At 49.1% G+C, this 55,657-nt stretch carries 70 protein-coding genes and 1 other annotated feature; of the genes, 2 read left to right on the top strand and 68 right to left on the bottom strand.

Annotated features, from left to right (window positions below; all coding sequences use genetic code 11):
• Window positions 1-150: 150 nt before the first annotated feature.
• The 4 genes from K7397_RS14940 to K7397_RS14955 all read right to left on the bottom strand — a co-directional run bounded on the left by K7397_RS14940 (window position 151) and on the right by K7397_RS14955 (window position 4,031).
• Complete coding sequence (locus K7397_RS14940; RefSeq protein ID WP_223068745.1) at window positions 151-1,254, bottom strand: Mrp/NBP35 family ATP-binding protein; 1,104 nt, start codon at window positions 1,252-1,254, stop codon at window positions 151-153.
• Between the two features lie 69 nt (window positions 1,255-1,323).
• On the bottom strand, window positions 1,324-2,082 hold the full coding sequence (gene cwlD / locus K7397_RS14945; RefSeq protein WP_223068746.1) for an N-acetylmuramoyl-L-alanine amidase CwlD: 759 nt from the start codon (window positions 2,080-2,082) through the stop codon (window positions 1,324-1,326).
• A 69-nt stretch (window positions 2,083-2,151) separates the two neighbouring features.
• Window positions 2,152-3,321 (bottom strand): sulfate adenylyltransferase, encoded by a 1,170-nt coding sequence (gene sat / locus K7397_RS14950; RefSeq protein WP_223068747.1) that lies wholly within the window; start codon window positions 3,319-3,321, stop codon window positions 2,152-2,154.
• A gap of 17 nt (window positions 3,322-3,338) precedes the next feature.
• Complete coding sequence (locus tag K7397_RS14955) at window positions 3,339-4,031, bottom strand: phosphoadenylyl-sulfate reductase (RefSeq protein WP_223068748.1); 693 nt, start codon at window positions 4,029-4,031, stop codon at window positions 3,339-3,341.
• Between the two features lie 284 nt (window positions 4,032-4,315).
• Between K7397_RS14955 and K7397_RS14960 the strand changes: the two genes are divergently transcribed.
• Window positions 4,316-5,296, top strand: a complete 981-nt coding sequence (locus tag K7397_RS14960; RefSeq protein WP_223068815.1) for a CobW family GTP-binding protein — start codon at window positions 4,316-4,318, stop codon at window positions 5,294-5,296.
• 169 nt (window positions 5,297-5,465) lie between these two features.
• Here K7397_RS14960 and rpsI read toward each other — a convergent pair whose 3' ends face one another.
• From rpsI to K7397_RS15175, 43 genes are all read right to left on the bottom strand, one after another.
• Window positions 5,466-5,858: a 30S ribosomal protein S9 gene (gene rpsI / locus K7397_RS14965; protein WP_068698182.1), complete on the bottom strand. Its 393-nt coding sequence runs from the start codon at window positions 5,856-5,858 to the stop codon at window positions 5,466-5,468.
• A gap of 20 nt (window positions 5,859-5,878) precedes the next feature.
• Window positions 5,879-6,316, bottom strand: coding sequence for a 50S ribosomal protein L13 (rplM, locus tag K7397_RS14970; RefSeq protein ID WP_223068749.1), 438 nt, complete (start codon window positions 6,314-6,316; stop codon window positions 5,879-5,881).
• Between the two features lie 343 nt (window positions 6,317-6,659).
• A complete protein-coding gene (locus tag K7397_RS14975) occupies window positions 6,660-7,016 on the bottom strand; it encodes a TFIIB-type zinc ribbon-containing protein (protein WP_223068750.1) in 357 nt (118 codons plus the stop codon).
• 86 nt (window positions 7,017-7,102) lie between these two features.
• A complete protein-coding gene (truA, locus tag K7397_RS14980; protein WP_223068751.1) occupies window positions 7,103-7,897 on the bottom strand; it encodes a tRNA pseudouridine(38-40) synthase TruA in 795 nt (264 codons plus the stop codon).
• 134 nt (window positions 7,898-8,031) lie between these two features.
• The gene (gene rplQ / locus K7397_RS14985) at window positions 8,032-8,397 is read right to left on the bottom strand and encodes a 50S ribosomal protein L17 (protein ID WP_223068752.1); all 366 of its coding nucleotides are present in this window, start codon (window positions 8,395-8,397) and stop codon (window positions 8,032-8,034) included.
• 40 nt (window positions 8,398-8,437) lie between these two features.
• Entirely contained in the window at window positions 8,438-9,382 is a 945-nt protein-coding gene (locus K7397_RS14990) for a DNA-directed RNA polymerase subunit alpha (protein ID WP_223068753.1), read from the bottom strand.
• A gap of 129 nt (window positions 9,383-9,511) precedes the next feature.
• Window positions 9,512-9,907 (bottom strand): 30S ribosomal protein S11, encoded by a 396-nt coding sequence (gene rpsK / locus K7397_RS14995; protein ID WP_009226663.1) that lies wholly within the window; start codon window positions 9,905-9,907, stop codon window positions 9,512-9,514.
• Window positions 9,908-9,926: 19 nt separating this feature from the next.
• Window positions 9,927-10,295, bottom strand: coding sequence for a 30S ribosomal protein S13 (gene rpsM, locus K7397_RS15000; RefSeq protein ID WP_223068754.1), 369 nt, complete (start codon window positions 10,293-10,295; stop codon window positions 9,927-9,929).
• Window positions 10,296-10,318: 23 nt separating this feature from the next.
• Window positions 10,319-10,432, bottom strand: coding sequence for a 50S ribosomal protein L36 (gene rpmJ, locus K7397_RS15005; protein ID WP_003333770.1), 114 nt, complete (start codon window positions 10,430-10,432; stop codon window positions 10,319-10,321).
• Between the two features lie 197 nt (window positions 10,433-10,629).
• Window positions 10,630-10,845 carry a translation initiation factor IF-1 gene (infA, locus tag K7397_RS15010; protein WP_006212898.1) on the bottom strand — a complete coding sequence of 72 codons (216 nt, stop codon included), beginning with the start codon at window positions 10,843-10,845 and terminating at the stop codon, window positions 10,630-10,632.
• A 2-nt stretch (window positions 10,846-10,847) separates the two neighbouring features.
• Complete coding sequence (locus tag K7397_RS15015) at window positions 10,848-11,156, bottom strand: KOW motif-containing protein (protein WP_420488789.1); 309 nt, start codon at window positions 11,154-11,156, stop codon at window positions 10,848-10,850.
• Between the two features lie 9 nt (window positions 11,157-11,165).
• Complete coding sequence (gene map / locus K7397_RS15020; protein ID WP_223068755.1) at window positions 11,166-11,918, bottom strand: type I methionyl aminopeptidase; 753 nt, start codon at window positions 11,916-11,918, stop codon at window positions 11,166-11,168.
• Between the two features lie 5 nt (window positions 11,919-11,923).
• A complete protein-coding gene (locus K7397_RS15025; protein WP_223068756.1) occupies window positions 11,924-12,568 on the bottom strand; it encodes an adenylate kinase in 645 nt (214 codons plus the stop codon).
• Between the two features lie 100 nt (window positions 12,569-12,668).
• On the bottom strand, window positions 12,669-13,967 hold the full coding sequence (gene secY, locus K7397_RS15030) for a preprotein translocase subunit SecY (protein WP_223068757.1): 1,299 nt from the start codon (window positions 13,965-13,967) through the stop codon (window positions 12,669-12,671).
• Window positions 13,967-14,407 (bottom strand): 50S ribosomal protein L15, encoded by a 441-nt coding sequence (gene rplO, locus K7397_RS15035; protein ID WP_223068758.1) that lies wholly within the window; start codon window positions 14,405-14,407, stop codon window positions 13,967-13,969. Before rplO ends, secY begins: the two co-directional genes overlap by 1 nt.
• A gap of 44 nt (window positions 14,408-14,451) precedes the next feature.
• The gene (gene rpmD / locus K7397_RS15040) at window positions 14,452-14,637 is read right to left on the bottom strand and encodes a 50S ribosomal protein L30 (RefSeq protein ID WP_223068759.1); all 186 of its coding nucleotides are present in this window, start codon (window positions 14,635-14,637) and stop codon (window positions 14,452-14,454) included.
• 13 nt (window positions 14,638-14,650) lie between these two features.
• A complete protein-coding gene (rpsE, locus tag K7397_RS15045; RefSeq protein WP_044482508.1) occupies window positions 14,651-15,148 on the bottom strand; it encodes a 30S ribosomal protein S5 in 498 nt (165 codons plus the stop codon).
• Between the two features lie 27 nt (window positions 15,149-15,175).
• The gene (gene rplR / locus K7397_RS15050; protein ID WP_223068760.1) at window positions 15,176-15,544 is read right to left on the bottom strand and encodes a 50S ribosomal protein L18; all 369 of its coding nucleotides are present in this window, start codon (window positions 15,542-15,544) and stop codon (window positions 15,176-15,178) included.
• Between the two features lie 79 nt (window positions 15,545-15,623).
• Window positions 15,624-16,166 (bottom strand): 50S ribosomal protein L6, encoded by a 543-nt coding sequence (rplF, locus tag K7397_RS15055; RefSeq protein ID WP_223068761.1) that lies wholly within the window; start codon window positions 16,164-16,166, stop codon window positions 15,624-15,626.
• 30 nt (window positions 16,167-16,196) lie between these two features.
• Complete coding sequence (rpsH, locus tag K7397_RS15060; protein WP_223068762.1) at window positions 16,197-16,595, bottom strand: 30S ribosomal protein S8; 399 nt, start codon at window positions 16,593-16,595, stop codon at window positions 16,197-16,199.
• A 31-nt stretch (window positions 16,596-16,626) separates the two neighbouring features.
• Window positions 16,627-16,812 (bottom strand): type Z 30S ribosomal protein S14, encoded by a 186-nt coding sequence (locus tag K7397_RS15065; RefSeq protein ID WP_085279072.1) that lies wholly within the window; start codon window positions 16,810-16,812, stop codon window positions 16,627-16,629.
• A 44-nt stretch (window positions 16,813-16,856) separates the two neighbouring features.
• The gene (gene rplE / locus K7397_RS15070; protein WP_223068763.1) at window positions 16,857-17,399 is read right to left on the bottom strand and encodes a 50S ribosomal protein L5; all 543 of its coding nucleotides are present in this window, start codon (window positions 17,397-17,399) and stop codon (window positions 16,857-16,859) included.
• 32 nt (window positions 17,400-17,431) lie between these two features.
• Complete coding sequence (gene rplX, locus K7397_RS15075) at window positions 17,432-17,785, bottom strand: 50S ribosomal protein L24 (RefSeq protein WP_223068764.1); 354 nt, start codon at window positions 17,783-17,785, stop codon at window positions 17,432-17,434.
• 81 nt (window positions 17,786-17,866) lie between these two features.
• Window positions 17,867-18,235: a 50S ribosomal protein L14 gene (gene rplN / locus K7397_RS15080; RefSeq protein WP_068698221.1), complete on the bottom strand. Its 369-nt coding sequence runs from the start codon at window positions 18,233-18,235 to the stop codon at window positions 17,867-17,869.
• Window positions 18,236-18,271: 36 nt separating this feature from the next.
• Window positions 18,272-18,535: a 30S ribosomal protein S17 gene (rpsQ, locus tag K7397_RS15085; protein WP_223068765.1), complete on the bottom strand. Its 264-nt coding sequence runs from the start codon at window positions 18,533-18,535 to the stop codon at window positions 18,272-18,274.
• Window positions 18,536-18,586: 51 nt separating this feature from the next.
• Window positions 18,587-18,787: a 50S ribosomal protein L29 gene (gene rpmC / locus K7397_RS15090; RefSeq protein ID WP_223068766.1), complete on the bottom strand. Its 201-nt coding sequence runs from the start codon at window positions 18,785-18,787 to the stop codon at window positions 18,587-18,589.
• Window positions 18,777-19,211 (bottom strand): 50S ribosomal protein L16, encoded by a 435-nt coding sequence (rplP, locus tag K7397_RS15095; RefSeq protein WP_223068767.1) that lies wholly within the window; start codon window positions 19,209-19,211, stop codon window positions 18,777-18,779. Before rplP ends, rpmC begins: the two co-directional genes overlap by 11 nt.
• A gap of 2 nt (window positions 19,212-19,213) precedes the next feature.
• Entirely contained in the window at window positions 19,214-19,879 is a 666-nt protein-coding gene (gene rpsC, locus K7397_RS15100; protein ID WP_223068768.1) for a 30S ribosomal protein S3, read from the bottom strand.
• A gap of 13 nt (window positions 19,880-19,892) precedes the next feature.
• Window positions 19,893-20,225 (bottom strand): 50S ribosomal protein L22, encoded by a 333-nt coding sequence (gene rplV / locus K7397_RS15105; RefSeq protein ID WP_223068769.1) that lies wholly within the window; start codon window positions 20,223-20,225, stop codon window positions 19,893-19,895.
• Window positions 20,226-20,258: 33 nt separating this feature from the next.
• Window positions 20,259-20,537 carry a 30S ribosomal protein S19 gene (gene rpsS / locus K7397_RS15110; RefSeq protein WP_223068770.1) on the bottom strand — a complete coding sequence of 93 codons (279 nt, stop codon included), beginning with the start codon at window positions 20,535-20,537 and terminating at the stop codon, window positions 20,259-20,261.
• A 77-nt stretch (window positions 20,538-20,614) separates the two neighbouring features.
• Window positions 20,615-21,445: a 50S ribosomal protein L2 gene (gene rplB, locus K7397_RS15115; RefSeq protein WP_223068771.1), complete on the bottom strand. Its 831-nt coding sequence runs from the start codon at window positions 21,443-21,445 to the stop codon at window positions 20,615-20,617.
• A gap of 29 nt (window positions 21,446-21,474) precedes the next feature.
• Window positions 21,475-21,765, bottom strand: coding sequence for a 50S ribosomal protein L23 (gene rplW, locus K7397_RS15120; protein ID WP_223068772.1), 291 nt, complete (start codon window positions 21,763-21,765; stop codon window positions 21,475-21,477).
• Complete coding sequence (rplD, locus tag K7397_RS15125) at window positions 21,765-22,388, bottom strand: 50S ribosomal protein L4 (protein ID WP_223068773.1); 624 nt, start codon at window positions 22,386-22,388, stop codon at window positions 21,765-21,767. The genes rplW and rplD overlap by 1 nt, the downstream gene beginning before the upstream one ends.
• Before the next feature lie 26 nt (window positions 22,389-22,414).
• Window positions 22,415-23,038 (bottom strand): 50S ribosomal protein L3, encoded by a 624-nt coding sequence (gene rplC / locus K7397_RS15130; protein WP_223068774.1) that lies wholly within the window; start codon window positions 23,036-23,038, stop codon window positions 22,415-22,417.
• A 41-nt stretch (window positions 23,039-23,079) separates the two neighbouring features.
• Window positions 23,080-23,388 (bottom strand): 30S ribosomal protein S10, encoded by a 309-nt coding sequence (gene rpsJ, locus K7397_RS15135; RefSeq protein WP_009226637.1) that lies wholly within the window; start codon window positions 23,386-23,388, stop codon window positions 23,080-23,082.
• Between the two features lie 235 nt (window positions 23,389-23,623).
• Window positions 23,624-25,204, bottom strand: coding sequence for an FAD-dependent oxidoreductase (locus tag K7397_RS15140; RefSeq protein WP_223068775.1), 1,581 nt, complete (start codon window positions 25,202-25,204; stop codon window positions 23,624-23,626).
• A 28-nt stretch (window positions 25,205-25,232) separates the two neighbouring features.
• Entirely contained in the window at window positions 25,233-26,135 is a 903-nt protein-coding gene (locus K7397_RS15145; protein WP_223068776.1) for an ROK family protein, read from the bottom strand.
• A 21-nt stretch (window positions 26,136-26,156) separates the two neighbouring features.
• Complete coding sequence (locus K7397_RS15150) at window positions 26,157-26,987, bottom strand: MurR/RpiR family transcriptional regulator (RefSeq protein ID WP_223068777.1); 831 nt, start codon at window positions 26,985-26,987, stop codon at window positions 26,157-26,159.
• Window positions 26,971-27,681 (bottom strand): N-acetylmannosamine-6-phosphate 2-epimerase, encoded by a 711-nt coding sequence (locus tag K7397_RS15155; RefSeq protein ID WP_237690948.1) that lies wholly within the window; start codon window positions 27,679-27,681, stop codon window positions 26,971-26,973. Before K7397_RS15155 ends, K7397_RS15150 begins: the two co-directional genes overlap by 17 nt.
• A gap of 54 nt (window positions 27,682-27,735) precedes the next feature.
• Window positions 27,736-29,286, bottom strand: a complete 1,551-nt coding sequence (locus tag K7397_RS15160) for a DUF4127 family protein (protein ID WP_237690949.1) — start codon at window positions 29,284-29,286, stop codon at window positions 27,736-27,738.
• Between the two features lie 48 nt (window positions 29,287-29,334).
• On the bottom strand, window positions 29,335-30,162 hold the full coding sequence (locus K7397_RS15165; RefSeq protein ID WP_237690950.1) for a carbohydrate ABC transporter permease: 828 nt from the start codon (window positions 30,160-30,162) through the stop codon (window positions 29,335-29,337).
• Window positions 30,163-30,179: 17 nt separating this feature from the next.
• Window positions 30,180-31,058 carry a carbohydrate ABC transporter permease gene (locus K7397_RS15170; RefSeq protein ID WP_237690951.1) on the bottom strand — a complete coding sequence of 293 codons (879 nt, stop codon included), beginning with the start codon at window positions 31,056-31,058 and terminating at the stop codon, window positions 30,180-30,182.
• A gap of 75 nt (window positions 31,059-31,133) precedes the next feature.
• Window positions 31,134-32,294: an extracellular solute-binding protein gene (locus K7397_RS15175; protein ID WP_337926739.1), complete on the bottom strand. Its 1,161-nt coding sequence runs from the start codon at window positions 32,292-32,294 to the stop codon at window positions 31,134-31,136.
• A 535-nt stretch (window positions 32,295-32,829) separates the two neighbouring features.
• Here K7397_RS15175 and K7397_RS15180 point away from each other — a divergent pair.
• Window positions 32,830-33,537: an SGNH/GDSL hydrolase family protein gene (locus K7397_RS15180; protein ID WP_223068781.1), complete on the top strand. Its 708-nt coding sequence runs from the start codon at window positions 32,830-32,832 to the stop codon at window positions 33,535-33,537.
• Between the two features lie 122 nt (window positions 33,538-33,659).
• On the opposite strand, the gene tuf is transcribed toward K7397_RS15180, so the two are convergent.
• The 21 genes from tuf to cysE all read right to left on the bottom strand — a co-directional run bounded on the left by tuf (window position 33,660) and on the right by cysE (window position 55,635).
• Window positions 33,660-34,850 (bottom strand): elongation factor Tu, encoded by a 1,191-nt coding sequence (tuf, locus tag K7397_RS15185; protein WP_223068782.1) that lies wholly within the window; start codon window positions 34,848-34,850, stop codon window positions 33,660-33,662.
• 100 nt (window positions 34,851-34,950) lie between these two features.
• On the bottom strand, window positions 34,951-37,029 hold the full coding sequence (fusA, locus tag K7397_RS15190) for an elongation factor G (RefSeq protein WP_223068783.1): 2,079 nt from the start codon (window positions 37,027-37,029) through the stop codon (window positions 34,951-34,953).
• Between the two features lie 47 nt (window positions 37,030-37,076).
• Window positions 37,077-37,547, bottom strand: coding sequence for a 30S ribosomal protein S7 (gene rpsG, locus K7397_RS15195; protein ID WP_223068784.1), 471 nt, complete (start codon window positions 37,545-37,547; stop codon window positions 37,077-37,079).
• A 54-nt stretch (window positions 37,548-37,601) separates the two neighbouring features.
• Window positions 37,602-38,021, bottom strand: a complete 420-nt coding sequence (gene rpsL / locus K7397_RS15200; protein ID WP_223068785.1) for a 30S ribosomal protein S12 — start codon at window positions 38,019-38,021, stop codon at window positions 37,602-37,604.
• A 144-nt stretch (window positions 38,022-38,165) separates the two neighbouring features.
• On the bottom strand, window positions 38,166-38,417 hold the full coding sequence (locus K7397_RS15205; protein ID WP_223068786.1) for a ribosomal L7Ae/L30e/S12e/Gadd45 family protein: 252 nt from the start codon (window positions 38,415-38,417) through the stop codon (window positions 38,166-38,168).
• Window positions 38,418-38,603: 186 nt separating this feature from the next.
• Window positions 38,604-42,215, bottom strand: a complete 3,612-nt coding sequence (gene rpoC / locus K7397_RS15210) for a DNA-directed RNA polymerase subunit beta' (protein ID WP_223068787.1) — start codon at window positions 42,213-42,215, stop codon at window positions 38,604-38,606.
• Between the two features lie 36 nt (window positions 42,216-42,251).
• Entirely contained in the window at window positions 42,252-45,797 is a 3,546-nt protein-coding gene (rpoB, locus tag K7397_RS15215) for a DNA-directed RNA polymerase subunit beta (RefSeq protein WP_223068788.1), read from the bottom strand.
• A 441-nt stretch (window positions 45,798-46,238) separates the two neighbouring features.
• Window positions 46,239-46,838, bottom strand: coding sequence for a class I SAM-dependent methyltransferase (locus K7397_RS15220; RefSeq protein ID WP_223068789.1), 600 nt, complete (start codon window positions 46,836-46,838; stop codon window positions 46,239-46,241).
• 193 nt (window positions 46,839-47,031) lie between these two features.
• Window positions 47,032-47,397, bottom strand: coding sequence for a 50S ribosomal protein L7/L12 (rplL, locus tag K7397_RS15225; protein WP_223068790.1), 366 nt, complete (start codon window positions 47,395-47,397; stop codon window positions 47,032-47,034).
• Window positions 47,398-47,460: 63 nt separating this feature from the next.
• A complete protein-coding gene (gene rplJ, locus K7397_RS15230; protein WP_223068791.1) occupies window positions 47,461-47,970 on the bottom strand; it encodes a 50S ribosomal protein L10 in 510 nt (169 codons plus the stop codon).
• A gap of 59 nt (window positions 47,971-48,029) precedes the next feature.
• Window positions 48,030-48,174 (bottom strand) — a sequence feature (ribosomal protein L10 leader region).
• An 81-nt stretch (window positions 48,175-48,255) separates the two neighbouring features.
• Window positions 48,256-48,948, bottom strand: coding sequence for a 50S ribosomal protein L1 (gene rplA, locus K7397_RS15235; protein WP_223068792.1), 693 nt, complete (start codon window positions 48,946-48,948; stop codon window positions 48,256-48,258).
• An 82-nt stretch (window positions 48,949-49,030) separates the two neighbouring features.
• The gene (gene rplK / locus K7397_RS15240) at window positions 49,031-49,456 is read right to left on the bottom strand and encodes a 50S ribosomal protein L11 (RefSeq protein ID WP_223068793.1); all 426 of its coding nucleotides are present in this window, start codon (window positions 49,454-49,456) and stop codon (window positions 49,031-49,033) included.
• 75 nt (window positions 49,457-49,531) lie between these two features.
• Window positions 49,532-50,065: a transcription termination/antitermination protein NusG gene (nusG, locus tag K7397_RS15245; protein ID WP_223068794.1), complete on the bottom strand. Its 534-nt coding sequence runs from the start codon at window positions 50,063-50,065 to the stop codon at window positions 49,532-49,534.
• Between the two features lie 23 nt (window positions 50,066-50,088).
• Entirely contained in the window at window positions 50,089-50,280 is a 192-nt protein-coding gene (gene secE / locus K7397_RS15250) for a preprotein translocase subunit SecE (protein WP_223068795.1), read from the bottom strand.
• Between the two features lie 21 nt (window positions 50,281-50,301).
• On the bottom strand, window positions 50,302-50,451 hold the full coding sequence (gene rpmG / locus K7397_RS15255; RefSeq protein ID WP_223068796.1) for a 50S ribosomal protein L33: 150 nt from the start codon (window positions 50,449-50,451) through the stop codon (window positions 50,302-50,304).
• Window positions 50,452-50,872: 421 nt separating this feature from the next.
• On the bottom strand, window positions 50,873-51,520 hold the full coding sequence (gene sigH, locus K7397_RS15260) for an RNA polymerase sporulation sigma factor SigH (protein ID WP_223068797.1): 648 nt from the start codon (window positions 51,518-51,520) through the stop codon (window positions 50,873-50,875).
• Window positions 51,521-51,674: 154 nt separating this feature from the next.
• Window positions 51,675-52,199, bottom strand: coding sequence for an NYN domain-containing protein (locus tag K7397_RS15265; protein ID WP_223068798.1), 525 nt, complete (start codon window positions 52,197-52,199; stop codon window positions 51,675-51,677).
• A 6-nt stretch (window positions 52,200-52,205) separates the two neighbouring features.
• Complete coding sequence (rlmB, locus tag K7397_RS15270; protein WP_223068799.1) at window positions 52,206-52,958, bottom strand: 23S rRNA (guanosine(2251)-2'-O)-methyltransferase RlmB; 753 nt, start codon at window positions 52,956-52,958, stop codon at window positions 52,206-52,208.
• A 67-nt stretch (window positions 52,959-53,025) separates the two neighbouring features.
• On the bottom strand, window positions 53,026-53,481 hold the full coding sequence (locus K7397_RS15275; protein WP_223068800.1) for a Mini-ribonuclease 3: 456 nt from the start codon (window positions 53,479-53,481) through the stop codon (window positions 53,026-53,028).
• Entirely contained in the window at window positions 53,478-54,881 is a 1,404-nt protein-coding gene (gene cysS / locus K7397_RS15280) for a cysteine--tRNA ligase (protein ID WP_223068801.1), read from the bottom strand. The genes K7397_RS15275 and cysS overlap by 4 nt, the downstream gene beginning before the upstream one ends.
• Window positions 54,882-54,960: 79 nt before the next feature.
• Entirely contained in the window at window positions 54,961-55,635 is a 675-nt protein-coding gene (gene cysE / locus K7397_RS15285; RefSeq protein ID WP_223068802.1) for a serine O-acetyltransferase, read from the bottom strand.
• Between the last annotated feature and the right edge of the window lie 22 nt (window positions 55,636-55,657).

Here is a 55,657-nt window from a genome sequence, read left to right on the forward strand (position 1 = left end):
CTTTTGCCTCCGGCTTCCTTCAGATTCCACCTCACGATGGGACACCCTTACCCTTGGCTAATGGTAGGCGCTCGCCAGCCCCCATTCCGGACTTTCACCGTGTAGATGACGCCCATGCTGGGCGTACAAGGAAAAGGACCGACCCTCGGGTCAGTCCTTTTCGCATTTCCGGATAATCGCGGCAGCCATTTCCGAATAAAGGCTCCCAGTTCGGGTATCCGCTTTGTAAATAGACGGGGAAAAATCCGGCTCTGACAGGTGGTTGTCCGGAATTCCCAGAGGAATCTGCGCCAGCAGCTCGGTATGCAGCGTTTCAGCCAGCCTTGCTCCTCCCCCGCGGCCAAAAATATAATCCCGCTGACCGCAAGCGGAGCACTCATAATAGGACATATTTTCAACGACTCCTAAAACCTCATGGTTTGTCTGCAATGCCATTGCACCCGCTCTTGCAGCTACAAAGGCGGCCGTAGCATGCGGCGTCGTTACAATAATCTCCTTGCTTTGAGGCAGCATCTGGTGGACGTCAAGGGCGATATCCCCGGTTCCGGGCGGAAGATCAAGGAGCAGATAGTCCAGTTCTCCCCACTGGACATCGCCGAGAAATTGCCGGAGCATTCTGCCCAGCATCGGGCCCCGCCAGATGACAGGATTATTTTCGCGGATAAAAAAGCCCATGGACATCACTTTGACGCCGAATCTTTCCACCGGAACAATGGACCCTTCTTCCACTTGCGGCAGTTCTTCGATTCCCATCATATCGGGAATGCTGAAGCCGTATATATCCGCATCGATTAGCCCTACCCTCTTGCCCTGACGGGCGAGCGAAACGGCGAGATTCGCAGTGATTGTCGATTTGCCCACTCCGCCTTTCCCGCTTGCAATGGCGATAAAATGTACACCCGAGGACGGATCCATCAAAGCAGCTTTCTCAAGTCCGACCCCATGGCCTTTAGGGTTGTGTCCTCCACCAGCTTCATCTTTCCGGGCAAGCCCCGCCGTTTCTCGTTCGGCCTCTGAAGCTTCCCGGTGCCGGATGTGAATATCCGCCAGGCCTGCTTGTACCAATCGATCTTTAATTTCCTTGTCGAGCGCCTTCTGTAGCTGTTCGCTGTTATCCAAGGCAACGACGGTCAAGGAAATCCGGTTCTCCTTCACCATCACATCCCTGATCCACTGCATTTCTACCAAACTCCGCTGAAGCGTAGGCTCCGCTATCGGTCTGAGTGCGGCCAAAACCACTTCTTTTGTAATCATGAAAGCACCTCAACTTTGTCATTAAAGATTCGCTGGATTGAATGTGCTTTCAGTATACCACTATCAGGTCTATTGTGCTGGAGGTTTCGCCTTTTCACCTGCTTCATAACGCAGAACCCCTTTATAAATGGCGGCAGCTACCTTGCGCTGGTACGCCTCGTCTCCAAGCATTTTTGATTCTTCTGGATGCGAAAGGAATCCCACCTCAACAAGAACAGACGGGATCTTCATCTCTTTGAGCAAATAAACATAGTCTGCGCCCTTGGCAACCCGATCGGTATTTTCCAGATTGCGGCGCAATTCCTCCTGGACCAAATCCGCAAGAACCCCGCTTTCCGGATGGCTCGGATGATAGAAGCTTTGAGCGCCTTTCCATCTGTTTGAAGGGATGCTGTTCATATGAATGCTCACCAGCAGCTTGGCTTCCTTCTCTTCAATCAGCCTAACCCTTCTCTTCAAATCCTCTGTCTTGCGCTTGCTGAGGCCGCTTGTGCCCGGATCAGCCAGATCCTTGTCCTCCTCACGAGTCATATAGACGATGGCTCCTGCCTGCTGGAGATAGTCGCGCAGGTACAACGCCACGGATAGATTGATGTCTTTTTCAATAATACCGTCCTTACTAGACGCTCCTCCATCCGGTCCGCCATGGCCGGCATCCAAGGCGATCATCTTGCCCGCCAAAGGCAAGCTCCAATAGTTTGAAACCCTCTTCACCGGAACCTCATACACCACAATACCAATAAGCAAGGCAAGAAGAACCGCACCATACACAAGACGCTTGATGTGGCTTAGGGAAATCCACAGTGTGACTGTTTTTCTTTTGTTCATAGAAAAAACCACCTTCGCCCCATATAGATTCTAATCATCTATATGGGACAAGGTGGACAAATATGCCGGTTAACGGGCAACTTGTTCAGACATGCCGTTAATAAGCACTTGGGCTACTTCCGGACGAGTGAATTCAGGAGGCGGGCAAACGCCGTCACGCAGCAAAGCTCTTACCTTTGTACCCGAAAGGGTTAGATGGTGCTCTTTGCCGTGCGGACAAGTTTTGCTGGTAGCCATGTTCCCGCATTTCTGACAGAAGAAGCTGTGTTCAAAGAACAGCGTGGTTATGCCGATCTCTTCAGGCGTGAAATTCCCGAAAATTTCCTGCGCTTCATATGTGCCATAGTAGTCGCCCACTCCGGCGTGGTCGCGACCGACAATAAAATGGGTGCAGCCATAGTTTTTACGAACCAATGCGTGAAAAATAGCTTCTCTCGGGCCGGCGTAACGCATCGCTGCTGGAAATACGCCCAGAAAGGCGCGATTTTCAGGATAGTAGTTCTCCAGCAGAGTCAAATAGCTCTGCATCCGAATATCAGCCGGCACGTCGTCTGACTTGGTTTCCCCTACAAGCGGATTCAGGAACAGCGCATCTACAATTTCCATCGCGCTTTTCTGAATATATTCATGCGCACGGTGAACCGGATTGCGCGTTTGAAAGCCTACAACGGTTCTCCAGCCTTTTTCCTCGAAAATACGCCTTGTTTCTGCCGGATCAAAATAAAACTCTTCAAAACGTTCAGGCTTCGGACGGTTTAGCACGGTAATCGGCCCGCCCACATAAAGGGAAGAACGTTCGGACAGCTTTCTGACACCGGGATGCGCGGGATCATCCGTTTTAAATACCCGGCGCGCCTCCTCCTGCTGATCTACACGATAGATGCTTTCTACAGAAAGCAATCCGTAGATGACGCCGTCGTCTTCGCCAACAAGGGCAGCCTGTCCACCAACAGACAAGGCAGCCGCTTCCTCTTCCTGAACGGACAAAGTGATCGGAATGCTCCACACCGTTCCGTCCGCAAGGCGCATATTCTGTACAACCGAATGGTAATCTTCTTCATTCAAAAAACCAGTCAAAGGCGAAAATGCGCCTACCCCGATCAGGTCCAGGTCGGAGATCGCCCATCTGCTGACAGCGATTTGCGGGAGGCCGTCCGCTGTCTTCAGCAATCTCTCCCGCTCTTCGCCTTCGCTGATACGATGAATTAACGTGCCCCCATGGGGATCTATTGCAGTCATTTTTCTAAGCTGCCTCCTTATTTGTGAAGTCCGCACTCCGTCTTGTCAGAGCCCGACCAGCGGCCTGCACGAGGATCTTCTCCAGGAAGCACGGCACGGGTACATTGCTCACATCCGATGCTTGGATAATTGCGGTCATGAAGCGGGTTGTAATAGATGTTGTTCTCGCGAATATAATTCCATACATCTTCAGATGTCCAGTCTGCAATCGGATTGAATTTAACCAGACCGAATTTGACATCATATTCAATCTTCTTTGCATTGGCCCGGGTCGGAGCTTGATCGCGGCGAATACCTGTAATCCAGGCTTCATATTGACCCAGGATTCGAGTAAGAGGCTCTACCTTTCGGATATTGCAGCATTCGTTCGGACTGCTCTTCCAAAGCTCGGCTCCGTGCTTCTCTGCCTGTTCTTCAGGAGAAAGCAGCGGAGAAACCCGGACAAAATCGATATTGTACTTATCAGCGAGAACATCTCTCGTTTCGTAAGTTTCCTTGAAATGAAAGTCCGTATCCAGATAAAAAATATCCGTCTTCGGACTAATTTTGTGCAGGATATCTACCAACACTACATCTTCCAACCCGAAGCTGCAGGCAAAAGTAATATTCGGAAAAGTTTCCACCGCCCAAGCGATAACTTCTTCTGCAGTGGCCGTTTCCAATTTCACGGCTTGCTCTGCGATCAGTTGTTCCTTCTCCAATAGGTTCATTCATATTTCGCTCCTTTATGAGGCCCTTTTATAACGATAACGAAGTAAAGTGGACAAGTCCTACTAAACAACTAAGAATTATTAATGTTAAAGTAACATCAGGATCGCTTCATGTCAATGGAAGATCCGAAATGGTATTTTATTTTCAATAAGTTTTGACAAAAGATAACAATAGGCTCATAATACTTTTATGGTTAATCGTAATAATTACTATTATGAATTAGGAAAATGAAAATTGATCAAAGAAAAAGGAGTTGCTTATTTCCGTGTCCACCCTTGACAAAATGGTTTCCCCCATCCCCGTCACTGTCCTTACAGGTTTTCTTGGAGCTGGAAAAACAACATTGCTTAACCATATTCTCACTGAAAATCATGGCAGGAAAATTGCCGTTATCGTAAATGAATTCGGTGAGGTTGGCATCGATAACCAGCTTGTGGTAGGCGCCGACGAAGAGATTTTTGAAATGAATAACGGCTGCATATGCTGTACGGTTCGCGGTGATTTGATCCGAATTCTGCAGAGCCTAAAAGAAGCCAAGCTCGGCAATGGGCGAAATGTTGATTTTGACCGCGTTGTGATTGAAACAACCGGTTTGGCTGACCCTGCCCCAGTCGCACAAACCTTTTTCGTGGATGAAGAAATTGCCGATTTTTATAAGCTTGATGCCATTGTTACCGTCGTTGACGCCAAACATGCGGATCAACATCTGGATGATGGGCATGAAGCCCAGGAGCAGGTTGCGTTTGCCGATGTCCTGTTGCTGAACAAAACGGATCTGGTTCCGGAGGAGCAGCTTTCCAAGCTCGAACAGCGCCTTCGCAGCATGAATCCGGCTGCCAAACAATACCGCACCAATCAATCCAGAATAGAGATGGATCAAATTCTCGGCATTGAAGCCTTTGACCTGGTAAAGAAACTGGAAATCGATCCTGGCTTTCTGGAGGAGGCAGATCATGATCACGATGATGAAGTCATGTCGCTTTTCTTTCAGGAAGAACGCCCTCTTGATCTGAACAAAGTGGAACTGTTCCTGAATGAATGGCTTATGGATCATGGAGTGGATACGTTCCGTTACAAAGGCATATTGAACATTAAAGGTGTACGGCAACGGATTGTGTTCCAAGGGATCCACATGCTGTTCAGCTCTTATCCGGACCGTGCATGGAACGCAAGCGAAAAGCGTCTAAGTGAATTCGTTGTCATTGGCCGGAATTTGGACGAGGATTGGTTCCGTGAACGGTTTGCTAGCTGCGTGGCCGACTGATTCGTCGGGAACCCTAAACATAAAAAGCGCCCTTGAAGGTAAGGGCGCTTTTTTGTTCTGCTATTTTTCCAAAATGATGGCTGTCCAGCTTACGAAACGCTAAGAGGCAAAATTAAAGCCCCTGACCAATATAGGCCAAGGGCTGAAATTCCTTGATACACAAGGGATATTAACGTTTCGAGAACTGAGGAGCACGGCGAGCTGCTTTGAGGCCGTATTTCTTACGTTCTTTCATACGTGGGTCACGAGTCAGGAATCCGGCTTTCTTCAAAGCTGGACGGAATTCAGGGTCCGCTTTGAGCAGAGCACGGGAAATACCGTGGCGGATTGCTCCGGCTTGACCGGAAATGCCGCCGCCGTTGGCGATGACGATAACGTCATAGCTGTTCAGCGTTTCTGTCAGGTTCAAAGGTTGCTTAACGATCAGTTTGAGGGTTTCCAAACCGAAATATTCATTGATATCGCGTTTATTGATGACAATGCGTCCTTCACCCGGTACAAGGCGAACACGAGCTACCGAATGTTTACGACGACCTGTCCCATAGTATTGTACTTGTGCCATGAAACTGTCCTCCCTTTTAATTATCCGCGAAGTTCGTAAACTTCAGGTTTTTGTGCTGCATGTGGATGCTCAGTGCCAGCATATGCTTTCAGTCTCAGCTTCATCTTCTCGCCTTGACGTGTCTTAGGAAGCATGCCGAATACAGCAGATTCAATCATACGTTCAGGTTTAGTCTTGAGCAGATCCTGAGCAACCGTCACTTTCAAACCGCCCGGATGGAGGGAGTGACGATAGTATTTCTTGTTTTGCATCTTCTTGCCTGTCAGGGCAACTTTATCAGCATTGATCACAATAACGAAATCCCCTGTATCCACATGAGGAGTAAATTGTGGTTTATGTTTGCCGCGAATCAGCGCAGCTGCTTCACTTGCCAGACGGCCCAAAGTTTTGCCTTCAGCGTCAATGATGTACCAATTGCGCTCAACTTCGTTTGGCTTGGCCATATAGGTGGTACGCATGAAAAGATCCTCCTTCATTCTCATCACAAATCGTCTTTTAGTATACGGTCAAGCTCTGCAGCGAGCTTAAATTCAATATCCGTATATTTATGTTCGTTCGTTGATTATTTATTGGGTTAGGTAAAACATTTCTTACACTTCGAGCGGTTCAAGATTTGGGGGCCGTGGGAAAGCCATCAAGAACACACAACTTACATTTTACAGTATAGCCTATGAATGCGCAAGCCTTTTTGTCTATTTCATCAAAAAGTATTACCGCCAGCCAGCAGGGATGAGTACGCAACAAAAAAGCTGCCCTGGCAAAAGATCCAAAGACAGCTTCGCTAAACCTCCAGAACTTGTTTTAATCAAATAAATCGCCGAATACATCGAGAACGGATTTTTTCTTTTTGTGTTTATAATGATCTTTATTATATCCTTGCTGCGGATACCTTGGGTCATAACCATGCTTCGAGTGCGATTCGTCTTCGGAGTTATGGGGCTTGTGGTAGTCCCTGTCCCTTCGGTCGTACTCATATCCCCGCTCCCGGTTGTCCATCCACTCGTTAAAAGCCGGACGAACCTCACGAATTTCGCTGAGCAGCTTGTCGAGCTCTCCACGATCCAGCCAAACGCCCTTACACTCAGGGCATACATCGATTAGAACGCCATCCTTCTCTACTTCTTTCATACGAACATCATGACAAACCGGACATTTCATGATATGGATGTCCTCCTTAGCTTTTATCTACATGTTACGTATCATATTCGCAGCAAGTTTCATTTATCAGTTGATTTAGCCGAAATTTAGTCGGATGGAGGGGGAAATTCGCCTGAATCATATTCCACTTTCCAAAGCATGAGCCCTTTGCTCTCTGCTGTCGGGCCTGCGGCTTTACGGTCCCTGGCCTCCAATATCGTCTTCATGTCCTCCGGGCGGCGCTTCCCTTCCCCTACTTCCAGCAATGTACCGATAATAATCCGGACCATATGCTGAAGAAAACCGCTGCCAGTCAGATAGACATGTATGATCCCCTGCTCCCTGGTGCCAGAATAAACAGGAGAGGTATCCACCTCAAGCTTCGCTTCATAAATAGTGCGCACATGACTGGCTTTGGTCGAATGCCGGGAAGCGAAAGAGGTGTAATCATGCGTGCCGATCAAATGAGCCAAGCCTTCACGCATCGCGGGAATGTTCAGCTTTCCCGGATGATGAATCTGGTAGTTCCGCCAGAATACATCGGGAATCGGGTTTCCGTTGATGGAATAACGATAGGTTTTTCGTTTGGCGGACCGTCTGGAATGAAAGTCAAGCGCCACTTCCCTTGCTCCGGTTACCCGGATATCGGCGGGAAGACGTCCATTCAGCGCCAGCGGCCAACGCTCTACCGGAATCTTCGAAGAGGTGATAAAGTGAAACGGCTGCTCCCTGGCGTGCACTCCGGCATCCGTTCGCCCGGATCCATGAATCTTGATCGTCTCACGCGTCAGCTGGCGAATCGCCGCCTCCAAATGGTCCTGGACCGTGTTGCCTCCAGGCTGCGTCTGGAAACCGTAGTACCTGGTTCCGTCATAGCAGACGGTCATCAGTAAATTGCGCAAAATGAAGCCCTCCAGATTGTCTTATTGCGAACAGGAAGGATTTTCGTTTATAAAGAAAAACTCTCCGATAGCTGGCCTAACGGCCCAGTCTACAGAGAGTTTAACATTTATTGCAATCGTATTTCCGGGCTCACTTAAGCACGGTCGACCAGTTCCAAGTAAACGATTGGAGCTGCGTCACCACGACGAGGTCCCAGCTTCAAAATACGAGTGTATCCGCCTGGACGCTCATTGTAGCGAGGTGCAATTTCGGAGAAGAGCTTTTGGATCGCATCCTGCTCTCCATCAATGGATTCGCGACGAACGTATGCAGCCACTTGACGGCGTGCATGCAGATCTCCACGCTTAGCTTTAGTGATCAGCTTCTCAGCGATTGAACGAACTTCCTTCGCTTTCGCTTCGGTAGTTTCAATGCGCTCATACAGGAACAGATCCGTTACCAAGTCGCGGAACAAAGCTTTACGCGCGCTCGAATCGCGTCCCAACTTTTGGTATGCCATGTTTTTCCCTCCCTTGTGTACAACTTAAGACGAAAGAATATTACTCTTCTGAACGAAGACCGAGCCCAAGCTCCTGAAGCTTCTCCTGAACTTCTTCCAAAGACTTGCGACCCAGGTTGCGCACCTTCATCATATCTTCTTCAGATTTCGTAGTAAGCTCCTGAACGGTATTAATACCTGCACGTTTCAGACAGTTATAGGACCGTACCGAGAGATCCAGTTCTTCGATCGTCATTTCAAGCACTTTTTCTTTCTTGTCTTCTTCCTTCTCAACCATGATCTCCGCATCTTTGGCTTCATCCGTCAAACCAACGAACAGGTAAAGATGCTCGGTAAGGATCTTCGCTCCGAGGCTTACCGCTTCTTCCGGACGAATACTTCCGTCCGTCCAAACCTCCATGGTGAGTTTGTCGTAGTTCGTCACTTGTCCGACACGCGTGTTCTCGATGACGTAGTTCACACGTGAAATCGGAGTATAGATCGAATCGACGGGAATGACACCGATCGGTTGATCCTCACGTTTATTCTTGTCAGCCTGCACATAGCCGCGTCCGCGGCCGGCGAAGATACGCATGTGAAGTCTGGATCCTGGACCAAGCGTAGCAAGATGCAGGTCCGGATTCAGAATTTCCACATCGCTGTCCGCACGAATATCACCTGCAGTGACAACCCCCTCACCCTCAGCATCGATTTCGAGCACTTTCTCCTCGTCCGAATGAATTTTGAGCGAGAGAGCTTTCAGGTTCAGAATGATTTCCGTAACGTCTTCCTTTACGCCAGGAATCGTCGAGAATTCATGAAGAACACCATCGATTTGAACCGAAGTAACCGCAGCACCTGGCAAAGAGGACAACAGAATCCGCCGAAGCGAGTTTCCGAGAGTCGTGCCGTATCCCCGCTCAAGCGGTTCTACAACGAACTTTCCATAGGTACCGTTATCGTTAACATCTACGGTTTCAATTTTTGGCTTTTCGATTTCTATCACTGCATTACCCTCCTTCGAAGCGTCGCTCCTTATGAAACTCTACCTGCGAGTCAGTTCATGTAGTATGCCTAAACATCCATTGTTTCCAAATCCTGATGCCGTTATACCACACTAAAGGCTGGCTTCTGGTTAGACGCGACGGCGTTTTGGAGGACGGCACCCGTTATGCGGGATTGGCGTAACGTCTTTAATCATGTTAACTTCGAGGCCTGCAGCTTGAAGCGAGCGGATCGCAGCTTCACGGCCGGCGCCAGGACCTTTAACCATAACTTCGACGGTTTTCATGCCATGTTCCATTGCAGCTTTGGCAGCAGATTCAGCAGCCATTTGTGCAGCAAACGGAGTAGATTTCCGGGATCCTTTGAAACCAAGACCGCCTGAGCTTGCCCAGGAAATCGCGTTCCCATGAGGGTCGGTAATCGTAACAATCGTATTATTGAAAGTGGAACGAATGTGTGCCACTCCAGATTCAATATTTTTACGGTCACGGCGTTTTGTACGTACGACTTTTTTTGGTTTAGCCATTGTCTGTTATCCCCCCTTCTTATTTCTTCTTGTTCGCTACAGTACGACGAGGACCCTTGCGAGTACGGGCATTCGTTTTCGTACGTTGTCCACGAACAGGCAGGCCACGACGGTGACGCACACCGCGGTAGCATCCGATTTCGATCAAACGTTTAATATTCAAGGAAATTTCACGACGCAGGTCACCTTCTACCTTAACCGCTTTGTCGATCGTTTCACGTAATTTGCTCACTTCATCTTCCGTCAAATCCCGAACGCGAGTGTCCGGGTTGATGCCTGTTTCTTTCAAAATTTTCTGAGAAGTCGTCTTACCGATTCCGAAAATGTAAGTCAAGGCGATCTCAACGCGCTTATCACGTGGCAAATCCACTCCAGCTATACGTGCCATTTTACGCTACACCCCCTTCTTAATTAACCTTGTTTTTGTTTGTGCTTAGGATTTTCGCAAATTACCATAACATTGCCTTTGCGGCGAATGACTTTGCATTTTTCGCAAATTGGCTTTACAGAAGGTCTTACCTTCATGCTTATTACCTCCTTAAAGTTTCGCAAGTAGTAAAACCGGCACAAAAGCTACGAATAAGTTTTATGGAGTAAAACTGGCTTCAAAGCATTTCGCTCAGCTCTGCTACGCAAAACTTTCTTCGCAAGCCTCTTCAGACTTCATAGAGAGTCCAACTTTTTAATTATACCACAAATCTATTGAAAAGCGGTAATGGAATCTATTTACGGTAAGTGATACGACCTTTGGTCAGATCATAAGGTGATAATTGTACGACCACTTTATCTCCTGTCAGAATACGAATGAAGTGCATCCGCAGCTTACCGGAAACATGGGCAAGGATTTGATGACCGTTCTCAAGCTCTACCTTAAAAGTAGCATTCGGCAACGGTTCAATGACCGTACCTTCGACTTCAATGACATCTTCTTTGGCCAAAGTCAGTCTCCTTTCTCTTCGGTTATAGTATCGGTGAATCGAGTGAACGATATAACTGCATGACGCAATTTCCCGTTCGTTACCCGACCGCTTTCTCTTAAACTGTTTACAACCTCTTCGCTGATCCACGGCAGAAGCTGCAGGTGCTGCAAGTTTTTACGCTTCGCCTGATCGAACTTTCGTTTGTTGCCATCGGCAATGCGGACAAACTTCTCATCCATCCGTTCAACGATAACCCCGTAGATACCAGCGTCTTTTCCCTTCAGCACCCTCACCATTTGACCGATCTGCGCATCTCTATAATCTGTCAAACACTTCACCTACGCATTCAGCTTTGTGAGTATTTCCATACCGTCCTTCGTCACAGCTACCGTATGCTCAAAGTGCGCGCACAGAGATCCGTCAACCGTCACGACAGTCCAATTGTCCTCAAGCGTTCTTACATAACGCTTTCCGGCATTAACCATCGGTTCTATGGCAAGCGCCATGCCTGGCTTCAGCCTTGGTCCGCGATCCGGTACGCCATAATTCGGAATTTGCGGCTCCTCATGCAGCTTAGTTCCTATGCCGTGTCCGACATATTCCCTAACCACCGAAAAACCTGCATCCTCAATATAGCGCTGGATAGCATGAGATATTGTAAACAAGCGAACATCCGGTTTGACAAGCTCGAGGCCTGCGTACAGAGAACCTTCCGTGACTTCGAGAAGTCTCTTAGCTTCATCCGATATCCGCCCGACCGGGTAGGTCCAGGCAGAATCGCCATGGTAACCACGGTACTCTGCGCCGATATCAAGACTGATGATGTCGCCTTCGTTTAATACGCGTTTGCCGGGAAATCCATGCACCAACTCTTCGTTAACCGAAGCACAAATGCTGTAAGGAAAACCGTTATAGTCTTTAAAAGATGGCACAGCGCCTTGGCTGCGAATGTACTTGTCGGCGATTTGATCGAGTTCTCCCGTCGTAATACCCGGCTCGATCGCTTGTGCCAAGATTCGGTGCGATTCCGCAACGATCCGCCCTGCTTCTCTCATAAAGCCTAGTTCCGTTTCGGATTTACAAATGATCATTACACCTAACCTCGCAGTAAAGATACGATTTCTTTCGAGACCGTATCAATTTCCTTTTCGCCGTCAACCTCGCGAAGCAATCCCTTTTCTTCGTAGAACTTGAGGAGTGGTGCTGTCTTGTTGATATATTCGTCCAGCCGCGTACCTACGCTCTCTTCATTATCATCCGAACGTTGGTACAGCTCGCCGCCGCATTTATCACATACACCTTCCTGCTTGGGAGGATTAAAGAGCACATGATAAGTGGCTCCACAAGATTTGCAAATGCGGCGTCCCGTAAGACGCGCAAGCAGCTTGTCGCGATCCACCTTCAGGTTAATGACATGATCCATTTTACGGCCTTGCTCATGAAGCAGATCTTCCAGCGCTTCCGCTTGCGAAAGGGTTCTTGGAAAACCGTCCAATAAAAAACCTTTTTCGCAATCGGACTGCTGCAGACGTTCACGGACAATACCGACGGTCACATCATCAGGTACCAGCAAGCCTTGATCGATATATTCCTTGGCTTTAAGCCCAACAGGCGTTCCTTGTTTAATCGCCAGACGAAATGCATCGCCTGTCGAAATATGAGGAATGCCGAATGCACCGACAATGGCTTCTGCCTGTGTTCCTTTTCCTGCTCCAGGAGGCCCCATGAGTAAGATGTTCATGCTTTATCGCTCCCTCTTTTGACTAACACCGCTGCATGAAACAGCACGATAGGTGCCAGGCGAGATCGTGCTTAATGAACTCGCGCCTGGAACCTATCGCCTATTTTTTAATAAAACCTTTGTAATGCCGTTTGATCAATTGGCTCTCGATCTGCTTCATCGTATCCAGCGCTACACCGACGACGATGAGCAGCGAAGTACCCCCGATTTGCACCGACTGCGGCAGCTTAGCCAACGCTCCGAATACTACCGGAAGGATGGAGACCACGGCAAGGAACACCGCACCGGTCATTGTCAAACGAGACATAACCCGTATCAGGTACTTCTCCGTTGTTTTACCAGGACGAATCCCAGGAATGTAACCGCCATTCTTCTTCATCTGATCCGCCATTTGGGTCGGATTCATCTGAACGAAGGTGTAGAAGAAGGTAAAGCCGATGATCATGATGACGTACAGTACAATACCAAGCGGATCGCTGAGTCTCAAATTAGTGGTAATCCACTTCGCCCAACCGTGTGTTGACCAGAAGTTCGCGATAATGACCGGGAACTGCAGCAGCGATGAAGCGAAGATTACCGGGATAACACCAGCCGCATTGATCTTCAGCGGAATGTGGGTGTTCTGTCCGCCATACATTTTGTTGCCAACAACACGTTTAGCGTACTGTACAGGAATTTTCCGGATGGCCTGCTGTATATATACAACGCCTATTACAATCAGAACACAGATGATCAGAATGATCACTGACTTCATGGTATTGTAGAAGACTTGGCCTTCTTTAATGAAATCGGAAGTTGCTATCGATTGAATGTGTTGAGGGATTGCCGCGACGATCCCGGCAAAGATAATGAGCGAAATCCCGTTGCCGATTCCCTTCTCGGTAATTTGCTCACCGAGCCACATCAGGAACGCTGTACCGGCTGTCAATACGATTGCGATGAGCAGATAGTCCACAAACGTTGCATTCGGAACCATCTCGGTACCATACAGGCGGTTAAACCCGATGGCCATCGCAAAGGATTGGATCAAGCCGAGCACGATCGTAGCATAGCGAGTCAATTGAGTCGATTTCTTCTTCCCTTGTTCACCTTGTTTAGCCCATTCTGCCAACTTCGGAATGACATCCATCGACAGGAGCTGTACGATGATGGATGCAGTAATATATGGCAAGATCCCCACAGCGAAAATCGAGAAGTTCTTAAGAGCGCCACCCGAGAATGTGCTCAAAAGCCCAAACAGCTCGCTGCCGGGGTTATCTACGGAGTTAAATACTTCTTTATTAACTCCCGGTACCGGTACGAAAGTACCGATCCGGTAAATAATAAAGATGAACAGCGTAAATAGGATCCGGTTACGGAGTTCCGTCACATGCCATATATTCTTAACCGTCTTAAACATTAGATCACCTCGGTTTTACCGCCGGCAGCCTCGATTTTCTCTACCGCAGATTGAGAGAACTTGTTCGCCTTAACAGTCAATTTGACAGTGATTTCGCCATTGCCCAGGATTTTGATTCCGCTCTTTGCGTCCTTCACAATCCCTTGTGCAATAAGCAGCTCAGGAGTAACTTCCGTATCCGCAGCAAAGCTGTTCAGAGTATCCAGGTTCACAATCGCATACTCTTTGCGAGTAGGATTGACGAAACCGCGTTTTGGCAAGCGACGATACAGAGGGTTTTGGCCGCCTTCGAAGCCTGGACGAACACCACCACCGGAGCGGGCGTTCTGACCTTTGTGACCACGGGAAGACGTCTTACCCATACCGCTACTTGTACCGCGACCTACACGTTTGCGCTCTTTACGGGAACCAGGAGCTGGAGAAAGTTCATGTAACTTCATCGTTCGTTGCACCTCCTTATTAAATGTCAGTAATTCCTTGAAGCCTAGTCTTGAATTTCTTCTACTTTAACCAAGTGATTCACCTGGTTGATCATGCCGCGAACCGCAGCATTATCGTTGTGAGTCACGGATTGGTTGATTTTACGAAGACCCAAAGTCTTAACCGTAGTGCGTTGGTTCTCCGGACGGCCGATCAAACTCCGTACGAGGGTAATTTGAAGTTTTGCCACTTGGATTCCCTCCTTAACCGAGAAGTTCTTCGACGGTTTTACCGCGTAATTTCGCCACATCTTCAGCGCGTTTCAGACGGGACAAGCCCTCCAAAGTCGCGTTGACCATGTTGATGGAATTCGAAGAACCTAAAGATTTTGTCAAAATGTCGCCTACACCGGCAAGCTCAAGCACTGCACGAACCGGCCCGCCAGCGATAACCCCGGTACCTTCCGATGCCGGCTTTAACAGTACGCGACCTGCTCCGAAGTGACCTGTAACAAGGTGAGGAATGGTAGTACCAACGAGTGGCACATGAACCAAGTTCTTCTTCGCATCCTCAATGCCTTTACGGATCGCGTCCGGAACTTCGCCCGCTTTACCAATACCAGCGCCTACCCAGCCTTTGCCGTCGCCGACAACAACCAGTGCGCTGAAGCTGAAACGACGTCCGCCTTTAACTACTTTAGCTACGCGGTTAATATTTACAACTCTTTCAGTCAGTTCTAAAGTGTTCGGATCTACACGCAAGTCGTTAACCTCCTTTTGAGTAATGTCTTAGAATTCAAGGCCTGCTTCGCGAGCTGCGTCAGCCAGCGCTTGAATACGTCCATGGTACAAGTATCCTCCGCGGTCGAATACCACGTTCTTGAAACCTTTATCTTGAGCACGCTTAGCCAGCAAAGCTCCTACTTTACGAGCGGAATCAACGTTGCCGCCGTTACCGATCTCTTTAGCCAGTTCTTTATCCACAGTCGATGCGGAAGCAAGCGTTACGCCGGCTACGTCATCGATCAATTGTGCATAGATGTGTTTCTCGGAACGATAAACGTTCAGTCTTGGACGCTCACCAGTTCCTTCAACTTTCTTCCGCACACGCAGATGTCTTTTCAGACGCGCTTTGTTCTTATCACCTTTTGTGATCATGAGTTCCCTTTCACTCCCTTCGGATTACCATACAAGCATACTGACATTAAAAAGCCAGAGGGGGTTACGGTAAAGAAGCTTATTTCTTCTTACCGGCTTTACCCTCTTTGCGGATAATGCGTTCGCCTTCATACTTAATCCCTTTGCCCTTGTAAGGCTCAGGTTCACGTACGGAGCGGATTTTGGCAGCGTATGCGCCTACGCGCTCTTTATCGATACCTTTAACGATAATTTTCGTGTTAGAAGGTACTTCGAACTCGATGCCTGCTTCAGGCGTAATTTCAACCGGATGGGAATATCCTACGTTAAGCACGATTTTATCGCCGGATTTGCTTGCGCGGTATCCGACCCCAACCAGCTCAAGAGATTTCGAGAAACCTTCGGTTACACCGCTCACCATGTTGTTCACAACACTGCGTGTTGTGCCATGCAGGGAACGATGCAATTTATTGTCAGAAGGACGTTCGATGTGGATCGCGTTCTCTTCGATCGTTACCTTCATGTCTTTATGAAGCTCACGGGAAAGGGTACCTTTAGGACCTTTAACCGTAATGACAGTGTTATCGAGTGTGATATTCACACCACTTGGTACTGTTATTGGTTTGCGACCAATACGGGACATTTGCTGCACCTCCTTGTTTTGTGACGTTAATTACCAAACGTAGCAGACAACTTCGCCGCCGGCTTTGGACTGGCGAGCCTCTTTATCGGTCATAACTCCCTTGGAAGTAGAGATAATCGCGATTCCCAAACCGCCGAGTACACGCGGAACTTCATTGCTCTTTGTGTAAACGCGAAGGCCTGGTTTACTGATTCTCTTGAGTCCAGTGATAACGCGCTCGTTGTTAGGGCCGTATTTCAGGAAAATACGGATAAGCCCTTGTTTGTTGTCTTCGATATATTCCGCATCACGAATAAAACCTTCACGCTTCAAAATTTCAGCGATTTGTTTTTTAATCGTCGAAGCAGGCAGTTCCACGGTTTCGTGACGCACAGTGTTGGCGTTGCGAATACGTGTAAGCATATCTGCAATAGGATCTGACATAGTCATTCGTGTAAACCTCCTTCCCGTTGTTGATTGTTTACCAGCTTGCTTTTTTCACGCCAGGAATCTGGCCTTTATAAGCTAATTCGCGGAAACAAATTCTGCAAATTTTGTATTTTTGCAATACTGAATGTGGACGACCGCAACGTTCGCAACGTGTATATGCTCTTACTTTGAACTTAGGCGCACGTTGTTGTTTTACTTTCATCGAAGTTTTTGCCACTTTAGCCTGACACCTCCCAATTGGTTTCGGCGATTCTAATTTTCTTACTTAGCGAAAGGCATTCCGAGTGATGCGAGCAGTTCGCGGGACTCTTCGTCCGTCTTCGCTGTAGTTACAATAACAATATCCATACCGCGCACTTTATCAACTTTATCGTACTCGATCTCAGGGAAGATCAATTGTTCCTTAAGGCCGAGCGTGTAGTTGCCGCGTCCGTCAAACGCTTTGGTCGACACGCCGTGGAAGTCACGAACGCGAGGAAGCGTTACGTTGAACAGTTTGTCAAGGAAGTAGTACATGCGCTCGCCGCGAAGCGTTACCTTCACACCGATCGGCATGTTCTCACGAAGCTTAAATCCAGCGATGGATTTCTTCGCTCTGGTGATAACCGGTTTTTGACCGGAGATCAGCTGCAGATCATTAACGGCTGCATCAAGCACCTTCGAGTTGGAAACGGCGTCGCCTACACCCATGTTAATAACGACTTTCTCGATTTTTGGCACTTGCATTACAGATGTATAGTTAAACTTTTGAATCAAAGCAGGTGTTACTTCCTTCAGGAATCGTTCTTTAAGTCTTGCTGCCATGAATCATGGACCTCCTTTCTTACACAGGTGGATTAATCGATCACTTCACCGGATCGTTTAGCTACACGCACTTTTTTACCGTTGTCCAATACTTTGTAACCGATACGGGTTACTTTTCCGCTCTTAGGATCAACGTGCATAACGTTAGATACGTGAATTGGAGCTTCTTTCTCAATAATTCCGCCTTGCGGGTTCAGTTGGTTAGGCTTCTGGTGCTTCTTCACCAGGTTCACACCTTCTACCAGCACGCGGTTCTCACGAGGATAAGCAGCGATGACACGGCCTTTTTTGCCTTTGTCCTTACCGCTGATGACGATTACCGTGTCGTCTTTCTTCACGTGAAGTTTATTATTGTGAGACTCCAGAATCTTTTTCAGTCTAGGCATCTTTTACACCTCCAGTTTATCGGGGTCCCCGAAAAGCGCTTGGAATACGTCAAAGCCATACTCCACTTTTTGGGTTGTTCTTTAGATAACTTCCGGAGCCAAGGAAACGATTTTCATGAAATCCTTGTCACGAAGTTCGCGGGCAACCGGTCCGAAAATACGTGTACCGCGTGGGCTCTTGTCTTCTTTAACAACAACCGCTGCATTTTCGTCAAATGCGATATAGGATCCGTCTTTACGACGAACGGAACGTTTTGTACGAACAACAACCGCCTTAACTACGTCGCCTTTTTTGACAACGCCGCCTGGTGTTGCTTGTTTTACAGAACAAACGATCAGATCACCAATTTGCGCCGTGCGACGACCAGTACCGCCCAATACACGGATACACATCAATTCCTTCGCGCCGGAGTTGTCGGCTACCGCCAAACGTGTAAATGGTTGAATCATTGAAATTTCCTCCTTTCAGCCTAAGCTACCGTACGATCAGATAATAACCGCTTCTTCGACAATCTCAGCAAGTCTCCAGCGTTTGTCTTTGGACAAAGGACGAGTTTCAACGATTTTAACGGTGTCACCGATTTTCGCCGAATTGTTCTCATCATGCGCCTTAAACTTTTTCGTATATTTAATACGCTTGTGGTACAAATCATGCTTCTTGTAAGTTTCTACAGCTACTACGATGGTTTTATCCATTTTGTCGCTGACCACTTTACCAATTTGTACTCTACGGGCATTGCGTTCGCTCATGGTTGGCCTCCTTCCTGAATTCGAGCGCTGCTGACAGCAGCCTTGCTTTCATTAACTGGAAATCCCAAGTTCTCTTTCACGTATTACGGTTTTAGCACGAGCTATTTCTCTGCGCACGTCACGGATCCGAGTCGGGTTATCAAGCTGACCTGTAGCCAATTGAAAACGGAGATTAAAGAGTTCCTCTTTAAATCCGGCAATTTTTTGTTCGATCTCAGCAGTGGTTAAGTTGCGAAGTTCATTAGCTTTCATTTGCTTCACCACCCAATTCTTCACGTTTCACAAACTTTGTTTTGATCGGCAGTTTGTGGGCGGCAAGACGCATCGCTTCGCGAGCGATTTCCTCCGATACACCGGCAAGTTCAAACAGGATCTTGCCCGGTTTTACAACTGCGACCCATTTCTCTACGTTACCTTTACCGCTACCCATCCGGACCTCAAGAGGCTTTTGGGTAATCGGCTTGTCAGGGAAAATTTTAATCCATACTTTACCGCCACGCTTGATGTAACGAGTCATCGCGATACGCGCTGCTTCGATTTGACGGTTCGTGATCCATGTAGGTTCAACAGCTTGCAGGCCGTATTCGCCGAAGTTCAGCTCGGTGCCGCCTTTAGCTTGACCTCTAAGACTACCGCGTTGTTGTTTGCGGTGTTTTACACGTTTTGGTACCAACATGATTAGTTGCCTCCTTCCTGAGCAGCTTGTTTCTTAGCCGTAGGAAGAACCTCTCCACGATAAATCCATACTTTTACGCCGATACGGCCATAGGTTGTATGTGCTTCAGCCGTTCCGTAGTCGATGTCGGCACGAAGCGTATGAAGTGGAACAGTTCCTTCACTGTAGCCTTCCGTACGAGCAATTTCAGCACCGCCAAGACGACCGCTGACTGCTGTTTTGATCCCTTTTGCACCGGAACGCATCGTTCTTTGAATCGCTTGTTTCAGAGCGCGACGGAAAGAAACGCGGCGTTCCAATTGTTGTGCAATGCTTTCTGCGACAAGAATCGCATCAAGATCGGGAGTTTTGATTTCAGAGATATTAATGTGAACTTTTTTGCCGCCTGCAATCTTCGTGATCTCATTGCGAAGGTTTTCGACTTCGGATCCACCTTTACCAATAACCATACCTGGCTTAGCAGTGTGGATCGTGACGTTCACACGATTAGCCGCTCTCTCGATTTCAATGCGAGATACAGCGGATTCTTTCAATTTATTTTTCAGGTACTCACGGATTTTAACGTCTTCCAGAAGAAGCTCACCGAAATCCTTACCTGCATACCATTTAGATTCCCAATCACGGATAATACCTACCCGCAATCCGACTGGATTTACCTTTTGGCCCACACGTTTTCCCTCCTTATTTTTCAGATACCACCAATGTAATGTGGCTGGTGCGTTTGTTGATACGGCTTGCACGACCCATTGCCCGAGGGCGGAAACGTTTCATGGTTGGGCCCTGATTTACGTATGCCTGAGTGATAACCAATTTATTAACATCCATAGAGTAATTGTGCTCTGCATTCGCGATAGCCGAATTCAACAGCTTTTCCACAACCGGGGATGCTGCCTTCGGAGTATGGCGGAGAATTGCGATAGCTTCACCGACTTGCTTGCCGCGGATCAAATCAACGACCAGTTGAGCCTTGCGCGGAGCGATGCGGATCGACTTAGCATGTGCTTTTGCTTCCAATTTCGTAACCTCCTCTCAAAAGAAGAACTTGAATTAACGTCTTGTTTTCTTGTCGTCGTCCGTATGTCCTTTGTACGTACGAGTTGGCGCGAACTCGCCCAATTTGTGTCCGACCATATCTTCCGTTACGTATACCGGAACATGCTTGCGGCCGTCATAGACGCCGAAAGTGTGGCCGATAAATTGCGGGAAAATCGTGGAGCGGCGGGACCAAGTTTTAATAACCGCCTTCTTGCCGGTTCCGTTCATTTCTTCCACTTTCTTGAGCAGGTAACCATCGATAAACGGTCCCTTTTTCAAACTGCGACTCATAGGTTAAATCCTCCCTTCGAAACAACTTCGGATGATGCTAGGCAATTGCCCACCGGGAAGTTATGCGTAAGAACGCATTACTTCGTACGGCGGCGAACAATATATTTATCAGAAGCTTTTCCTTTTTTACGCGTTTTGTAACCAAGGGTTGGTTTGCCCCAAGGAGACAATGGAGATTTACGGCCGATCGGAGCGCGACCTTCACCACCACCGTGAGGGTGATCGTTAGGGTTCATGACGACACCGCGCACTTCCGGACGTTGTCCGAGCCAGCGGCTGCGTCCAGCTTTACCGATCTTCACGAGCTCGTGGTCTTCGTTGCCTACAGAACCGATTGTAGCACGGCATACTTTGAGAAGTTTGCGAACTTCGCCGGAAGACAAACGAACGGTTACGTACTTGTCTTCTTTACCAAGCAGCTGGGCTTCAGTACCAGCGGCGCGAACCAATTGTCCGCCTTTGCCCGGTTGCAGCTCGATGTTGTGGATAACGGTACCTACCGGAATGTTTTCCAGAGGAAGCGCGTTACCGATTTTGATATCGGATCCTGGTCCGGATACCACTTCGTCGCCTACTTTCAAACCTTTAGGCGCGATGATGTAGCGTTTCTCTCCGTCCACATAGTGGATCAGAGCGATATTGGAAGTACGGTTCGGGTCGTATTCAATCGTAGCAACGCGACCTGGAATGCCGTCCTTGTTCCGTTTAAAGTCGATAATCCGGTATTTACGTTTGTGTCCGCCGCCATGGTGACGAACCGTAATTTTACCTTGGTTGTTGCGGCCAGCAGTTTTGCTGAGCGGCGCAAGCAAAGATTTCTCCGGTACATTCGTTGTGATTTCCTCGAACGTAGAGACGGACATAGCACGTCTTGCCGGGGATGTCGGTTTATACTTTTTGATTGGCACTGTGTTTCCCTCCTAACTTTAAAGAATGGTTATACCGATTCAAAGAACTCCAGCGGTTTGCTGTCAGCCGTCAGCGTAACGAACGCCTTCTTCCATTCCGAAGTATAACCGGAATAGCGTCCATACCGTTTAGGCTTCGCAGGAACGCGCAAAGTGTTCACATTCTTGACTTTGACGCCAAAGATCGCTTCTACGGCCTGTTTGATTTCGGTTTTGTTGGAACGAATGTCGACTTCAAATACATATTTCAAGTCGCCCATGTATTCAGCCGTACGTTCCGTAATCACCGGACGTTTGATAATATCACGAGGATCTTTCATTACGCGAGCACCTCCTCTACCTTCTGAACTGCTTCTTTCGTAATGATCAGCTTGTCGTACGTAAGCACATCAAGAACATTAATGCCGTCAGCCGCTACAAACTTAACTCCCGGGATGTTGCGTGCGGAAAGCGCCACGTTGTCGTCATAGCCAGGGGCTACAACCAAAGCTTTGCGATCCACTTTCAGATTGTTAAGAATAGCTGCGAATTCCTTCGTCTTCGGCGCATTAAGGGTCAAGGCATCAAGTACGATAATTTCGTTCTCGATCACTTTCGAAGAAAGCGCGGATTTGATAGCCAGACGACGAACCTTTTTAGGCAGTTTATATGCATAGCTGCGCGGAGTCGGACCGAAGACCACACCGCCGCCAACCCATTGAGGGGCACGAATGGAACCTTGACGAGCACGGCCGGTACCTTTTTGTTTCCAAGGCTTGCGTCCGCCGCCGCGTACTTCCGAACGTCCTTTTACTTTGTGTGTGCCAAAGCGAAGGGAAGCGCGCTGCATAACCACTGCATCATGAAGAACATGCTCGTTCGGTTCGATACCGAAAACCGCGTCGTTCAATTCAACTTCGCCCACTTGGCTGCCACTAACATTATAAAGTGCTACTTTTGGCATTTTTTGTTCCTCCTTTCTTCAGTCGATTATTTCTTCACCGTTGCTTGAATTTTAACAAAAGCGTTCTTAGGACCTGGAATGGATCCTTTCACGAGCAGGACGTTGCGTTCAGCGTCTACTTTAACAACTTCAAGGTTTTGAATCGTAACCGTTTCGCTGCCCAGATGACCTGGAAGGCGTTTGCCTTTCGGCACGCGGTTCGCCTGGATGGAACCCATGGAACCCGGTCTGCGATGATAGCGGGAGCCGTGCGCCATTGGTCCGCGGCTTTGTCCCCAACGTTTGATAACACCTGCGAAACCCTTACCTTTCGAAATACCCGTTACGTCAACGAATTCGCCTTCAGCAAAAAGATCAGCTTTAACCTCTTGGCCAACTTCATATCCTGCCAAATCAACACCGCGAATTTCACGAACGTAGCGCTTAGGCGTAGCACCTGCCTTCTTGGCATGTCCTACTTCCGGTTTATTGGCGCTTTTCTCTTTCTTATCAGAGAAACCAAGCTGCACTGCTTCGTAACCGTCGTTCTCAACGTCTTTCTTCTGGAGAACAACGTTCGGTCCTGCTTCGATAACCGTCACAGGCACCACGTTGCCTTCAGCGGTAAACAACTGGGTCATCCCAAGCTTTCTACCTAAGATACCTTTCATGTTGACACCTCATTCCCTTTACTAGTAACTTGCATTTAAAATTACAATTTGATTTCGATATCCACACCCGACGGCAGATCCAAGCGCATTAAGGCATCCACAGTTTGTGGAGTCGGATTGACAATGTCGATCAGACGCTTGTGTGTACGCTGTTCGAATTGCTCCCGGGAATCCTTGTACTTGTGTACCGCGCGGAGAATTGTAATAACTTGTTTTTCAGTTGGAAGCGGAATCGGACCGGATACACCAGCACCGGAACGTTTTGCAGTTTCAACGATTTTCTCTGCGGATTGATCAAGAATTCTGTGGTCGTATGCTTTCAAGCGAATACGAATTTTTTGCTTTGCCATTTTAGTCCCTCCTTCTATCGCCCAATTTGGTATCGGACATACTCCGTGAAAATTTTCTGACTGCGGCTCCATGGCAAAGGGGCCGGGTGTGTCAGTAACCTCTCACATCATCGCAACGTCACAAACAACATTCACTATTATATAGAATAGATGGGCATAATGCAAGCGAAAAATAAGCATAATAAAAACACCGCGGTTATTTCCTAAATCGCGGTGTTTTAACTTGCTTAAATGCCTACCCTTGAAACCCTTCGGGCCAGTGAATCTGTATTCCTTCCGACTGGATCAGCGATTGAAAATCCGCCAGATGCTCCTTGCTTTCCCGGATCTCCCGCGGCAGAATTCCGTGGTTTATCGCGTAGGCTGCCAGGTAACCTGCCGCCTCCCCGATGTTCCATTCCGTAGGGTGCAATCGGTAGCAGCCGTTTGTAATCTGGGTCGTTCCAATATTTTTGCAGGCGGGAAGCAGGTTCTTAACCCGGATCGGGAGCAGAGCGCCGAGCGGAATTTCATAAGGATAGTTCGGAATATAAAAGCTGCGGCGGGACTGGGTTGTGGCATGAAGGTCGAGCGGGTAGCTTCCTACGCCAACGCTGTCATCATATGTCCGGATTCCCAAACTGCCGCGGATTTCCTTGCTGACATCCTGTTCCGCTATCGTATAGATCGCTTTGATTCTTCTTGACTCGCGGATGTATGGATGCTTGGCCAGGCCGTCTTCCGTGCCTAGAACATCCTTTCTAAGCCTAAGTCCCGGATATCCCTTGCCTCCGTCCGGCCTTGGCGTTTCGGTTTGAAGCCAGTAGAGCAGCGACAGGCTCAGCTGTCTTGCGCCCTCCAGGTGCTTCTGACGCTCTTCTTCGGAAACGCCATAGATCATTCCCAAATTATAATCATTCTGGGCCCAGTTGATTAAAGATATTTCACTTGGATAGAGCCCCTCCTCAAACAGGGATGGATCGATGATCCGGCGGTAGGTCCACAAAGACATCAGTCCCCGTTCATCGGGAAACAGGCAAAATTCCTTGAGATTATCCATACTGTCCGCGTCGCTCGCAAACCAGCTGAACAACGGGACCTTGGTATTTTCAGGAACATGCTGCATCCAGAAATCGTAATCCCTTGGTTTGTCTATTGTAAAATTCCCGTCCGGCACATAATCAAGAGCAAAGACATGGGTAATGGATTGAACGTCCATCGGCCTTGCTTCCTCCAGTGCATGCGGTTCTCCTGTATCCGATTTGGCTTCGGCTCCGGTAACATGCTCTACACCTGCAAGGGGCAAAACATCGCCGCATTCCGTAGCATCGAGAAAATATTTTCCCACGAGCACCCACTCTTTATCCTGCCTGATATGCTTCACCGTTACGTTCCTGACCCAATCCCCATCCGTTTCGGCGCTGACCGGACGGACTTCATATAATATAGTGATTCTGCCGCTATTGACGTAAGGAGCCAGCATATCCTCTATTACGCGCAACGCCACTCTGGGCTCGTGGCACAGCCGGCTTACCCAGCCGTTGCCCGGATTAAAGAGCGGATCGTTTGCCGCCTGCTCGGTCAGCGGATAGTTCGTCCGGTAATACGCCCTTACCCGTTCCCTGAACTCCCGGTAGGTTGCCGTGCAGCCGAAGCTTTCAATCCATTTGTGCTCATCAGGCGGAACCGCCTGGCTAGTCAATTGTCCGCCCAGCCAGTCCGTTTCCTCCGTCAGAGTGACGGAGCACCCTGTTTTGGCAGCGGCCAGCGCTGCCATGCAGCCTCCAAGTCCTCCTCCGACGACAATGATATCTGTATCTATTTGCGAACTTACCATTTACTTTTCCCCTTTCAGGTCAAGTCAATTACGCTGTTCGTCCGGCAAGCTGAACAGCCAGTTTGGCGGCCCCGATGGCCCCGGCCTTATTTCCAAGCTCCGCGAGCTTGAGACTGATATGCTTGTTATTTAGACTTAAGCGCTGCTGCAGTCCGGACCAATCTATCGATTTCGAATCAGCGAGACCGCCTCCAAGGATGATCGCTTCCGGATCAAGGCTGTTTTGGATGTTATGGAGAGCCACGGCCAAATGATCGAGATACCGGTTTAAAACCTCGCTGACCGTTTTATTTCCTTCTATATAATGGGCCATCACTTCCTGCCCTGAAGCATAGGCAGTTCCGCAGGCTTCCGAAGCAAGAGCGGCCAGCGCGCTCCCCGACAAATACTGTTCCATGCAGCCTCTTTGGCCGCAATTGCATGGACGTCCGCCCGGAATCAGCACAACATGGCCCCATTCGCCTCCGCTCCAGTGGGCTCCGTGTTGGAGCTTCCCGCCGATCAGGTTGGCTCCCCCAACGCCTGTTCCAAGGGTGAGCATCACGACGTCGGAATATCCTCTTCCTGCACCTAGCCACCACTCCCCAAGCAGTGCGGCATTGGCATCATTGTCCACAGCGGCTGGAATACCGTATTTGTCCTGTGCCCAATCCTTCAGACGCAATCCCTGCCAACCCGGCAAATTGTCCGTGGCATACACGACCTTGCCCTCTTCCGCATTCACCCTGCCTGCGGTTCCGATTCCGATTGCCTCAACCTTTTCATCCTCGATCAGCCGGTCTAGCACCTCGGCCACCCTGGCCAAAATATGCTCTCTTCCTAATGAAGCATCCGTGCGAACGCGGTATTCCGCCGAAATGACGCCGTGCTCTTGCTCCACTACAACGCCTTTAACGGTCGTTCCTCCAATATCGATGCCGATTACCTTCATGGCCCGCCCCCCTGTCAGGAATCAATAGATTTTATCGATAACGGCACGGGCGGTTTTCTCTTTCATCGTTTTCGTCTTCTCCAGATCTTTCAGCGACAGCCCTTCACAGATCAAATCGATCACAAACAGCTGCGAGATCTTCGCTGTAATCGAACCGCCCTCAAGCGGAGACTCTTTGCCGGCTGTGAGCAGCACAATATCGGCAATCCCCGTAATTGGCGATTTGGCATAATTGGTGATGGCGATCACTTTGGCCCCGTTGTTCTTGGCTTTGGCCAAAATTTCATTGGTATCCTTGGTACTGCCGGATACGCTAAAGCCAACCGCCACATCTCCATCCTCCAGCAGCACGGCGCTCATAGCCTGAATATGGCTGTCTGTCGTTGCGTCGGACCGCCTGCCCACGCGCAGAAACCGGTTTTTCGCATCGAGAGCCGTAATGCCGGAAGCCCCGACGCCAAAAAATTGAATGTGGCGGGCTTGATCTATAAGATCGATGGCCGCTTGAAGTTTGTTCTTGTCAAGGAGACTCAGACTGACCTGCAAAACCTCGACAGCGTTGTTGCATACCTTTTCCGTGAAATCAATTTCTTTTCCCGCCAGCGCGGCGGAGTCTGCTTTCTTCATCGACTGGCTTTGGGCTAAAGCTAACCGAAACTCCTGATAACCCTTAAACCGGATTTTTCGACAAAACCGAATGACGGTCGTTTCGCCGACATTGGAAGCTTCGGCAAGCTCTGTGACCGAATAATACAGCACTTTATCCGCATAATCCAGCACATGTCTGGCCACTTTCTGCTCGGATTTGGTCAAAGACGGATAGAAGCTGGTGATTTCAGCCATTAAATCCATGCACATGCTGCCCCTTTCTGATTTTTGCTGCATATCGTTCCGTAATAAGCTGAGGCCTGGTTATGGCTGAACCAACCACAACGGCATGCGCCCCGGCATTGAGCATAAGTAGAGCTTCGTCAGGCGTAGAAATTTTTCCTTCCGCTATGACCGGAATGTGAAGCTTGCCAACAGCTTCCTTGACCAGCGCAAAGTCGGGGCCCGGTTCCTGACGGGAGTACGGCGTATATCCCGATAGAGTGGTGGATACACAGTCCGCACCGAGCTCCTCGGCAACCAGCGCCTCCTCCAAAGTAGAGATATCGGCCATAACCAACTGCCCTTGTTTCTTCAAATACTGGATCAAATCCTTTAGCGCCTCTCCTCCCGGTCTGGTCCGATTCGTTGCGTCAAGCGCAATAATATCGATCCCCACCGCAAGCAATTCGTTGATTTCCTTCATAGTTGGAGTAATAAAAATATCACTGTCTTTATAGTCCCTCTTTATGATACCGATGATCGGCAGTTTGGTCATCCGTTTAATGGCCTCAATGTCCTGCACGCTATTGGCGCGAATTCCGACAGCTCCTCCGATTTCAGCAGCTTTGGACATTTTGGCCATTGTATCGGCTCCGTACAGCGGTTCACCCTCTAACGCCTGACACGAAACGATCAACCCTTTTTGAATCGTGCTGAAGAACGGATGGCTCATCATGTGTCTTACCTCCTCTATCGAACAGCAGCGTTTTGTCATGAAGAAGGCTCGCCATCAAGCAAGACCTTCTATTTCTCTGTCTCTTTCTTTTTTCTGCAATTTCGTCCGCAGACCAACCTCAAACATACGGCTCCATGGCATATAAACGTCTTCTATCACTACCCGGTAGGTTTCATCATTGATATGTGTTTCGACAAAACGCTCCAGTTCTTCCTTAACGGCTTCTGCAGCCTTCCCCCGCTGTCCGTCAACCCTAAAGTAATCCATGCCGAGCATCGGCAATTTGTGTTCTTTAATATATTGACGCACGTAGGAGCAGTAGCCCGCATCTTCTGTATAACGCAGCGATAAGAAATTCAAATGCTGCTCGGTCTCTCCATAAATATGGTATATCATACCTTGCGCTATGCATGTTCCCAGCGTATTGGAACTTGTATTCCAACCGGCATAACCTGCAAGCCGGAACAGCAGTTTCTTTTGTCTCAACAATTCAACCAGATTCTTGTCCGAGCCGTTTGCAAAACCAATGTCCGCTACGATGCAAGGCTTCCCCAATTCCCCCGCACAAAAATCAGCCATTTCCACCAGCTCCGCCAGATTGCGAAAAACCTGATATCCGACATTCGGATGATTTTGCGAAACGCTCTCCATCATGGTTTCTCCCGGTGAATTGATGAACAGGACAAGATCGGCTTCTGATATCGACGAACAAATCAGCCCGCCCGCCGCCAAAATCTGATATTTCACACTTTCATATAATGGCCGGTCTTCATAAAGAGGCGTAATGAACGGACCTTGCAAGCTTGAGAAGCGCGGATAAACGAGCGGCCTTTGGCCTTTGAAGTGATTGATCATGCGTGCCAGCAGCGTACATCCTACCTCATCCGCACCAGGATACATATAAATCTTCAAATCCAGTTTGGCCTCCGCAATGGCTTCGCGCACTTGTTGCTGGTCCAGCGTCGTTAATCCAAAGGGAGCCGAATCATCCTGGGGAACAATCATGAAATCAATCGTTCCGTCCTGAACGAGCTTGACGGCCTGTTTGTTTATTTCAATATTGATCCTCCGCCGATGCAAATAGTCATTCAGAACAGACAGCGGCAGTTTGTCGTCTATATCCGCTTTCTCCAGTTTCTCTTCCTCTGTTGCAATTCCAAGCTGCTGCCGGTGGCCAATATAGCCCTGCCTGAATATTTCCCGGCCCCAGTCCTTGTAATAATCAGGCTCTTCATCGTCGCTCGAATATTGAGGGCAGCGCATGATCAAACTGAGCGCATATAGGCGGAGCGAAGGGTTCGCCTCCTTCAACTTTTGCAATCTGTTCAATTTGTCCAAGCACTGCTCAGTGGAGAGATCATGAAGACGGGAAGGAATAATCCCGCCATATACCAATGTATCTAACGATATAACGGCTCCGGCCGCATCCTTCACTTCGCTGAGCAGCCATTCCCATAATTGTTCAGTATTGGCCGGCTGTTTCTTGGCTCCCATCATGGAAAGCGGCGGCGCAGCCATTGTAAAGCCCGTTCCCTCCGAAAGCGCGGCAGGAAAATAATAATTGCAGGGCCGTTCATCCAAAGGAATATAAACGATTTTCGTCATTGCTTTTACCTCCGGCGGATATAAAATTTCTGAATTCATGAACCGGCATCAGCCCTTAATCGCTCCGGATATGCCTTCCATATAGTAACGCTGCGTAAATAAAAAGATGATAATAATCGGAAGCACCGATATCATCGTGCCTGCGGCAATCCAGCCGAAGTTGTAAGAGAACTGGCCGTTCAAATACGTTAATGCGGCTGCCAGCGGATATTTGGAAGGGTCGTCGAGAACCACGATCGGCCACAAAAAATTGTTCCAGAAGGCCATAACCTCAAGCAGGGCAATCACGGCAATACCCGGCTTGACGAGCGGCATAATAATCTGCCAGAATATTCTGAACTCGGAAGCGCCATCTATTTTACCTGAATCCCGCATATCGGAAGGAATGCCCATAAAAGTCTGCCGCATCAGAAAAATATTAAAAACCGACACAGCCGCAGGCAGTACTACACCTATAAAAGAATTGCTGAGGTGAAAGGCCTGAATCGTCAAATAATGGACGATCATAGCCGTCGAGGATGGAATAATCATCGTCGAGATCAGCAGGCCAAAAACAAGATTTCTTCCTCTGAACCGAAAACAGGCCAGCGGATAAGCCGTTAGACTGGAAAAGAAAATATTGGTCACTACGCCCAGCAGGGTAATGATGACCGTGTTGCCGATATACTTGGGGAAGTTCATAAACTTCCACACGTTGGTATAGTTATCGAAGGCGATAAATGTCGGAAAAATGGCTGGCGGCGTGGAAAACACATTTTTACCGGGCATAAGCGAAACGCTGAGCAACCATAGAAAAGGCCCCATCATAAATAAAGCAAAAGCGATTAACAACAAGTAAATAATGATATAACGGATAACCTTCACCGTTCGATTCATTCCATGCGTCGCTTCCATCAGTAAGGATTGACACCGCCTTTCCTGTTGAACACAAATACGCCGATACTCAGGGCACCGATAATCACGCTGACGATAAGCCCCAGTGCTGATGCATAACCGAAATTGAACTGCTCCAAACCTTTTTGAAAAATGTACAGGCTTGACGTCAGAGTCGCTGTTCCCGGACCGCCTTTGGTTAAAATATATACCTCATCAAACACCCGAATCGCTCCCATGAGTGAAATCAGAGAACAAAACAGGATGTGAGGTCTGAGCAGCGGAATCGTTATGCTCCAGATGAGTCGAAGCGAACCGGCTCCATCCACTTTCGCAGCTTCATACAGATCGGAAGGAATCCCCTGCAATCCGGCCAAATAGAGCATCATATAATAACCGAGGCCTTTCCACATCGTGATAAACATCAGTACATAAAGCGCTGTTCGGCTATCGGATAGCCAGGACACCTGTTCGCTGATCAAACCTCCTTTCATCAGCAGGTAATTAACGACGCCGTTATTGCCGAGCAGCCAGCTCCAGATGAGCGCTACAGCCACCATCGAAGTAACGACCGGAATGTAATAAGCCGTCCGAAACAATTTGACGCCGGGAAGCCGGCGGTTAACCAGAATGGCCAGTAAAATGGAGGCGATCTGGATGAACGGGACGACGATTACATAAGTCAGCGAATTTAATAAAGAGATGATAAAATCCCGGTCACGAAAGGCCTCTGCAAAATTAGCAAACCCGACATTGTGGGTTTCGGAGATGACGGAATAATTGGTGAAGGAAAGCGGTATTCCATATATAATCGGCCAGAATACAAATATGGAGATCAGAAGCAACCCCGGGAGCATAAAATACCAAGCTGCAGCCGACTCGGACTTGAACCATTTCATCAACGCATTCCTCCCAGACACCTCAAAACTTAGGGAGGGACAAAGCCCTCCGCTAATGAGGCGAATTCCTGTACTTTACTGTTTATTCAAGATGTCGTTGACTTCTTTCTCAACTGCGTCTAAAGTCTTTTGGGTATCGGCTCCATTAAGCAGAATTTCTTGCAACCCTTTGCCTATGGCCTTGCCAATGTCCGATGAATTCGGTACGCCGACCAGGTAATCAACCGCTTTGTCGAGACTCTGGGCTGAAGCGATTTTGGCCTGCGATTCCAATGTGTTGTCCGATTGGGAGAAGAACGGATCTTCAATCGACTTCTTCGTAGAAGGTAGGGTATTGGCGATTTTGGAGAAAGACGTTTGATTATCCGCGTTCGTGATCAATGCTGCGAATTGTACGGCTTCCTTCACATGCTTCGATTTCTGCGGAACGACCAGGTTCATGGAATTGGACAGGCGTATATTCGCTTTGCCGGTCGGCAGTGAAACTGCAATGGTGTTCTTATAGACATCCGGCGCTGAGGTTTTCAGGAAGTTGATAAATGCAGGACTCGACAATTCAAAAGCAACTTGCTCTGAAGAATAATACTGGATTTGCTTATCGAATTTGGCATCGTCTTTGATCAAGACACCATCGGCAATTTGCTGTTTAAGATTGTTGATCATCTCTACCGTCTCGGCAGTATTAAAAGCTGCCGACTTCTTGTCATCCGAAAGGATCGGAATTCCCTCAATCGGGAGCAGGTTATAAGCAAACTGTTGAGCATATCCGGCCTTGCCTGTCTTTTCCTTGATCTGTTTGCCCCATTCAATCATTTCCGATCTTGTTTTGGGCGGGCTTGCTGGATCAAGACCGGCTTCCTTCACAATTTTAGTGTTCATGTACAGCACCTGCGTTCCGGTGTACCAAGGAAGGGCGTAGGCTTTACCATCCAATACGGTAGAGTTGAAAATGCCGTCGAAATAGGAAGCCTTCTCTTCCGGGGTTAAGTATTCATTAAAATCTGCAAGTGCTCCCTTGCTTCCCATTTGACTTGCAAATTCGGTATTTAAATTGACGACATCTGGACTGTTGCCGCTGGCGATGCTGGTTAACAATTTCTGCGAAATCGAGTCATAGGGCAAGTCCTTCCACTCGACAGTTACATTTGGATTTTGCTGCTGATATTGAGCAATAAGGTTATTGAAATAGTCGTTGAATTTTGGCTGCAGTGCAATGGTCCAAAATTCAAGTTTCACTTTTTCAGCCGAGCTTTCGGCTGGAGGGTTTGAGCTGCTTCCTTGTTCTTTTGAATTTGCACTCGAATTTGATTTTCCACACCCTGCCATCAAACTCATGCCAAATACAAGGATTAACATTAAACTGAATAACCGTTTAGTCTTCAATGCCATCAAAAACACCCTTTCATTGAGATTTTGAATTCTCTACTGCCTTAAAACCTAATTACAGAATCTGCGCTCAACTCTGGAGCACTACTAGGATGTAATGTTTCATGACACGGAAAACACTTTTTAAAACGGTAGCCCTACCCTTTCGTTCTTCTTGTTTGGTACTTTCGACTTAACTGAAGGAATTTCCCTCTCTTGCATTCCTGTCTTCCCCCTTTCTGTTTGTTATTGAGTCTACTATAACTCTTTTTGAAGATTATATCCATAATTTTTAATATTTTGGAGGATAAATCCTTTTTTATTGTTTCCATACTCATTTTTTTGATCTATACTTAACTGAAAGGATGTTAACTTACTTGTCATCATTTTGGGGAGGGATTGATCGATGGAACGTGTACAAATGATCAGACCGGGATTCTTTTCTCCGCTTCAAGCTGCGGCGGATGCAAGTCGTACTGAATTTGACATCAAAAATGAGTGCCTTCTCGTTAAGAAGACGCCGATCCGCTTTGTATTCTTCGGGGATTCCATCACCCAGCGTTGGGAATTGAATACTTTTTTTCAATCGGAAAAAGGGATTTTCGTCAATCGGGGAATTGGTGGAGATGTAGCTGAATTTGGAGCGAGACGGTTTGAGGCCGACGCTTTGCAGCTTCGTCCGCAGCATGTGGTTTTATTGATCGGAGTCAATGATACCTTCAAACTGGAAGCGTCCATGCTTCCCAGCCGCAAAGGATGGAGCATCGAGGAGGTTGTAAATCTAGTTATAAGAAATATAGTGAACATGGTTCAGCAAGCTGCCGACTATCAGCAATCTCTTGTTCTCTGCTCGTTATTACCAACGGATCTCGTTCGAACGGAAATGCGGGCCGAGCGAAACCGAGCTATCGTTGAAATCAACAAGCACCTGAAAACAATAGCATCCAGTGCCGGATGCATCTTTGTCGATTATCATTCCAGCTTTGTGAATCACGACGGGTTCACTCTACGTCCGGACTTTTCAGACGACGGCATCCATCCGCACTCTGCCGGATATACGAAAATGGCGGAAATTCTCCGCGATACACTCCTCCATGCTGGAGTTGAGATTTAAAAAAAACAAGAAAAGACCATCCCGAGTTTAACCCGGGATGGTCTCTGCGTTTCGTTTACAGCACGTCGTTACTATTCACAGCACACTGTTGCATTATAGAAAATAAGGTTCAATCAACCTTATTATTTGGAGATTGTGGATACGGAACCTGCACCTACTGTACGTCCGCCTTCACGAATAGAGAACTTCGTTCCTTCTTCGATCGCGATTGGGGAGATCAAGGATACAGTAACCGTGATGTTGTCGCCAGGCATAACCATTTCAGTACCTTCTGGCAGGTTGATTACACCAGTTACGTCCGTTGTACGGAAGTAGAACTGTGGACGGTAGCCTGTGAAGAAAGGTTTGTGACGTCCGCCTTCTTCTTTAGTCAGAACGTATACTTGAGCTTCGAACTCAGTGTGTGGTTTAACGGAAGCTGGCTTAGCCAATACTTGACCACGTTCGATTTCTTTACGGTCAACACCGCGAAGCAGTGCGCCGATGTTGTCACCAGCTTGAGCGGAATCCAGCAATTTGCGGAACATTTCAACGCCTGTAACAACGGATTTCTTAGTTTCTTCGTGAATACCTACGATTTCGATTTCATCGCCGACTTTAACCGTACCGCGTTCTACACGACCTGTAGCAACGGTACCGCGACCAGTGATGGAGAATACGTCCTCGACAGGCATCAGGAACGGCTTGTCAGTTTCACGCTCTGGCAATGGGATGTATTCGTCGATGATTTCGAACATTTCAACGATTTTCTTAGCCCAATCGCCGTCTGGGTTTTGCAGCGCTTCACGAGCGGAACCTTGAATGATTGGAGTGTCGTCACCAGGGAACTCATATTCGCTCAGCAAGTCACGAACTTCCATTTCAACCAGTTCCAGAAGCTCTTCGTCTTCAACCATGTCGCATTTGTTCAGGAATACAACGATGTAAGGAACGCCTACTTGGCGGGACAACAGGATGTGTTCGCGAGTTTGCGGCATTGGGCCGTCAGCTGCGGATACAACCAGGATTGCGCCGTCCATTTGAGCAGCACCAGTGATCATGTTTTTAACATAGTCGGCGTGCCCTGGGCAGTCAACGTGTGCATAGTGACGGCTAGGAGTTTCATATTCAACGTGAGCGGTGGAGATGGTGATACCGCGTTCGCGTTCTTCTGGAGCTTTGTCAATTTGGTCGAATGCTACTGCAGCACCACCGTAAGTTTTGGACAATACAGTTGTGATTGCAGCAGTCAGCGTAGTTTTACCGTGGTCGACGTGACCGATAGTACCGATGTTAACGTGCGGTTTAGTACGTTCATATTTAGCCTTAGCCATTTTAAACATTTCCTCCTTAATAATTGGGTTTGTTATGTTAGGCCGAGGAGGAATCACCGCAAATGTTGTACGGCAATTCCCGCATCAGCAGATAAAACGATTATTCTCCGCCTTTGTTCTTGGAAGCAATTTCGTCGGCGATGTTCTTTGGAACTTCTTCGTAGTGGGAAAGTTCCATCGAGAACACACCGCGTCCTTGCGTACCGGAACGGAGTGTCGTGGAGTAACCGAACATTTCAGAGAGAGGTACTTTCGCACGGATAATTTGAGTACCACCACGGGAATCCATACCTTCGATCCGTCCACGGCGGGAGTTCAGCATACCCATAACGTCGCCCATGTACTCTTCTGGAACCGTTACTTCAACTTTCATGATTGGCTCAAGCAGAACCGGTCTACATTTGTCCTTGGCAGCTTTAAGCGCCATCGAACCGGCGATCTTAAACGCCATTTCACTGGAGTCGACATCATGGTAAGAACCGTCAACGATTGTAGCTTTAACGTCCACAACCGGGAAGCCGGCGAGAACACCGTTCTTCATCGCTTCTTCGATACCTTGTTGTGCCGGTCCAATGTATTCTCTAGGCACGGCACCGCCGACGATCTTGCTGTCGAACTGGTTGCCTGTTCCTGCTTCGAGCGGTTCGAACTCTACCCAAACGTGACCGTATTGACCACGACCACCAGACTGACGAACGAACTTACCTTCAACGCGTCCTGGAGCCGTAAAGGTTTCGCGGTAAGCAACCTGCGGTTTACCCACGTTGGTTTCTACCTTGAATTCACGGCGCATACGGTCGATGATAATGTCCAGATGGAGCTCACCCATACCTGCCAGAATGGTTTGACCCGTTTCTTCGTTCGTATGAGCACGAAGCGTAGGATCTTCTTCTGTCAGTTTGCTGAGCGCAACGCCCATCTTGTCTTGGTCGGCTTTAGTCTTAGGTTCAACGGCGATTTCGATAACCGGATCAGGGAAGTTCATGGACTCCAGAATAACCGGATTCTTCTCATCACACAGTGTATCACCTGTGCCTGTATCTTTCAAACCAACGGCCGCCGCAATGTCACCGGAGTAAACTTCGCTGATTTCCTGACGGCTGTTCGCGTGCATTTGAAGAATACGCCCGATCCGTTCGCGTTTGCCTTTAGTTGCATTCAATACGTAAGAACCGGATTGCAAAATACCGGAGTATACGCGGAAGAATGTCAATTTACCCACATAAGGGTCTGTCATGATTTTGAACGCCAGGGCCGCGAACGGCTCTTCGTCGGAAGAGTGGCGTTCCACTTCTTCGCCGTCTTCAAGATGACCTTTAATAGAAGGCACATCGACAGGTGCCGGCAGGTAATCAACGACAGCGTCCAGCATCAGCTGAACCCCTTTGTTGCGGTAAGAGGAACCGCAGATAACAGGGAAGATTTTAACTTCTACAACACCCTTACGGAGAGCTGCTTTCAGTTCATCAACCGTGATCTCCTCGCCTTCGAGGTATTTCATGGTCAAATCTTCGTCAAGTTCTGCAACTTTCTCAACCAGTTCGGAGCGAAGCTCTTCAACCTGGCTGAGGAATTCTTCCGGAATCTCGGTTTCTTCGATATTTTGTCCCAGATCGTCTTTGTACATATAAGCTTTCTGACTCACAATATCGATGATACCAACGAAGTCGTTCTCTGCACCGATCGGCAGCTGGATCGCAACTGCATTCGCTTGCAAACGATCACGCATATCCTTAACAACGTTAAGGAAGTCGGCACCGATGATGTCCATTTTGTTTACATAAGCGATCCGGGGAACGCCGTAACGGTCAGCCTGTCTCCATACGGTTTCAGACTGAGGCTCAACGCCTTCCTTCGCACTGAAAACGCCTACTGCCCCGTCCAATACACGCAGGGAACGTTCAACCTCAACAGTGAAGTCGACGTGTCCCGGAGTATCGATGATATTGATGCGGTGACCTTTCCATTGAGCGGTAGTTGCAGCGGAAGTAATCGTAATCCCGCGCTCCTGTTCCTGCTCCATCCAGTCCATCGTTGCAGCACCTTCGTGAACTTCCCCGATTTTGTGCGTACGGCCTGTGTAGAACAGAATACGTTCAGTGGTAGTGGTCTTACCGGCGTCAATATGCGCCATGATACCGATGTTACGTGTATTTTTCAAGGAGAACTCTCTTGCCATGAATGTGTCTCCCTTCAAAATAGAAGTATTTGATTACAAGCTGAATCCTACCAGCGGTAGTGAGCAAACGCTTTGTTCGCTTCAGCCATTTTGTGCGTGTCTTCACGCTTCTTAACGGAAGCACCTGTGTTATTGGATGCGTCGATGATCTCGGCAGCCAAACGTTCTTCCATTGTTTTCTCACCGCGGTTGCGGGAGTAGTTGACAAGCCAACGTAATCCAAGGGATGTACGTCTTTCAGGTTTAACTTCGATCGGCACCTGGTAGTTGGCACCACCAACCCGGCGAGCTTTAACCTCCAGAACTGGCATGATATTCTTCAGCGCTGCTTCAAACACTTCCATTGGATCATTGCCCGTACGTTCTTGAATCAGTTTGAACGAATTGTACAGGATGCTTTGCGCAACCCCGCGTTTACCGTCGATCATGATGCGGTTGATCAGGCGAGTAACAAGCTTGCTGTTGTACACCGGATCCGGCAACACGTCTCTTTTTGCAACAGGACCTTTGCGTGGCATGGATATCCCCCTTTCAGTAAATTTCTTTCATAGTTCAGGTACATAGATACCCTATTATTTTTTGGCTTTAGGACGCTTAGCTCCGTATTTGGAACGAGCTTGCATACGGTTGTTAACGCCTGCAGTATCCAAAGCTCCACGTACGATATGGTAACGTACACCTGGCAAGTCTTTAACCCGGCCACCGCGAATCAGCACAACACTGTGCTCTTGCAGGTTATGACCGATACCTGGAATGTAAGCCGTCACCTCTACACGGTTCGTCAAACGAACACGGGCATATTTACGAAGCGCGGAGTTCGGTTTCTTAGGAGTCATTGTACCTACACGAGTGCAGACACCGCGTTTTTGCGGAGAGCTCAGATCCGTTGCTTCACGTTTCAAAGCGTTGAAACCGCGTTGCAATGCAGGTGATTTGGATTTTACCACTTTAGCTTGACGTCCTTTGCGGACGAGCTGGTTAATAGTTGGCATGTTGTTGCCACCCCCTTCCTAGTATTAAAAGCTGTCTCTTTATAAACCTCATTTTTAAGCCCACAGATCCAGGCGGTTCATAAAAGAACAAAGGAAAAGTTTTTGCCGGAAGGATTCCCCCTTAAGCAAAAACAGTTCAATCCATTATTGTCTTACAATCGCAGCCATTGCCGCACCCACTTCGATACCGCATGCCTTGCCCAGATTCTTCATCGTATCGACATAAGTAATCTTGACGGATGCTTCATTGCAAAGTGCAACAACTTTTGATGTAATCCGCGGATCTGCATCCTGCGCCACATAGACTTCTTCGGCGAGTCCCAAACTGACCATTCTCATCGTCTGTTTGGTGCCGATCTTGACACGAGCATCCTGTAGTCCGTGGTCATTAGACATGTTTAATCCTCCAAAGAAAGACAGGAGTTTCTCGTACTCACGCACTTTGTTATATTATCACTTAGCCTAATCAATGTCAAGAAAGATTTTCGCAAATGTCAGGCCCGAAAAAGAAGCGGCACAGCCCGTATATATGGAAGCGAAACTTCCCGGACTGCGCCGCTTGATTATCGTCCTATGGCTTCTTTACTCTACCGAAACCGGCTCCAGCCCTTCTGCAGCCTCTTCGTTCTCCGGCTCGTCAAATTCCACGTTGCGGTAACGGTTCATGCCCGTACCGGCCGGAATCAGCTTACCGATGATGACATTCTCTTTCAGACCGAGCAGTTTATCCACTTTGCCCTTGATCGCCGCATCGGTAAGAACACGGGTCGTCTCCTGGAAGGATGCCGCGGACAGGAATGAATCGGTCTCGAGCGATGCCTTGGTAATACCAAGCAGTACCGGTTTGGCCACGGCCGGCTCTTTACCGGACAGGATCGCTTCCTTGTTCGCCATTTCATATTCATACAGGTCGACGAAAGATCCCGGCAGCAGTTGAGTGTCACCCGCATCCACGATCCGGATTTTACGCAGCATTTGCTTGATCATGACTTCGACGTGTTTGTCGTTGATTTCTACGCCCTGGTTCCGGTAAACGCGCTGAACTTCCTGAAGGATGTAGTTCTGCACGCCGCGGATTCCCTTGATGCGCAAAATTTCTTTCGGGTCGATGGAACCGTCGGTAAGCTCGTCGCCTGCCTCGATTTCCATGCCTTCGCTTACGCGCAGGCGCGATCCGTAAGTGACGGAGTAAACTTTGGTTTCCGCTTCGCCTTCCACTTCGATTTCACGACGATCTTTTGCTTCGCGGATTTCTTTGATTACACCGTCGATTTCACTGATGGTAGCCTGACCTTTCGGATTCCGGGCTTCGAACAGCTCCTGAATCCGCGGAAGACCTTGCGTGATATCGTCTCCCGCAACACCGCCGGTGTGGAACGTACGCATTGTCAGCTGCGTTCCCGGTTCACCGATGGATTGCGCGGCGATAATGCCGACCGCTTCGCCGATCTCCACGAACTTGCCAGTCGCGAGGTTGCGGCCGTAGCACTTCTTACATACGCCGTGACGGGCGCGGCAGCTCAGAACAGAACGGATCTGAAGCTTCTCAACGCCTGCCTTAACAATCGCATTCGCCTTGTCCGTATCGATCAGTTCATCGCGATGGATGATAATTTCACCGGTTTCCGGATGGCGGATCGTTTCGAAGCAATAACGGCCTTCAATCCGGTCGAACAGATCCTCGATGATCTCTTTGCCGTCCTGAATGCGGGTTACGGTAATGCCTTTATCCGTTCCGCAATCATCTTCGCGTACGATAACATCCTGTGCGACGTCTACGAGACGGCGTGTCAGATAACCGGAGTCGGCGGTACGAAGCGCCGTATCCGCCAAACCTTTACGGGCACCGTGCGTCGAGATAAAGTACTCGAGGACGGTAAGGCCTTCGCGGAAGTTCGCTTTGATCGGCAGCTCGTAAATCCGTCCGGATGGCGTCGCCATCAGCCCCCGCATGCCGCCCAGCTGGGTAATCTGCGATTTGTTACCCCGCGCTTTGGAGTCGACCATCATCATGATGGAGTTGAAACGGTCCATCGATTTCATCAGAACGTCGGTCAGCTGGTCTTTGGCTTTGGACCAAATGTCGATGACGCGGTCGTACCGTTCTTCGTCCGTAATCAGACCACGGCGATATTGGTTGGTCACGACGCGAACCTTTTCTTCCGATTCCTGCATGATTTGCTTCTTCTCTTCCGGAACGACGACGTCGGAAACGGCGATGCTGACGCCGGCGCGTGTGGAATAAGTGAAGCCGAGCTGTTTAATTCTATCTAAAATCACGGAAGTTTCCGTGGTGTGGTACGATTCGAAGCAGCGGGCGATGATGGAGCCCAGATATTCTTTACCTACCGCTCCAGCAACAGGAAGTGCGTTCAGCAGTTCCTGGATGTCCGCGCCTTTTTCGTATACAAAGTATTTCTCCGGCGTTCCGTTAAACAGATTATCGCGTGTAGCCTCGTTGATGTAAGGGAACGTCTCAGGGAATATCTCGTTGAAAATAATTTTACCGATCGTGGTGAGCAGCATAGCGTTCTGCTGCTTCTCCGTAAAGATCGTCTTCTTCAGCGCTTTGACCGGAATCGCTACCCGCGCATGCAGTGAGGCTGCTCCGCGCTGGTAAGCGGACACCGCTTCATTGATGTTGCCGATAATCATACCGGAGCCTTTGGCCTCCTTGTTGTCCATCGTCAGGTAGAAGGATCCGAGGACCATATCCTGAGACGGAGTAACAACCGGCTTGCCGTCTTTCGGGTTCAGGATGTTGCCGGAAGCAAGCATCAGAATCCGGGCTTCAGCCTGGGCTTCGGCGGAAAGCGGAACGTGAACGGCCATCTGGTCACCGTCAAAGTCAGCGTTGTACGCCGTACATACAAGCGGATGCAGACGAATGGCGCGTCCCTCAACCAGAATCGGTTCAAATGCCTGGATACCGAGACGGTGAAGCGTAGGGGCACGGTTCAGCAGAACCGGATGCTCCTTGATGACTTCTTCAAGAACGTCCCAAACCTCTGGGCTTACGCGCTCGACTTTGCGCTTCGCGCTTTTGATGTTGTGAGCGAGACCTTTATTGACCAGTTCCTTCATGACAAACGGCTTGAACAGTTCCAAAGCCATTTCTTTCGGGAGACCGCACTGGTACATCTTCAAATAAGGGCCTACGACGATAACGGAACGACCGGAATAGTCGACACGTTTACCGAGCAGGTTTTGACGGAAACGTCCTTGCTTACCTTTCAGCATATGGCTGAGCGATTTCAGCGGACGGTTGCCGGGTCCGGTAACCGGACGGCCGCGGCGGCCGTTGTCGATCAAGGCATCGACCGCTTCCTGAAGCATGCGTTTCTCGTTCTGTACAATGATATCCGGCGCGCCCAGATCGAGCAGGCGTTTCAGACGGTTGTTACGGTTGATTACACGACGGTAAAGATCGTTAAGGTCGGATGTTGCGAAACGTCCGCCGTCCAGCTGTACCATCGGACGGAGTTCCGGAGGGATGACCGGAAGCACGTCCAGAATCATCCATTCCGGCTCGTTGCCGGAGCTCTTGAACGCTTCGATAACTTCGAGACGTTTGATGGCCCGGTTGCGGCGCTGGCCTTGAGCCGTGCGCAGCTCTTCTTTCAAGAATTCGAGCTCTTTATCTATATCCAGATCCTGCAGCAGTTTCTTGACCGCTTCCGCACCCATGCCGGCCTGGAAACCGTAGCCGTATTTCTCACGGTAGCTGCGGTATTCCTTCTCGGACAAAAGCTGCTTCTTCTCAAGCGGCGTATCGCCAGGATCGGTAACCACATAAGATGCAAAGTAAATAATCTCTTCCAGCGATCTCGGGGACATGTCGAGAGCTAGACCCATCCGGCTCGGAATCCCCTTGAAATACCAGATATGAGATACGGGAGCCGCCAGTTCGATATGACCCATACGTTCGCGGCGCACCTTCGCGCGGGTAACCTCTACGCCGCAGCGATCGCAGACTACGCCTTTATAGCGAACGCGTTTGTATTTACCGCAATGGCATTCCCAGTCTTTTGTCGGGCCGAAAATCTTTTCGCAAAACAGCCCTTCTTTTTCCGGTTTCAGTGTACGATAGTTGATCGTTTCCGGTTTCTTAACTTCTCCGCGGGACCAAGAACGAATTTTTTCTGGGGAAGCAAGCCCAATTTTCATAAACTCGAAGTTGTTGACGTCCAACAAGGAGCATCCCTCCTTAACCAAGTCCTGATTTGTACTCTATTCTACGCCGACTTCCGCGCCTTCCAGATTCAAGCTCAGTTTATCACCGGCCGCATCATCTTCATCGTCAAGCTCTTTCATCTCGATCTCTTCTTCATTTTCGCTAAGGATCTTGACATCCATACCCAAGCTTTGAAGCTCTTTGATCAAGACTTTGAAAGATTCCGGCACGCCCGGTTCCGGCACGTTCTCCCCTTTGACGATGGATTCGTAGGTTTTCACCCGTCCTACCACGTCATCGGATTTCACGGTCAGAATTTCCTGCAAGGTATAAGCGGCGCCGTAGGCTTCGAGCGCCCAAACTTCCATCTCGCCGAAACGCTGTCCGCCGAACTGGGCTTTACCGCCGAGCGGCTGCTGCGTAACGAGAGAGTATGGTCCGGTTGAACGGGCGTGAATTTTATCGTCAACCATGTGTGCGAGCTTGATCATGTGCATGACGCCAACGGTTACTTCACGTTCGAACGGCTCACCTGTACGTCCGTCATACAGCATCGTTTTACCATTGCGCTGCATGCCGGCTTCTTCCATCGTATCAAATACGTCGTATTCATTGGCTCCGTCGAATACCGGCGTTGCCACATGGATGCCAAGCTTCATGGCGGCCATGCCAAGGTGAATTTCGAGCACCTGACCGATGTTCATCCGCGACGGAACGCCGAGCGGGTTAAGCACAACCTGAACCGGTGTGCCGTCAGGCATGAACGGCATATCTTCTTCCGGCAAAATACGGGCAACGACACCTTTGTTACCATGGCGTCCGGCCATCTTGTCGCCTTCGGAAATTTTCCGTTTTTGCGCAATGTATACGCGAACGAGCTGATTCACGCCTGGCGGCAGTTCATCGCCGTTCTCGCGGGTAAATACTTTCACATCAACGACGATACCGTCGGTGCCGTGAGGCACGCGGAGGGAAGTATCGCGAACTTCGCGCGCCTTCTCGCCAAAGATAGCGTGCAGCAAGCGCTCTTCCGCCGTCAGCTCGGTAACGCCTTTAGGCGTTACTTTACCAACGAGTATATCGCCGGCGCCAATCTCGGCCCCGATGCGGATAATACCGCGTTCGTCCAGGTTGCGAAGCGCCTCTTCGCCAACGTTCGGAATATCGCGCGTAATCTCTTCAGGTCCAAGCTTCGTATCACGGGCTTCGGATTCATATTCTTCAATGTGAATCGAAGTATAGACATCTTCCTTCACCAGCTTCTCGCTAAGCAGAATGGCATCCTCGTAGTTGTAGCCTTCCCAAGTCATAAAGGCAACGACAACGTTGCGGCCAAGCGCCAACTCGCCCATTTCTGTGGACGGACCGTCCGCAAGGATATCGCCTTTCTTGACAATGTCGCCACGCTGGGCGATTGGACGCTGATTAATGCATGTCCCGTGGTTCGAACGCTTGAATTTGTGTAATTTATATTTAACGATGTCGCCTTTGACTTCCTTGCCGTCTACCGTTTCCACGCGACGCAGCCAAATTTCATCGGCAGTAGACCGTTCAATGACACCGTCATATTTGGAAACGATACATACTCCGGAGTCCTTGGCGGCTTTGTGTTCCATACCGGTTCCGACAAGCGGAGCTTTCGGCACGAGCAGTGGAACGGCCTGCCGCTGCATGTTCGATCCCATGAGCGCACGGTTCGAGTCATCGTTCTCGAGGAACGGAATGAGCGCCGTCGCCACGGATACAACCTGTTTAGGCGAGATATCCATGTAATCGACGCGATCGCTAGGCATCGTCAAAATGTTGTCGGACTGCTTGTTGTAACGGACGATAACCAGATCATCCTTAAAGGTGCCGTCTTCGTTCAATTCAACGTTCGCCTGGGCGATAACGTAGTTGTCTTCTTCATCCGCAGTCAAATAAGCGATCTGTTCGCTTACTTTCCCCGACTTCGGATCAACCCAGCGATACGGTGCTTCAATAAAGCCGTATTCGTTAATGCGGGCAAACGTGGACAACGAGTTGATCAGACCGATGTTCGGTCCTTCAGGCGTCTCGATCGGACACATGCGGCCATAGTGGGAGTGGTGTACGTCCCGCACTTCCATGCCCGCGCGTTCCCGCGTCAAACCGCCAGGCCCGAGCGCTGAGAGACGGCGTTTATGCGTCAGCTCCGCAAGCGGATTCGTCTGGTCCATGAACTGCGACAGCTGGGAGCTTCCGAAGAACTCTTTAATCGACGCGATGACCGGACGAATGTTGATCAAAGCCTGCGGCGTAATGACGTTGGCATCCTGAATGGACATTCTTTCGCGAACGACACGCTCCATACGGGACAAGCCGATCCGGAACTGGTTCTGCAACAGTTCGCCGACAGAGCGCAGACGGCGGTTGCCGAGATGGTCAATATCGTCCGTGCTGCCAATACCATGAAGCAGGTTGATGAAGTAGCTGATCGAAGAAATAATATCAGCCGGCGTAATGTGCTTCACGGACTTGTCGATGTTGCGGTTTGCAATGACCTTGACGACTTTCCCATCCTCAATCGGAGAGAAAATATCGATGGTCTGCAGCGGAACGTCCTCCGAACCGAGCACTCCGTTCGCAATGTGATAATCTTTAAAGCTAACGCCTTGCTCCAGGTAAGGAAGGATTTCATCGAGCAGACGGCGGTCTACAAGTTGACCCGCTTCGGCAATGATTTCGCCGGTGCTGGTGTCAATAAGCGACTCTGCCAGACGCTGGTTGAACAGGCGGTCTTTAATGTGAAGCTTTTTATTAATTTTGTAACGGCCTACATTGGCAAGGTCGTAACGTTTCGGATCAAAGAAACGGGCAACAAGCAGGCTCTTTGCATTTTCAAGAGTCGGCGGCTCGCCCGGACGAAGACGCTCATAAATTTCAATCAGCGCTTTCTCCGTAGAGTCCGTGTTGTCCTTATCCAGGGTATTGCGAATATATTCATCGTTACCGAGCAAATCCAGAATTTCAGCATCCGTACCAAAGCCAAGAGCTCGCAGCAATACCGTTACCGGTATTTTACGCGTACGATCGATCCGGACATAAATAATGTCCTTCGCGTCCGTTTCAAGCTCCAGCCATGCGCCGCGATTCGGAATTACTGTAGCGGTGTACGTCTTCTTGCCGTTCTTATCGACTTTCGTACTGAAATAGACGCTTGGGGAGCGTACCAACTGGCTGACAATTACCCGTTCTGCGCCATTAATAACGAAAGTGCCAGTTTCCGTCATCAGCGGGAAATCTCCCATGAACACTTCCTGCTCCTTGACTTCGCCCGTTTCCTTATTAATAAGCCGAACTTTTACTCTAAGCGGCGCTGCATACGTTACGTCGCGCTCTTTCGCGTCGTCAACCGTATACTTCGGTTCGCCTAGGCTGTAATCGATAAATTCCAGAATCAGATTGCCAGTAAAATCTTGAATTGGCGAGATGTCCTGAAACATCTCCCGAAGACCTTCCTCCAAAAACCATTCGTAAGATTTTTGCTGGATTTCAATCAGGTTCGGAATCTCGAGTACCTCGTTAATCCTTGCATAACTCCGCCGAGTGCGTCGACCATATTGAACAAGATGTCCTGCCAACTTAAACTCACCCCTCATGTCTACTCACTTAAAAATTCATTGCGAACCCGTGTTTGTACCCTTATAATAAAACCCATGAACGGATTCCACAAACAAGCAAAAACGGCTTTTCGTTCCCTGATAAGGACGACACCCGTTTTAGACACCGGAAGAATAAAACCTCCGGCAAAGAAAAAGCCCCTACCCGAAATCTTCGAAGAAAGAGCATATTGATTCCGCGCCTTTCTTAGACGGAATCCCCCATATTCAATAGATTTGCCCAAAATGTACATATTATACGTAAACAAGCGCCGAACTATACGCCGCTGCCATAAAATATGCTTGACATTTTCACAAACTAAAGACATAGAGGGCATCCTAATGCTGACATTTTATAATAATACCACATGCCCATTTTCGAGTCAATAGACCCTGGTGAAAAAATTTCAAGATTTTTGATGTTTATTTTACCGCTTTAAAAATACGGTAGCCTTTATCTTTCGTTACTTCCTCCACAGAGCCAAACAGCTGCTCCAACTTTTCTTTTGCAGACGGAGCCCCCTGCTTCTTCTGAATAACCACCCACAAGGCTCCTCCGGGCTTCAAACGTGATAAGGCTCCCTCGAACACAGCGTGGACAACGGCTTTGCCCGCTCGTATAGGCGGATTCGTCAGCACCGCATCAAATCTTGCTTCCTCCGGAATGGCCGAATACAAGTCGCTCTGTACTGCTGTAATATTCTGAATGCCGTTCTCCCTTGCATTTTCGGCTGTTAGCGCCACAGCCCGTTCGTTCACATCAATCATGGTCACATGGCCGTTTGCGGCCAGGCTTGCCGCAGCAAGTCCGATCGGACCATACCCGCAACCCACGTCCAGCACGGTATCGCGGGTGCCGATCTCCATTGCTTCAATCAGCACTCGGCTACCATAATCAATCGTCTGCTTGGAGAATACGCCTGCGTCGCTGATGAAACGGAACTTCCGGCCTCGCAGCACGGTCTCTATCATCCGTCTGTCATGAGCCGCCCCGGGATTACTGGAATAATAATGATCCGTCATTTTCGTCCTCCGGCTAAAATACTTTATCCCCACTATCATCTGCTAATCCTTGTAAAATAAACCTTCAAAGTGAAGCGAATGCTCCAAAGCCTATGCGAATTCCTTTGCGACGGTCCCTAAAACTCATAATCGCTGTACAATTAAAACAAACCCCTTGAAAGACTCAAGGGGTTTGTCGCATGAAAGGAAGAGCTTATTTTACTTCTACAGATGCGCCTGCTTCTTCCAATTTTGCTTTCAAAGCTTCTGCTTCTTCTTTTGCAATTTTTTCTTTCAGTGGTTTTGGAGCGTTGTCTACCAGGTCTTTTGCTTCTTTCAGACCAAGACCCGTGATTTCGCGAACGACTTTGATAACGTTGATCTTGGAAGCGCCAGCGCTAGTCAGGATTACGTCGAATTCGGATTGCTCAGCAGCTTCTGCGCCGCCAGCAGCGCCGCCAGCTACTACAACTGGAGCTGCAGCAGTTACGCCGAATTCTTCTTCGATTGCTTTAACGAGTTCGTTCAGTTCAAGAACGGACATACCTTTGATTTCTTCCAAAATTGTTTCTTTGCTCATTTGGTTGAACCTCCATTTATATTAGTTATTTAGTAATTAAATTAAGCGAACTTTAGAGCAAGCCTACGCGCTCGCTTCGCCTTCTCCCTTGTCTGCAACGGCTTTGACTGCGAGTGCGAAGTTGCGCACTGGAGCTTGAAGCACGCTGAGGAGCATGGAAAGAAGACCTTCGCGGGACGGAAGATCCGCAAGCGCCTTGATTTGGTCGACGCTAACCACACGGCCTTCGACAACGCCACCTTTAATTTTCAGAGCGTCATTTTTCTTCGCGAAATCGCTCAAAATTTTTGCAGGGGCTACAGCATCGTTCGCACCGAACGCGATAGCAGTAGGTCCTGTCAGAACTTCATTCAGTTCAGTCAGTTCCGCAGCTGCAGTCGCACGGCGAACCAGCGTGTTCTTGAGCACTTGAAACTCAACACCTGCTTCGCGAAGCTGCTTGCGCAGTTCCGTAACTTGGGAAACATTCAGACCGCGATAGTCAGCAACAACCGTAGTGGCGCTTTCTTTCAGCTTTGAAGTCACGGCGTCAACGGCTGCCTGTTTAGACTCGATCACTTTTGCGTTTGCCAAATTGTACACCTCCTATTAAGATTCACTTGATCCGAAGACATCGGCTTTCAAAGAAGCCGCAGGATATAAAAAAGACCTTCGTAGAATACGAAGGTCTGATCATTCATCATTTGCAGCGCAAATTCCGAACCTATATCACAACACCTCGGTAGGAAATTAAGCCTTTGAGGCACCTACTGTCTACGGTAAGCATATTCGATTAAATTGAAATCAATGCAACCATTACAGTATAGCAAGGATCTCCTCTAAAAGTCAATCCTCATTCCCTTGCCGAAGCATGGAAATTTATCTGTAAGCGGAAGTAGAAACGCGGACGCTTGGTCCCATCGTCGAAGAAACGGCGATGTTCTTCAAGTATACGCCTTTGGCTGCAGCAGGTTTAGCACGGTTCAATGCGTCCAGCAAAGCTTTGAGGTTCTCGTTCAACTGGGAAGCCTCGAAAGATGCTTTACCGATTGGAGCATGAATTTGACCTGCTTTATCCAGACGGTACTCGATTTTACCTGCTTTGATTTCTTGAACCGCTTTGGTTACGTCGAATGTAACCGTACCGGCTTTAGGGTTAGGCATAAGGCCTTTACCGCCGAGAAGACGGCCGAGTTTACCAACTTCGCTCATCATATCCGGTGTCGCTACGCAGACATCGAAATCGAACCAGCCTTGTTGGATTTTGTTGATCATGTCCTGATCGCCAACGAAGTCCGCTCCGGCAGCTTCCGCTTCCTTCGCTTTCTCACCTTTGGCGAATACCAGAACGCGCTTCGTTTTACCCGTACCATGAGGCAGGACAACGACACCGCGAACGGCTTGGTCTTGTTTACGAGGGTCAACGCCCAGACGTACTGCTACTTCAACGGTTTCGTCGAACTTCGCAGTAGCCGCCTTCTTCACAAGCTCAACAGCTTCAGAAGGCTCATAAGTTGCTTCGCTGTCAATCAGCTTGGCAGCTTCCAGGTATTTCTTACCGTGTTTAGCCATGATTTTTCCTCCTTTGTGGTATTAGCGGATTTACCTCCCACTTTAGGTCCGGCCCAAATGCCGGCCTGTACAATCTCAGGGATTAGTCCTGGATTGTGATACCCATACTGCGGGCAGTACCTTCAACCATGCGCATAGCCGCTTCAACGGATGCTGCGTTCAGGTCAGGCATTTTTTGTTCAGCGATTTGACGAACAACGTCGCGTTTAACAGTAGCCACTTTCTTCTTGTTAGGTTCGCCGGAACCTTTCTCAATTTTGGCAGCTACACGAAGCAATACTGCAGCCGGAGGAGTTTTCGTAATGAAAGTAAAGGAACGATCTTCAAATACGGAAATTTCAACCGGAATAATCAAACCAGCCTGGTCAGCTGTACGAGCGTTAAATTCTTTACAGAACGCCATGATGTTGACACCTGCTTGACCGAGAGCCGGACCTACTGGAGGCGCTGGATTCGCTTTCCCCGCAGGAATTTGCAGTTTCACAACTTTAATCACTTTCTTTGCCATGTAAAACACCTCCTTGCACTAGTAGTGGTAGACGGAAGGCGAAAAGCCTCCTCCCACAAAAACATCAGCAGAAACCTATATCTTCTCCACCTGAGTATAATCAAGCTCAAGCGGGGTTTCCCGACCAAACATATTGACGTGAACCTTGACCTTGCTCTTGTCTGTCAGAATTTCTTCTACAGAACCGACAAAATTGGCAAACGGACCAACCTTGATTCGCACGGATTCCTTGATTTCAAACTCGATCGACGGTTTCGGTTCCTGCAGACCCATATGCCGCAGAATCTGCTCCACTTCTTCAGGCAGAAGCGGGGTAGGTTTCGAACCGGAGCCTGTCGAGCCGACGAAACCCGTCACTCCAGGCGTGTTGCGAACAACATACCAGGAATCGTCAGTCTGGATCATTTCCACCAAGACATATCCAGGGTAAACCTTGCGCATGACTGTTTTCTTCTTGCCGTCTTTGTTTACCACTTCTTCTTCCATAGGAACAAGAACCCGGAAAATCTTGTCTTCCATTCCCATTGACTCGACGCGTTTCTCCAAATTGGCTTTGACCTTATTCTCATACCCTGAGTAGGTATGAACTACATACCATCTTTTTTCCATATCAAGCCACCTAAGGACCCTTCTTAAATTATCGCTTCGATCACAGCGGAGACACCGATGTCAATAACCCAAAAGTAAACGGCGACAACTACAATTGTACCCAGCACAATCAGCGTGTAATTCGTCAACTCTTTACGATTGGGCCAGCGAACCTTTTTAAGTTCAGCCCAGCTTTCGGAGAAAAAAGAAAACATCGACTTGAAACTGCGTTTCATGCGCGACTACACCTCCACAGACTATCTGGTTTCGCGATGAGGAGTTTGCTCGTTACAAAACTTGCAAAATTTCTTCATCTCCATGCGGTCGGGGTGGTTACGCTTGTTCTTCGTTGTCGTATAGTTTCTTTGTTTGCAATTCGTACAAGCCAACGTAATAAATACCCGCATGATGTGCACCTCCCGAAGACATCCTTCTAATCAGAAGTCTCTTATTAATCCGGAACCCTCCGGCATAAATAGGACTAAATCCCGGCTGACGGTATGGATAAGAAAATAGGGAACTTTCGAGCTTACTTTCTTATCCATGCCAAACAAGCATGAATTTAGGCCTACCTAAAACACTTTATCACATCTCCAACATCTGTGTCAACGAAAGAATAAGCTGTTCAAACGTTGGTGCGGCTGCATGAATGCTCTTTTTCCAGACATCTCCTTAAGCTGTCATCGGGCATATTTATCCAGTATAAACCGCTAGGACGAGCCCTAAACCTCGGAACAGCAAAATCGGCCATCTTCGTCATGAATATTAAAAAAAAGACCCGACGCCGAGTCCTTTCTTCCGAATCTATCTGCCTGCCAGCAATCTATACTATAAACCGTCACGCACTTCGAGATACCGTTCCAGCTTGCGCTTGACCCGCTGAAGAGCGTTATCGATCGATTTCACATGTCGCTTCAAATCTACGGATATTTCCTGGTAAGAGCGTCCGTCCAAATAAAGCACCAGCACTTTGCGTTCAAGATCGCTCAGTATTTCGGACATCTTGTCCTCGAGGCCGACGAACTCCTCTTGATTAATAATGAGCTCTTCCGGATCGCACACCTGCGAACCGCAAATGACATCAAGCAATGTACGGTCAGAGTCCTCGTCATAAATCGGCTTGTCCAAAGAAACGTAAGAATTCAACGGGATGTGCTTCTGTCTGGTGGCTGTCTTGATCGCCGTTATGATCTGGCGGGTGATGCACAGTTCCGCGAAAGCCTTGAATGAAGACAGCTTGTCTCCCTTGAAATCCCGAATAGACTTGAAAAGACCGATCATGCCCTCTTGAATAATATCCTCACGATCAGCGCCGATCAGAAAATAGGACCTCGCTTTGGCCCGAACAAAGCTTCGATACTTGTTAATCAGATATTCCAAAGCTCCGCTATCCCCGCTGCGGACAGACTCCACAATATCTTCATCGCTCAGAATATCGTAATCTGATGTTATGAATAAGTTGAGGTTGACACTCACCACTATCCCCCCGGCCGCAACGCACGGTGCCCCGTCACTCAATCAAGTATACGAACAGTATATATGAGAGCGCATAACAGCGTCAACACAAAAGTCCTAAATTATGCCAAGTCGAACTTTGTCAAGAGCACAAGGAAGGACATTTTATTTCGACTTATTTTTCTCTTCTCCAGCGTTCAAACAGAAGTTTGGCTTCCGGAGACAGCTTGCCAGCCAGTGTATTCCGACTGTGTCCCCGGATTTCTTCATCAATTTTCGACTGGAGTTCCCGTTCATTCTGTTCCAGCATCGTAAGGAGTTCCCTGGCTGAAAGCCTCAAAGCTCCCTGACCAAAGATCACATGCTGCTCAATCATATCGCTGGTTGCCACATAAATCTGGCGGCGCCTGCGGCTCAGTTCGCCTACCAGTCTTTCAATACATTCATCGGCCGTCTCTTTTTCTTTTGTAAAATAAATCTGCACGTTGCGCTGCTTGAATGCCTTGCCGAGCCCGGGTACCTGATACGCGTCGAACACGGCAATCACCTTCCAACCCGAGAACGCCTGAAAGTCCGCCAGACGCTCAAGCAGCCGGTCTCTGGCTTCCTGCATGCCGATATTTGCAAGTTCCGACAGTTCCGGCCATGATCCGATCATATTGTAGCCGTCAACGAGGAGCATATTTTGCGCCTCAGTCATAAGGTTTTAGCTTTGAGCGCGCCGGCGCAGCGCTTCGTACATGACAACCCCGGCCGCAACAGACGCGTTGAGCGAATTCAGTTTACCGGCCATCGGCAGTTTTACTAGAACATCGCATTTCTCTTTGATCAGCCTGCCCATTCCTTTATTTTCGTTGCCAACTACAATAGCCACCGGTCCGGTGAATATATTCGTGCCATAGATGTCCTCATGGGCTGCAACATCGGTTCCGACGATCCAGATCCCGGCCTGCTTCAGCTGTTCAATCGTTTGCGCCAGATTCGTAACCCGGGCAACAGGGACATATTCAGCCGCTCCCGCCGAAGTTTTGGATACGGTGGCGGTAACGGAAGCCGAACGCCGTTTCGGTAAAATAACTCCATGCACGCCGGTGCATTCAGCCGTTCTTAATATCGAGCCCAGATTATGGGGATCTTCAATTTCATCCAATATTAAAAGAAAAGGAGGCCGTCCCGATTGTTCAGCCGCAGCCAGCAAATCCTCCACTTCCGCGTAAGCGAAAGGAGCCACCTGCGCGACAACGCCCTGGTGCTGCAGATCCGGCACCATTTGATCCAGCTTGCGCTTGTCCACAATCTGCGTAACGATGCCGAGTTTTCTCGCTTCAGCGACGATTGGAGCCGTCAGATGCTTCTGCGCCCCTTCGGCGATCCAAATTTTATTGATCGTCCGGCCGGCCCTCAGCGCTTCAAGCAGGGAGTGCTTGCCGCCGATCCATTCCTGTTGTTCGTGTTCCATAACATCCTCCTAAAAGTTTTGTCCTTGGCAGATGTCCGCAATTTCGCACTTCTTGCGCATTCGCAGCTTAATCAGCTTTTTCAAGGAGCTTCAAACCATGATCAATCAGCTGCAGCATCCGCTCATGAGAGCCGCTGTAATACAAATACCCGACCAGGCATTCCATCGCTGTCGCGTGACGGTATTCAAGCACGTTCGCATTTTTCGGGATACTGCCCGACTTGGCATTCCGCCCCTTCCGGACGATATCCTGCTCCTCCTCGGTCAGCTCCGGCTCCAGCAGCGACAACAGCCTAGCCTGTGATTTGGCCGATACAAAGCGGGTCGCCTGAACATGAAGATGGTGCGGCCTCAGGTTCGGCCGTGCTATCAAATACTGGCGGACCGCTACTTCAAACACCGCGTCTCCGATGTAGGCCAGAACGAGCGGAGGCAGCAGACGGGCCGGCTTGGATGCTTGATAAGGAAACCAGAGCGGCCGGATCTCTCCGCCGCTCCCGTTTCCATGACTTGCGCCCGTCATTTGCGGCGCCACCGGATCCCCTGCGGGGTATCCTCCAGAAGAATGCCCTGGCTATCCAGCAAATCGCGGATTTCATCCGCTCTTGCCCAGTTTTTGGCCTTCCGCGCTTCCGTACGTTCGGCAATCAGGCGTTCGATATCCTCGCCGGGCAGTTCGGCCGCTTCCTGCTCATAAATCCGCAGCACGCCGTTCATCTCGTTAAATACGGACAGGGCCGCCTCCAGGTCTGCCTTGCTTACAGCAGGCTCCTGCAGCAGCAGGTTGACTTCGCTGACCCAGTCAAACACAGCCGTAATGGCATCCGGCGTATTGAAATCATCCTGCATTTTCTCGTGGAACTGCTGCAATATCCGGTCCAGCTTCTCCTTGAAATCCGGAGATGCTTCGCCGACAGCGCCCTGAGCTTCATTCAAGCGGTGAAGCACATTGCCTGCCGCGTTCGCGATCCGTTCCACGCTGCGCTCGGCCTGAGCCAAAATTTCATCCGTAAAATTCAGCGGATTGCGGTAATGGGCCGACAGCATGAAATACCGAAGCGCCGTGCGCTTGTAAGCCTTGCGAAGGTCCTTGACGAGAACGCCGTTGCCCAGCGATTTCGACATTTTTTCCCCGCCGATATTAATATACCCGTTATGCATCCAATAGTTCGCCAGCGGCTTGCCGGTGAAAGCTTCCGATTGCGCGCATTCGCACTCATGGTGCGGGAACTGCAAATCCTGACCGCCGCCGTGGATGTCGATCGTGTCTCCCAGCAGACTGCGCGCCATGGCCGAGCATTCAATGTGCCAGCCCGGACGCCCGTCTCCCCAGGGACTGGACCAATAAATTTCACCCGGCTTGGCGGCCTTCCACAGAACGAAGTCGACCGGATTTTCCTTCCGCTCATCGACGTCAATCCGAATGCCGAACTGCAGCTCTCCGATATTCTGATGCGACAGCTTGCCGTAATCCGGAAATCTGGAGGTGCGGAAGAACACGTCCCCCCCGTTTTCATAGGCGTACCCTTTATCCACCAGACCTGCGATAAACTCGATGATCAGATCCATATTTTCCGTCACCCGGGGGTTTGCCGTGGCCCGCGGAATGCCGAGTCCGTCCAGATCTTCGTAATAAGCCTGAATGAACTTGTCCGCAACTTCCGGCACCGTTTTGCCCATTTCGGCCGCTATCCGGATCAATTTGTCATCCACATCCGTAAAGTTGACGACATATTTCGCGTCATAGGACTGATTTTCCAAATAGCTGCGCACTACGTCAAAAAAGATCATCGGACGCGCATTCCCGATATGGATATAGCCATAAACTGTCGGCCCGCAGACATACATGGTCGCTGTCCCCGGCGTTTGGGGAGTGAACGTTTCTTTTTTTCTTGATAACGTATTATAGATTTGAAGAGCCATTGAAGCCTCACATTCCTTTCCTGCGGTACCCCGGGCGGATACCGTTTCCCGTAGTAGAGATGTTGTCACCATTCTATCCTTAATCGGGCAATGTGATTCTATCGCCCTTTTTTTCCTGCTCAAGCTGCTTTTTGAGCTCTTCTATTTCACTGCGCAGCTTTTCCATTTCCTCATGCATGGACTGAAGCGCATCGACGACCGGGTCCGGGAGCTCATGAGTCAGCCGGTCTGTCCGCTTGCCGCCCTGTCTCACGATTTTTCCCGGAATTCCGACAACCGTAGTGTCCGGGGGCACCTCTTTAAGAACGACAGAATTCGCGCCGATATTGCTTTGGTCGCCCACCTTGAAAGAGCCCAAAATTTTGGCGCCCGACCCGATGACGACGTTGTTGCCGATCGTAGGATGGCGTTTCCCCTTTTCCTTGCCGCTTCCGCCGAGCGTCACTCCTTGATAGATAACCACATCGTCGCCGATCTCGCAAGTCTCTCCGATGACAACACCCATGCCGTGGTCAATAAACAGCCGTTTTCCAATGACAGCGCCAGGATGGATTTCGATTCCGGTAAAAAAACGGCTGACCTGGGAAATGATTCGGGCAACCGTAAACCAGCGCCGGCGGTAAAAAGCATGCGCAATCCGATGGCTCCAGATCGCATGAAGTCCGGAATACGTAAAGACCACTTCGAACTTGCTTCTGGCCGCAGGATCATTTTCAAAGACAGCCTGGATATCCGATCTGAATGTTTTGAACATGCTAGCCACTCTCCCCTGGCCT

Origin of the sequence: Paenibacillus caui (genome assembly GCF_019904135.1) — a bacterium.
In the GTDB taxonomy this organism is placed as follows: Bacteria; Bacillota; Bacilli; order Paenibacillales; family Paenibacillaceae; genus Fontibacillus; species Fontibacillus caui.

Coding starts and splice junctions, on each gene's coding strand:
- rplL (WP_223068790.1), bottom strand. CDS start 47,397: ATGAGCAAAGAAACAATTTTGGAAGAAATCAAAGGTATGTCCGTTCTT.
- rpmG (WP_223068796.1), bottom strand. CDS start 50,451: ATGCGGGTATTTATTACGTTGGCTTGTACGAATTGCAAACAAAGAAAC.
- secY (WP_223068757.1), bottom strand. CDS start 13,967: ATGTTTAAGACGGTTAAGAATATATGGCATGTGACGGAACTCCGTAAC.
- rplO (WP_223068758.1), bottom strand. CDS start 14,407: ATGAAGTTACATGAACTTTCTCCAGCTCCTGGTTCCCGTAAAGAGCGC.
- rplM (WP_223068749.1), bottom strand. CDS start 6,316: ATGCGTACCACCTATATGGCCAAGCCAAACGAAGTTGAGCGCAATTGG.
- K7397_RS15145 (WP_223068776.1), bottom strand. CDS start 26,135: ATGAAGGTAATCGGCATCGATATTGGAGGAACGACCGTTAAAGGCGTT.
- rpsK (WP_009226663.1), bottom strand. CDS start 9,907: ATGGCTAAACCAAAAAAAGTCGTACGTACAAAACGCCGTGACCGTAAA.
- K7397_RS15220 (WP_223068789.1), bottom strand. CDS start 46,838: ATGACGGATCATTATTATTCCAGTAATCCCGGGGCGGCTCATGACAGA.
- map (WP_223068755.1), bottom strand. CDS start 11,918: ATGATCATTTGTAAATCCGAAACGGAACTAGGCTTTATGAGAGAAGCA.
- rplW (WP_223068772.1), bottom strand. CDS start 21,765: ATGAAAGATCCTCGTGATATTATCAAACGTCCGGTGATTACGGAACGT.
- cwlD (WP_223068746.1), bottom strand. CDS start 2,082: ATGAACAAAAGAAAAACAGTCACACTGTGGATTTCCCTAAGCCACATC.
- K7397_RS15025 (WP_223068756.1), bottom strand. CDS start 12,568: ATGAACATCTTACTCATGGGGCCTCCTGGAGCAGGAAAAGGAACACAG.
- K7397_RS15155 (WP_237690948.1), bottom strand. CDS start 27,681: ATGATGAGCCATCCGTTCTTCAGCACGATTCAAAAAGGGTTGATCGTT.
- K7397_RS15265 (WP_223068798.1), bottom strand. CDS start 52,199: ATGACTGAGGCGCAAAATATGCTCCTCGTTGACGGCTACAATATGATC.
- K7397_RS15180 (WP_223068781.1), top strand. CDS start 32,830: ATGGAACGTGTACAAATGATCAGACCGGGATTCTTTTCTCCGCTTCAA.
- rpsQ (WP_223068765.1), bottom strand. CDS start 18,535: ATGAGCGAACGCAATGCCCGTAGAGTACAAATTGGTAAAGTGGTCAGC.
- rplC (WP_223068774.1), bottom strand. CDS start 23,038: ATGAAAGGTATCTTAGGTAGAAAGCTTGGGATGACCCAGTTGTTTACC.
- rpsH (WP_223068762.1), bottom strand. CDS start 16,595: ATGACTATGTCAGATCCTATTGCAGATATGCTTACACGTATTCGCAAC.
- rlmB (WP_223068799.1), bottom strand. CDS start 52,958: ATGGAACACGAACAACAGGAATGGATCGGCGGCAAGCACTCCCTGCTT.
- rplX (WP_223068764.1), bottom strand. CDS start 17,785: ATGCCTAGACTGAAAAAGATTCTGGAGTCTCACAATAATAAACTTCAC.
- rpsM (WP_223068754.1), bottom strand. CDS start 10,295: ATGGCACGTATAGCTGGAGTGGATTTGCCACGTGATAAGCGCGTTGAG.
- rplK (WP_223068793.1), bottom strand. CDS start 49,456: ATGGCAAAGAAAGTGATTAAAGTTGTGAAACTGCAAATTCCTGCGGGG.
- rplF (WP_223068761.1), bottom strand. CDS start 16,166: ATGTCCCGTATTGGTCGCAAACCAATAACAGTACCAAGTGGTGTGAAT.
- rpmC (WP_223068766.1), bottom strand. CDS start 18,787: ATGAAAGCTAATGAACTTCGCAACTTAACCACTGCTGAGATCGAACAA.
- rpsS (WP_223068770.1), bottom strand. CDS start 20,537: ATGAGTCGCAGTTTGAAAAAGGGACCGTTTATCGATGGTTACCTGCTC.
- K7397_RS14975 (WP_223068750.1), bottom strand. CDS start 7,016: ATGAAATGTCCGGTTTGTCATGATGTTCGTATGAAAGAAGTAGAGAAG.
- K7397_RS15140 (WP_223068775.1), bottom strand. CDS start 25,204: ATGGTAAGTTCGCAAATAGATACAGATATCATTGTCGTCGGAGGAGGA.
- rpmJ (WP_003333770.1), bottom strand. CDS start 10,432: ATGAAGGTAAGACCTTCTGTAAAGCCAATTTGCGAAAAATGCAAAGTC.
- cysE (WP_223068802.1), bottom strand. CDS start 55,635: ATGTTCAAAACATTCAGATCGGATATCCAGGCTGTCTTTGAAAATGAT.
- rplD (WP_223068773.1), bottom strand. CDS start 22,388: ATGCCAAAAGTAGCACTTTATAATGTTAGTGGCAGCCAAGTGGGCGAA.
- nusG (WP_223068794.1), bottom strand. CDS start 50,065: ATGGAAAAAAGATGGTATGTAGTTCATACCTACTCAGGGTATGAGAAT.
- K7397_RS15205 (WP_223068786.1), bottom strand. CDS start 38,417: ATGTCTAATGACCACGGACTACAGGATGCTCGTGTCAAGATCGGCACC.
- K7397_RS15165 (WP_237690950.1), bottom strand. CDS start 30,162: ATGAATCGAACGGTGAAGGTTATCCGTTATATCATTATTTACTTGTTG.
- K7397_RS14955 (WP_223068748.1), bottom strand. CDS start 4,031: ATGAACCTATTGGAGAAGGAACAACTGATCGCAGAGCAAGCCGTGAAA.
- secE (WP_223068795.1), bottom strand. CDS start 50,280: ATGAAACGCAGTTTCAAGTCGATGTTTTCTTTTTTCTCCGAAAGCTGG.
- rpsI (WP_068698182.1), bottom strand. CDS start 5,858: ATGGCACAAGTACAATACTATGGGACAGGTCGTCGTAAACATTCGGTA.
- rplP (WP_223068767.1), bottom strand. CDS start 19,211: ATGTTGGTACCAAAACGTGTAAAACACCGCAAACAACAACGCGGTAGT.
- sat (WP_223068747.1), bottom strand. CDS start 3,321: ATGACTGCAATAGATCCCCATGGGGGCACGTTAATTCATCGTATCAGC.
- rpsG (WP_223068784.1), bottom strand. CDS start 37,547: ATGCCACGCAAAGGTCCTGTTGCAAAAAGAGACGTGTTGCCGGATCCG.
- rpsJ (WP_009226637.1), bottom strand. CDS start 23,388: ATGGCAAAGCAAAAAATTCGTATTCGCTTGAAAGCATACGACCACAGA.
- K7397_RS14960 (WP_223068815.1), top strand. CDS start 4,316: ATGGTTTCCCCCATCCCCGTCACTGTCCTTACAGGTTTTCTTGGAGCT.
- K7397_RS15275 (WP_223068800.1), bottom strand. CDS start 53,481: ATGACGGGCGCAAGTCATGGAAACGGGAGCGGCGGAGAGATCCGGCCG.
- rpsL (WP_223068785.1), bottom strand. CDS start 38,021: ATGCCAACTATTAACCAGCTCGTCCGCAAAGGACGTCAAGCTAAAGTG.
- rplE (WP_223068763.1), bottom strand. CDS start 17,399: ATGGCAGCAAGACTTAAAGAACGATTCCTGAAGGAAGTAACACCTGCT.
- K7397_RS15150 (WP_223068777.1), bottom strand. CDS start 26,987: ATGGATTTAATGGCTGAAATCACCAGCTTCTATCCGTCTTTGACCAAA.
- rplN (WP_068698221.1), bottom strand. CDS start 18,235: ATGATTCAACCATTTACACGTTTGGCGGTAGCCGACAACTCCGGCGCG.
- rplA (WP_223068792.1), bottom strand. CDS start 48,948: ATGGCTAAACACGGTAAGAAATACCTGGAAGCTGCCAAGCTGATTGAC.
- tuf (WP_223068782.1), bottom strand. CDS start 34,850: ATGGCTAAGGCTAAATATGAACGTACTAAACCGCACGTTAACATCGGT.
- fusA (WP_223068783.1), bottom strand. CDS start 37,029: ATGGCAAGAGAGTTCTCCTTGAAAAATACACGTAACATCGGTATCATG.
- rplQ (WP_223068752.1), bottom strand. CDS start 8,397: ATGGCATACCAAAAGTTGGGACGCGATTCGAGCGCGCGTAAAGCTTTG.
- rplR (WP_223068760.1), bottom strand. CDS start 15,544: ATGATCACAAAAGGTGATAAGAACAAAGCGCGTCTGAAAAGACATCTG.
- K7397_RS15170 (WP_237690951.1), bottom strand. CDS start 31,058: ATGAAATGGTTCAAGTCCGAGTCGGCTGCAGCTTGGTATTTTATGCTC.
- cysS (WP_223068801.1), bottom strand. CDS start 54,881: ATGGCTCTTCAAATCTATAATACGTTATCAAGAAAAAAAGAAACGTTC.
- K7397_RS14940 (WP_223068745.1), bottom strand. CDS start 1,254: ATGATTACAAAAGAAGTGGTTTTGGCCGCACTCAGACCGATAGCGGAG.
- K7397_RS15160 (WP_237690949.1), bottom strand. CDS start 29,286: ATGACGAAAATCGTTTATATTCCTTTGGATGAACGGCCCTGCAATTAT.